We start from the raw sequence: 57,671 nt of genomic DNA on the forward strand, positions 1-57,671 counted from the left end.
TGATATGCAGGAAGCCGGAGTAAAAATACTTGCCGGTTCTGATGCAGGGGCCTATAACTCATTTGTATATCCTGGCATCTCACTCCATAAAGAACTGGAACAAATGGTGAGCTCAGGTCTGACCCCGCTTGAGGCCTTACAAACATCTATTTTGAATGGAGCTGATTTCTTCAACGATTATAATGAAGTCGGATCGATCACTGCAGGTAAACAGGCTGATCTATTATTCCTGAATGCTAATCCTCTTGAGGATATCACCAATACACAAGAAATTTATTCCGTTGTGTCTGACGGAAAGGTCTTCAACAGTGAAGCTCTGCAAAATCTATTCACAGATAGTGATATTTAGATCAGGATCAATACTTTTTGGGGCTCAGAAATCTATTGACTGAGTCCCTTCTTTTCTTTCGATGCTTTGTATTCCTACCCGTTACTCGTTTGCGCCACATTTTAAAGCTTGAGCGCTTCATTTCAGATCGCATCAGTTCTATGGTCTCATCTTCGTTCAGCCCAAACTGAAACTCAATGGCGTCGAACGGAGTACGATCTTCCCATGCCATTTCAACGATCCTGCTTTTATCTGCTTTTGATAAGTTATCTGCTTTACTCATATTGAATTTTTTCTATCACTACGTTTTTTACCAGGATTTCAATCCATAAAAAAACTCCTGCCGATATTGACAGGAGCTTTTTAAATTTATTATAAGATCTATATAGCGATCATTTTCGATTACCAAATATTCTCAACATAAATATGAACATGTTTATGAAGTCTAGGTACAAGGCAAGAGCACCCATGACAGCACCTTTACTACCCTCTTCTGATTCTACATCCATTTCAAGACTCATGCGTTTTATCTTTTGTGTGTCATATGCGGTGAGTCCTACAAATACCAATACACCGATGTACGTCACCGCCCAATACAGCATCTCACTATTCAAGAAAATGTTTACGACGCTGGCAATTATGATCCCAATTAATCCCATGAAAAGAATATTTCCCAGCTCGATAGGTCCGTTTTGGTAAAATATCCATAGGCACTCATTACACCAAAAGTCCCGGCTGTGATGAAAAAGGTAGACGCAATTGATGCAGCCGTATCAGATCAGAAACAGGATCGATAAAGTGAGTCCGTTCAGTGCTGAATACAGTAGAAATAAGGTAATGGCCCGAGTTGCATTCATGCTATCAATTGCACTCGAAAGCCAGACAACCAGCCCAAGTTCAGCTATTATAATTCCAAAGAACAGGATCTGATTACTCGCAATAGTGTTTACCAATGATTCTGAGCTTGCCACTCTGAGAGCTACAAATCCGGTTATAGCCAGGGCAAGAGCCATCCATCCATACACTTTGTTTATAAAGGTGGCTTGAATCGATTTTACCTGTTCTGCTGTTAATTGCTGTGTATTCATTATTTCTTAATGATAAAAAATTAGTTTAAAATTGAGGGTGTTTGAGTAAATTACTAAACCACGACAAATTGCAAATATTGCATGGATAAAGTACTAAAATTCATCGGCGTTTGTATACTTTGTATTCTCTTAGTTACAGGTTTGGTATATTTATTTGAATGGGTCTTTTAACCAAAATTAAGATGAGGATTATATGAAAAAGAACATGGGTTCTACAGATAGAATTATTCGGTTTATACTCGCTGCAATTTTCGTGATACTCTACTTTACAGGAACCGTAACCGGAACTGTTGGAATTGTATTGCTGGTATTGGCGGGTGTATTTGTACTCACCAGCCTAATCAACTTTTGTCCACTTTATGCTCCTTTCGGATTGAGCACTTGCCAAACAGATGCTTAATCAGGCATACCAATAACAAGATTAAAAAAGGGCATACGATTAATATGCCCTTTTTCTTTTTACCTAATTACACCTTTCAGCTTCCAAACCAATAACTGAGCTTGATCAGAAATACGTTGGTTGGTTTGGCATTCATAAGATCATTTAGCTGATCACCCAGATCAAAAGCTCCAATACTTGAGTAATCCTCCCGCTGTTGCTGCCACACAAAATACAGGGTTGAACCGGGTGCATATTCCCATCTAAACACGGCGTTGCCCTGAAGGGATCGAAAATTAAAATCCGGATCTGCAATAGTGAAAGAAGAAGAACTTCCATTGCCATCGGGATCGATCGTATAAGATCCGTTCTGATCTGCTATGGTACCGATATCTTCACCATATACATTATAATTATACGTATAAGGCTCTGCCACTTCTTTGAATCTTGAGAAATCTCCCGTTGACACAAATGGTCTGAAATAGGTTTGAAGGCTCATCGTTGGACTGAAGGTCCAGTTCAGTCGTAGATTCGCACTTAAAGTGTGCTGTACGATATCTGAGAAAACATACCGATTTTCATATGTGTGAGTAGCATTCACATCACTTACCGAGGTAATATACTGATCGACATCCACCTGATGTCTGTATTCCGGGCCAAAACTTAACTGTATGAAAGTTGTTGGGCGATAGTTCACTCCTAACCAGATCGCGTTATCGTATTCCCCGGCTACTTCGCGACGAAGATTTCCGCCAAGGTTAAAGCTGATAACTTTACTCCGATCAGTGTTCATATTTGCGATCAAATTCCAGTCTTTGGGACGCTCCAAAACCGGACCACCGCGACTGATGCGATCGTAATATTGCTTGAAATTATAACCAAAGTTATAATTAAATGACCATTGATTATTGAATGACACAGATCCACCATTCATAATGCTGTTTCTGATCTGATCACCATCATAATTCCATCCTGAATCGTAACCAATAAAGAAATCATAATATCTCACATATTTTGGATCTATCTCTCGATATATCACCACTCCACCAACCCATTTAAGGTCGGCACGGGTTTGAAACCCAAGATCATTGACCTCATATCCCGGTGAAGTTTGTGAATAGGTCAAAGCAGTCCGCCAGTTATCATCACCACCCTGCTTCTTGATACTCATTTCAGTGGAAAAACCCTGTAGTGCCGTTTTTGCAGGATCGACTGAAAGAACTTCTGAACCAATTCGATCATAATATCTCACGGGTGATTGCTGTGTTCTTGCAATTGCCTCACTGCTGCCATGCACACTGCTGGCTGAAATTGCACCACTTGCTACCCAATTCTGATCAGCAAACTGATGCTCATAGTCTACGCCACCCACATATGCCGAGCTATGCATGAAATCTTCAAAATAACGCCCATCCAAAGAACGGTTAACGGCCGTGGCAAATCCACCCAGATAGGTATTCCCTTTGTTGAAATCTTTCTTGGCTCGACCAACCAGATAATTTGTAGCCGGTTCAACAGCTACAGATCTATCCGTTCCATTACCTAAGGTATAGTCTGCATTTTCCTGAAGTGTATATGCATCCATTAGGCCAATAGACCAGCCATTTTTGGGTTTTGCCACTCAGTTTAGCGGCGGTAGCAATGGTAGTTTGGTCTGGGTTGGTACTGTCATTCAGAATTCACACCTGCACGGCCTGGTGATCCCTGCGGTGAGCGTCCGATCCTTCTTGAATAAAATGGTGTGGGTGAGTTATACCTTATAAACGTCTTTGACTGACCAAATTGAAAGATATCCCTGCCCTCCAAAAAGAAAGGTCTTCGCTCTGAATAAAAGTTCTCATTTGCTGTCAGATTAATAACCGCCGGATCTGCTTCAACCTGACCAAAATCTGGATTGATAGTAGTTGACAAGGTTAAGTCAGATGTGATTCCATATTTTATATCTGCTCCCATTGTTCCCGAAAAATCATTTCGCTGGAGGTAAGGATCAGATGTTTTTTGATTTGGAATGCGGGTAAAATCAGCCGAAACAAATGGCATTACTTCCAGTCTTCTCGGTTCAGATAATTGTCTGATCCCATTTAACTCTCCGAAGTTTGAAACTAATCCGGAAGCATTCTTGGATGTTGGCCTCCAAAACATATCTTCACCACTTCTTGCTATACTCCTTTGAAAGTTGACGCCCCATTGCTGTTCTTCTGCCTTGGAATTAAACCGAAGCTGAGACAATGGGATCTTCATTTCTGCCGACCATCCGTAATCGGTAACTTGTGCTTTGGCTTCCCACACGGCATCCCACGTATCATCTTCGTTAGTATCATTGATGATCATGAAATCTCTTTGGACACCACGAGGATTGACAGCAAAAATGAACGCAGTTCGTTTGTCATTATAGCTGTCAAAACCTACTGTTACCCAGTCGCTTGTTTCGGTGCCATCTCTTCGAAACAGTGGAGCAATAATGGAATCCGGTGCAGTATCGTACGCTTTTATCCCAACATACACGTGCGAATTAGTATACAATATATTGGCTTCGGTTCTTTGTGTTGCAGGTGCTCCATCATTGGGAGATCGCTGAGTGAAAAGAGTTGCAGTATGGATATTATTCCATACATTTTCATCAACAAGACCATCCAGCTGTAAATTTGAGTCGTCCTGTAACTTGAAAGCATTAAGTGAAGGTGAAGCCGCTCTTCCTGAACGGATATTTTGCTCCTTTAATGCATCAATAACTTTGTTTTCCTGATAAGAATTCTGAGCATTTACTCCGACAGCAAAGCACAGCAATCCCAGGGTTAGACATACGAATCTCATAGTAATTTTATTTTATTTGAAAGGAGTCCTATCCCCGCAACACGTTATGTAGCTTTGTGTTACGGCTCCTCATTTAGGTTTATGACTTACACGAAGGGCAAAAGAAAAAGTTACTATTTATTTCATTTTTTTCTGATGGAGATATCTCCATGAAGGGTTTTGAATAAAAATTCAGGTCCGCCACCGTTTACCTTTCCTATAATCCATTTGTTGATGGTGATCTTGAATCCATCATCACTGTCTGACTCTGCTCTGGCACCTTCACGATCGATATCCATATCAAAGTTGGTATATACATCCCCCCATTCTGTTTTCATTTTTGCAGTGAATTTTGCATTTGCCGGAAAGGCAACTTCCATATCACCATTCACTCCGGTAAACGACATCGGGTGAGCCTGGTGTAACCGCATTGAAATCTATACTTATATCTCCATTCACAGAGTTTACGAGTACGGTCCCGCTGATATCACCAAGTTCAATGTCTCCGTTCACAGCGCTGACCTCCAATTCTCCTTCTACTCCAAATACATTCACATCACCCTGTACTGTATTTAGCTTGATGGAAAAATTACGGGGTACTAAAACCGTCATTTCAAGGTCATTAGTCGGAAATGGGCCTGTCGAAATTTCGATCTCATTATTGTCTTCGATCACTTCCAGACCCATTCCACCTCCGGATATTCGCTTCATACCATTTTTCATGGCTTCACTGTCTTCTTCACGAATACCGTCTCCGCTGTAGTTGATGATCACGTTTTGTTCATTGTGACTTCTTACAGTGATCTCATCTGAAAACATAGCATTGATGCTTAGCTTCCCCGGCTGCCCAGGATCCGTCAATGGAACCTCAATAGTATTTTGGGCACATAAAGGAACAGAAAGAACGCTTAGAATTAAAGCTGATAGTAAATTAATTTTCATACTTTTCATGGTATTATAAAATTTGATTACAGTTGTTTGATGTATGCATTTCCGTTAAGTAAACGAAGTTGCACGTTTGGCCCGCCTTGTCCGAACTGAATGGTTTCAGAACTCCCAATGCTAAACCGGTTCATCCCATCCTTTTTACTCTTCCGATCCGAACGAAAGCTTCTGTCGTCAAAATCAGTATATAGTTCACCGTGTAAACTTTTGAAGGTTACATTAGCTGAAAAACTTTTTAAGGCCAATACTTCAATGTTGCCATTAACCGTGTGAAGCTCTACATCTGCTTCAGGATTCTGATTGAACTCCGCTTTTATATTACCATTCACGGTCTCAGCGATGATCAAACCACCGGTTACGTTTCTAAGGATTACGCTCCCATTGATGTTGCTGGCATCCACACCTCGGCTCAGACCTTCAACAACCACTTCACCGGCATTTATGGTAGATATCTCCGACATCAAATAATGAGGCACTTTGATTTCAAGATTAAACTCAAATCCCTGAATTCTCTCTTCCCAATAATTTTGTCTGTTTGAACGATAACTCAGCTCGTTGTCTTCGATCTCTACTTCAAGTCCCGGATGACGTACAAATACAAACAGGTGTCCATTATTGGAGAGCTTATCCAGATAGAACTCATCGGGATCAAAACTGTGCCTGATATTTGGCTTGCCTGTTATGATCTTAGTTCCGGTTATAAGGATCTCATCACCGTTATAACCTTCCACATTCAAATCTCCATTGATATTATTAAAGTGAAATACGGTCTCGCGGGTCAGTTCAGAGGCCTCTATCCGCATTTCCACATCCTCAGTTACCCTTTCAGTCACCACATTTGACTGAGCCGATATTTCTATACTCAAGAGACAAAGGGTTAAAAGTGTCAAATACAATAATTTCATAATCTTATTCCTCACATTAATACAGCAATACTGCTTTGTAATTTCTGTTGAACGTTATAATCGAGCTCCCGCTCTTGTAATACTTTTTCAAATTCCTTTGCCGACGACCTAAGCTCAAGTTCTGTCATGGCATCCGCCAGTTCGATCAAGACTATTGGTGATTCCTGTGTTGCAATAGAGCGTACCAAGCCCTGCCTCACCCGTTCATTATCACCCCAACGTTTGAGTGCCTCAATGGTCTGTACCCGTACATTCACACTTGGGTCATTATTCAGCGTGAAAAGCAAAGCGTTGACCGCTTCCATATCCGCATTCGGTAATTCCGTACTGATATTTACTGCTTTCAGGCGATCGGTTGCAGATGAACCTTCCAGCATGTTCACCATCATTATTTCCTTCAGCGACTGCATTTCCTGACTCAACTGATCGATCTGGCTTCTATCCTGATCTAACCAGAAACCAAAAAAACCACCAATAAAAATCAACACTAAGGCATATGCCAATCCGGGCAATGAAAACGATTCTACCAAACGACTAAGTTGATCCGCCATCCATTGCTTAAGACCAATGCTATTTGAACTTTTTTCCTCCTCAAGCATCGTGTAAAAGCGTTCACTCATCTTCTCATCCGGTTTTGGAATAGAGAGATCCATGAGACCTTCGTGAATTGCCTCCACTTCTCGAAACTCCGCAAAATCGATCTTGCCTTCCGCAATAAGGACTTCCAGTTTCTTCTTGCCCTCATTATCCAGCTCGCCGGCCAGATATTCTGCTATCAGTTGTTCATATTTTTCATTCATAACTGTATTCCTTTTCGAAAGACTTAGCCAGGTCTTTCAGTTCTTTCATTGCCCTAAACATTTTCACTTTAATAGCACCTTCGGTTGTTTCCAGGATCTCAGCTATCTCCTTGTACTTAAGTCCTTCGTATCGGCTCAATATGATCACTTCTCTTTTTTCCTGATCCAGCTTATTCAGTGCCATTTCCAGGATCTCTTTCTTCTTTATTTTCTGTTGAACCGGTTTATCAGCTCCGTTCGGCATTTCGATCCGTGATTCATCGAGCTGAACCGGAATCCCATTTCTCTTATTCTTCCTATGATGATCTATGAATTGATTCCGTGCAATACTGAAAAGCCATGTCGAAAACTTACCGTCACCCGTATAGCTTTGTCTGTATTTCAAAATTCTTTCGAAAACAGACTGAACCAGATCTTCACAGGTATCCTGATCTTTACACATTCGGTAAAAATATCCGTACAGCCCCCGATGATATCGCTCAAACAATAAGCCAAGCTTATCGAGGTCGCCATTTTTTACTTTCATCATTAATGCTTTATCTGAATTTGAATTCACTTCAGATCCCGGATTTTATTGTTTTCAACCTTATACACTGATTAGATAGCAAAAGGTTACACTTTTTTTTTGATTCGTTGTTCGTTAATCGAAAATTGTTATTCGTTAGGTTGTAATTAGAACACACGAATAACGAACCCGCATTCAAAATTTCCACATTTATAATTCAACATTTCCCCATTCCCTTCTTATTTTCATTTTCTAATTTTAAATCGAATATCATCAATGAGCGATACCAAGATCTTTAGTTTTTTAGCATCTCAACTCAATTTTAGTGGCAAGCAGATCAGCACCGTTGCCAAATTCCTGGATGAAGGTGCCACGGTCCCCTTCCTGGCCCGATATCGAAAAGAAGCCACTGATGGACTGGATGAAGAACAAATTCGTGCTATACGCGACGGACTGGAAACTCAGCGTACTTTAGAAGCCCGCAAAGAGACTATCCTCAAATCCATCAAAGAACAGGAAAAGCTGACACCGGAACTGGAAAAGCAGATCTTGAATTGTACCGATCTGAAGACGTTGGAGGATATCTATCTCCCCTACAAACAAAAGCGCAAAACCCGTGGCGACAAAGCCAAGGAAAAGGGACTGGAACCGCTGGCAAAGCTTATCTGGGAGCAGGAGATCACTTCCGGGGATCCTGTTGAATATGCCAAGGAGTACATCAACTCGGAAAAAGAAGTGGAAACCGTGGAAGATGCGTTTGCCGGAGCCACCGACATTGTAGCTGAATGGATCAATGAAAACCTGGAAGTTCGGGAGATGCTGCGAAAGGTATTCACCGAGCACTCGAATATCGTCACCAAGAAGAATCCAACCGTAAAGGAGCGAACCAATTTTGAGGATTATTATGAATTTTCAGCGAAAGTAAACAAGCTGAAACCGTATCAGGTTCTGGCTATTAATCGTGGTGAGCGGGAAAATGTTTTGTTTGTTAATGTAGACTTGTGGGAAGAACGCACGCTCGAAAATATTGATGATATTGTAATTAGTAACGACCGGAGTATCTTCACTGAATACCTTCAGGATTCCGTGGAAGATGCCTACAAACGACTCCTCTTCCCTTCCCTGGAACGCGAGTTACGGAGTGAACTTACTGAGCAAGCAGACCAGCACGCCATCGAGACTTTTGCCACCAATCTTGGTAACCTACTCATGCAGCCACCTCTGGATAATAAAGTGGTGATGGGGCTTGACCCTGCCTACCGAACCGGCTGTAAAGTGGCCGTGGTTGATGAGCATGGAAAGTATCTGGAAGGGACCACCACTTATCCCACTCCTCCGCAAAAGAAAGTGGCTGAAGCCGAAGTCGTATTCGAAACGCTCATCGACAAATATGGTGTGGAATTGATCGCCATCGGAAACGGAACAGCAAGTCGCGAGACCGAACAAATTGTAGCCGAGTTCCTGCAAAAACGAAAAAAGAAGCATCCTGATGAAGAACTTCATTATATGATCGTGAATGAGGCCGGTGCATCGGTGTATTCTGCTTCGACTGTTGCACGTGAGGAATTTCCGGAACTGGATGCTGCTCAGCGTGGTAACATTTCCATCGCGCGACGTGTGCAGGATCCACTGGCTGAACTGGTGAAGATCGACCCGAAATCCATAGGTGTAGGACTATATCAACATGATGTAAATCAAAACCAACTATCCGGTAAACTGGATGACGTGGTTGAAAGTTGTGTGAATGAGGTTGGCGTAAATTTAAATACGGCATCCGCCCCACTCCTGTCGCATATATCCGGATTGAGTAAACGGGTGGCTACCAATATCGTGAAGCACCGCGAGAAACAAGGCATTTTCGTCGACCGTGAGCAAATACGTGATATCGACGGCGTAGGCGATTTTCGTTTCCAACAGGCCGCCGGATTCATGCGTATACCCGAATCCAAGAATCCATTGGACAATACCGCCATTCACCCGGAAAGTTATGAGGCAGCTGAAAAGCTGTGTAATCTGTTTGGCATCAACCTTGAGAACATTGCTGAAGAAAAGGACAAGATCGCCGGCAAGTTTAAAGGTGTGAACCTGGAGGAAACCGCTGAGCAGATTGGCGTGGGTGTTCCAACACTTGAACTCATCATTGAGAACCTACAAAAGCCCGGGCGTGATCCCAGAGAGAACTTACCGAAACCATTACTCCGTACAGATGTCATGAAGATGGAAGACCTGAAGGAAGGTCAGCAGCTGGAAGGTACTGTCAGAAACGTAGTGGATTTCGGCGCTTTTGTGGATATCGGTGTGAAGCAGGATGGATTGCTGCACATATCCAATATGGCAGAAAATAAAAAGATCGAAGATCCCCACGATGTTGTTAGTGTGGGCGATATTATTAGCGTGGAGATCATTACCTTGGATCTGGAACGCGGGCGGATTGGGTTGAGGTTGATTTAATTTGACAGCCATTCCTGAAACCGCCAACCGGCGGTTCAGGATGACTTATGGTACTCAATTTATAGCACAGACAAATGGACAAAGCACAGCAGCTTGAAAAGCAATATCACTTCCAGGTGTATAATCGCCTGCCGGTAACCTTATCGCATGGGAAAGGCGCACTGGTTTGGGATACCGAGGGCAACGAGTACCTTGATGCCTTTGGCGGACTGGCCGTGAATAATCTAGGCCATTGTCATCCTAAAGTGGTGGCAGCCATAAAGGAGCAATCTGAAAAACTGCTGCATGCATCCAATTTCTTTTATAATGAACCGCAAAGTCTTCTGGCTGAGAAGCTAGCCAAAATATCTGGACTTGATCGCGTTTTTTTCTGCAATAGTGGTGTTGAAGCCATGGAAGCCTGCATCAAGCTGGCTCGTAAATGGGGAAAGAAGCACGGTAAGACCGGGAACCTTATTACCCTGAGTGAAGGTTTCCACGGTCGTTCACTGGCTACCATCGCCATGGGAATGCCAAGTTATACGGAGGGATTCGACCCCATGCCGGAAGGTTTTGAACAAGTTCCATTTAACGATTTTGAAACCTTAAAAGCTGTCGCTAATAAAGAAACAATCGCTATTGCTTTTGAGACTATTCAGGGGTCCGGTGGGGTGAATGTGATCGATGCAGAGTTCATGCAAAAAACCAGAATACTCTGTGATGAGCTTAATATCCTGATGATCATTGATGAAGTACAGTGTGGTGTGGGTCGTTCCGGGAAGTTCTATGCCTATCAGCACTTTGATGTGATGCCCGACATCGTGGCTACAGCAAAAGCCCTGGCCGGAGGCGTTCCCATCGGTGCCGTTATGGCAAAAGAAGAAGTGGCCTCGGCATTTGGATTTGGCGACCATGGTACCACGTTTGGCGGCAATCCATTTGCCTGCCACGTGGCTAACGCCGCTCTGGATGCAATTGAGGATGAAAAGATCGTTGAACAGGCCGCCGAGAAGGGACTCTTTATGATGAAACTGCTTAAGGAAAAATTAGGTGGAAATTCCTCGGTAAAAGATATCCGTGGATTAGGATTGATGATCGGGGTGGAACTGGATCGCCCTGCCCGGCCTGTAGTCGATAAAATGTTTGAGCACAAAGTGCTTGGAAATGCTGCTCACGGAACGGTTGTAAGGTTTTTGCCCCCGCTTGTAATTTCTAAAGAGCAGATTGAGCGGGTGGTTGAGGTGTTGGTTTTGGCTCTCGAGAACAGCCTGAATGAGAACACGGATGACACTGATTTGGCGGTATAGTCACTGATTTAAAATTAATCGTGCCATCCATTAATCCTATAAATCAGGTTCAAAATGCAATTGATATGATATGGGTGACAAATTCTACTCTGATTTCAAAAAAAGTTTAAGACTCAAAAACTTAATTTTTCATTTTGAATCTTGAATTTTGAATAGCCTACCCCGGCAAGCTTATCTTCCCAAAATGCACTTTCTCCTCTGTTACTCTAGGAATGGAAAATCCCTCCCCCGAAACCAGATCGTTGGCGAAAAAAGACATCATGGCGACTTCTTTGGCATCAGCAGGGATTCCTAATTCTTCAAAGTCTTTGAATTCACCCTGAGATATTCTTTCCTTTAATTCACTCATCAGGGGCTTATTATGCCCCCCGCCCATGTAATTTCCAAAAACTTTATCGTCTAATACGGAAAGCAGTTGCCGTAAAATGATTGCTTTAAAAACAAATAGCATATCCCAATTTTTGGGATCCAATAATAGATGAACTACTTGAGCTTCTCGTTTCGTATGTAATGATAAGCAAATAAAAAACCCGGGTTCTATCAATTTATTGAGCTTAAATTCAGCCATTTTTCAACTATTACAATATTATGAATAAACCGTTAATGACTTTCTTTGTAGCAATAATTATAACTTCATTTACCGGGTGTAGTGATTTCGGGTAGCTGGTACCGAAAATACCGGGGGCAACGAAGAAACAAATACCTTTATGGTTTCTGTAGATATCAACCCTTCCAACAGCGGATCTATATCACCCGCAGCAGATTCTACCTATAATGAGGGAGAAAATATTGATCTGCAAGCAATTCCAAAGGAAGGATATGTTTTTACCACTTGGGCAGGTGATGTAACAAGTACTGATAGTTCACTTTCTCTAACTGTGGATAAAGATTATAACCTCACCGCAAACTTTGAATTAAAAAGCTATGAACTCGTTATAACCACTGAAGGTGAAGGAACGGTCAATGAAAAAGTTGTGCAGCAAAAAAGCCAAGACTATGATCACGGTACTATTGTTGAGCTGACTGCCAACCCAGCGCAGGGATATAAATTTAAAGAATGGAAAGGTGATATAACAGGCTCCGAGAACCCTGTTGAGATCACTATTGATGATCCCAAAGACGTAACAGCTGTTTTTCAGAAAGTGACTTATGCGCTTAACCTAAACATCACAGGTCAAGGCTCAATTGTTAAAGACCCCGATCAGCAGGAATACGAATATGGTTCAACGGTTAATCTCACCGCATCACCTGCTACAGGATGGGAATTTGTGGAATGGCAGGGAGATGCAACAGGCACCGATAGTACAATTCAGCTTACTATAGATCAGGCTAAGAACATAACAGCTGTATTTGTGGAATATAGTCAAAACCAATTTTATTTAGCCGAAAACGGAGTCACGATCAAGTGTGAGGATGCTGATATTGGTGAAACGGGGACTGTAAACGGAGTTACCTATACCAAAAGAACTACAGGATACTTAAGTCCAATCACGATCAATAATGCTGCAACCAGTTGCACCAGCGATATAATAAACATGGACGAGTTGTTTTACTATGAAAGACATTTTAACGCCGATATCAGCCACTGGGATGTTAGCAGTGTGACTTCAATGGAGGCCATGTTCAGGGATGCCTGGGATTTCAATCAAGATATCAGTCATTGGGATGTTAGCAGTGTAACAAATATGAGCAGTATGTTTGATAATACCACCGCGTTTAATATCGATATCAGTAGCTGGAATGTCAGCAGCGTAAATGACATGACCTTTATGTTTGTAGATACTGATTCTTTTGATGTAGATCTTGGTATTTGGACGTCAGCAGTGTAACAAATATGAATGGGATGTTTCAAAATGCTAAAGCTTTTAATGGCGATCTCAATAATTGGAATGTCAGTGGCGTGACCGACATGAGCAGAATGTTCTATGAAGCTGAGGTCTTTAATGGAAATATTAGCAGTTGGGATGTCAGCAGTGTAACAAATATGCAAGAGATGTTCCGGCTGGCTACTAACTTCAATAGTGACCTCAGCAACTGGAATGTTGCTAATGTAGAGGATTTCACCAAAATGTTTAACAGGGCCGAAGCTTTTAACAGCGACCTGAACAATTGGGATATCAGTAGTGCAACGACCATTTACGCTATGTTTAGGAATGCTAAATCTTTTAACAGTAATCTCAACAATTGGGATGTTAGTGCCTTAGAATCTATGAAGGAAGTATTTTATTGGGCTTTAGCCTTTAATGGGGATATCAGCAATTGGGACGTCAGCAATGTTAAACGAATGGATGAATTGTTTTTGGGCGCCAAAGCCTTTAATAGGGATATCAGCAATTGGGACGTCAGCAACGTTACAAATATGAATAGTATGTTTCAATTTGCAGAATCATTTAACCATAATATTAGCGTCTGGGATGTCAGTAACGTATATGATATGACCTACATGTTTTATCAAGCTAAATCCTTTGATAAGGATCTGAGCAGCTGGTGTGTTTCAAATATATCTTCCTATCCATCTGATTTTTCAACCGGCACCCTCCTTCAAAGTAGCGACCTTCCTGTATGGGGTACCTGTCCGCAATAATATTTAGGCCTCGGTATAGGCAATAACCAAAGAACAAGTTAAGCGGTTCTAGGTTCAAATGGTCTGGACTCCGAAAGGAGTCCAGTAATATTTCGCTTAAATGTAAATATTGGGAATAACTTGCCCCAGCCCTTTCAACCCTTCATCAACTCAACAATACCAATATAAACATATGGAATAGACTCTTGTGGTTGAACATTGATGACACTTCCTGATATGGAGTTGTGTGCTTTGATAGTTTGTGAAAGGCATAACGAAAGTAATAATGCGATTTTAAGAATCTTCATAGCCGTTTGAACTTTTTACCTGATCATACATCAGGTGTATTTAGGTATTAGGCAAATTAATCAGGCAGGCTGATCTTCCCAAAATGCACTTTCTCCTCTGTTACTCCAGGAATGGAAAATCCGTCCCCTGATACCAGATCGTTAGCGAAAAAAGACATCATGGCGGCTTCTTTGGCATCAGCAGGGATTCCTAATTCTTCAAAGTCTTTGAATTCACCCTGAGGTATTCTTTCCTCTAATTCCTTCATCATACTTTCATTATGAACCCCACCACCACTTACATAGCATTCAAAAGCTTCATCATTTGTGATCTGATCCACAGCTCGTGAGATGCTTTGTGCGGTCAATGAGGTTAGCGAGGCGATCAAGTCTTTTTCCGAGCATTCAATTCCGTGTCCCTCCATTAACTCTTCTATGTAATTCAATCGGAAGTCTTCCTGTCCTGTTGTTTTCGGGAAAGGTTTTCTGAAATACGGCTCCAGTAAAATATATCGAACCAGTTCTGAGTGAACCTTTCCTGAAGCTGCCACTTTCCCCCTTTCATCAAACGTTCGATCAAAATATTTTATCATAGCTTCATTGATCAAGGTGTTGGCCGGACCGGTATCTCCGCTCATAACCTTATTTCCACTGTTTTTCGAAGGAAGCCAGGTCAGGTTTGCGATGCCTCCCAGGTTGATGAGTAATCTGTGTTTAGTTTCATCCCTGAATACTGCTTCATCAAAGATCCCGGCAAGAGGGGCTCCCTCACCCCCCACAGACGTATGTTTTTGCCTGAAATCTGAGATAGTGATGATACCTGTCTTCTGGGCGATATGATCTCCATCCACGATCTGTAAGGTAGCGTTGATCTCTTTCTCTGTTTGAGCTGGGGCATGGTAAATGGTCTGTCCATGACTCGCAATAAGGTCCACTTCCTCCATTGGTACACCCCATTCTATCAAAGCCTTAATTACTGCTTCGCCATAATAGTTAGCCAATTCAGTATGAAGCAAGGTTAACTCTTTTGTATTAGTCGCCACTCGGGACTGTATCTCTGATAAGCGCTTGATTAATTCTTTTGAATATTCAACCGACCTGAATTCTTTTACATCAACAAAACCAGACTTACATTTACACAAGGCAATATCAAGCCCATCTAGGGAAGTACCGGACATCAAACCAACGATCAAACGCTCTGGTTTGGATGAAATTTCACTCAGTTTTGTGATGTATTTATTCATAGTTTCAGGTATAACTTTTAAGTAAGAACCTAAGCAAAATGAGCGAACCTACCGAAGACGAAATTAAAGCATTTGTAGAGGACGTAGAATTCCTGATCAATACGCTGAAGGAAAGTTTTGAATCCACTGATTCTCAGTTTTTCATTGACGAGCAAAATGAGATCCTATACGTGAAGCTGGAAGGACTCAATGATTACTCTGAAGACGAAATTGAGGAAATTGCGGCACCTATACTGTCAGAGCTCGACCTTGATTTTGAAGAGATCATATTGCTTCCCTTGTGATCTGAAACGTTAAAAAAGCGCTTTTTTCCTATATTTTTAATACATTTGACCCATAAACATCTGAGCAATTCCACAACCAAGTAGTTAATGAAAGCGACCAATTCCGGATACACTATAAGCTGCATAATGTGCGGTAAAGTAAATGATGAGAAAGAAACGAGTACATACTGTACTGAGTGTGGAGGTGTTCTTGATATTGAATACAAAGAAGCCCGCAAGGAAATTCAGTACCCTCTGGAAGACATCAAACCGGATCCGCTCAAGAACCATTTTACAGCGCTGAAAAAGCTAGAAAGGCTTTCTAAAAAATACGACGCTGAATTATACGGAAAGCTGGAGTTTGAACATCCTACCGGTTGCTTCAAAGACCGTGGAAGTTATGTTGAAGTACAGAAAGCCCTTGAATTAGGCGCTGATGCTATTTGCCTTGCCTCAACCGGTAATATGGCAGCTTCTGTAGCAGCCTACGCATGCTACTTCAATATCCCGTGTTTTGTTTTTGTGCCGGAGAAAACTCCTGAAGTAAAACTGGCTCAGGCTACCATCTATGATGCCACCATCATTAAGATCAAAGGAGATTTTATGGTGTGTGAGAAATTGTGCCGTGAGTTTGCCAAATCCGGCAACTACTACCTGGCCGGTGATTATGTGTTTCGTCAGGAAGGACAAAAATCATTCTCTTATGAATTGCATGAACAGGGAATGACGGACTTTGATTACATCTTTGTCCCTATTGGCGCCGGAACGAATTTCGCTGCCATCTACAAAGGGTATAAGGAGCTGAAAGCAGCCGGCCTCATCGACAAGATCCCACATTTTGTAGCGGTTCAACCCGAACAAAGTTCACCGGTGGTAGAAGGAATTTTCAAGAAAGATAAGATCGTCAAAGATCATGTTAACACAATGGCGGATGCTGTAGCTGTTGCCGATCCTCTGGATTTCTATAAGGTATTTCGTGGCATTGAAGAAACGGATGGTTTGGCTTTCACAGCTACCGAAAATGAGCTGCTTGATTCCATGAAGGAAATGACGGTTGAAGAAGGCTACTTCACTGAGCCGGCTTGTGCAATCCCACTCGCTACATTCAAAAATAATCTGGATACCTTCAAAGGAAAAAAATGCTTGTTTGTGCTAACGGGAACCGGATTGAAGAGTGCCCATATCGTGGCAAAATACTCTCTTTCATCACCTGTGCTGCCTCCAAATTTGGATCGTATTCAGCAGTACATTGAATCCGGTTTCACAGACATGCAAAAGAATAGCTGGGGACAGACTCGTAATAACGGCTTTGAGAATGTTAATATGGATGAAGGTCATAGCAAGCTGTATGACGAATATGTTCACAACATCAACCGCAAAGGCAAGACACTAAAAGAAGAAGAGATCAAAGTCCTGCGTTCGCTGGTTTATAATGAGGATACCGACCTGACCCATCCTGTGGAAGTAGTGGATTATAAGCTGACCATGCGTAAACATGGATTGGTTAGTGCCGCTGTTAAACTGAAAATTCAAGGTGGGGATGAAGTAATATCTCTAGATCAGGGAGTTGGTCCTATTGACGCAATTCTGACTGCCATCAAATCAGAAACCGACGCTTTCCTCCCGCTTGAGGTGATCAATCACGAAGTAGAGATCCTTAGTCCGGATACCGATTCACTGGTCGTTGTAACACTGACCCTGGAAAAAGAAGGGCATCAATTCACTTCCAAAGGAGCTTCACCTGATACGTTGGAAGCCGTAATACAGGCATTCGTGAAAGGACTGGCTGTGGCTAATAAGGCATTGGCGGTTTAAATATAAGTGCTACAGTGTTTATGTGTTAAGGCGTTACCGTGGTATAAGGAATACCTTAACACGGTAACGCCTTCGCACTGTAACACTTTTATCTGAGAGCATTTTCTAGTTCGAGGGAGGCATTACTACCTTCGTCTCTGTATTTCACAATGATCGGGCAGGACATGCTTAAGCCTTTTTCTTTGGCCCATTCATTGTTGACAGGTCGGGTTCCCGGAATTACCACTGCATTTTCAGGAATATCAGAGCCCCTCTCCAACATTTTCTCATTTACGATATCGTAAACCGGAACGGCTTTTGGATAAGTGTCACGCCGGGTGCAATCACAGCTCCTTTTTTAAACGAGGATTCCTTCAACGATCACAGAACCGGCTCCGATAAAGCAATCGTCTTCAATGATCACAGGATTCATTCCAACCGGCTCTAATACACCTCCGATCTGAACACCGGCAGAAAGGTGCACATTCTTCCCGATTTGGGCACACGAGCCAACAAGGGCATGACTGTCTACCATAGAGCCTTCGTCCACATAAGCCCCAACATTAATATAAGCCGGCGGCATAATGATCACACTGGATGCTACAAAGGCGCCCCGACGCACTGAAGATCCACCCGGCACTAATCTGACACCATCTTCAGGTGTGAAAAAGCGAGGAGGAAGGTTGTGTTTATCCACAAAGCCTTCATAGATACCTTCATATGAAGTATTCTCACCATTCTTGAATGATTCGAAGAATCGCCTCTTTAACTTCAATATTTGGCTTCCCAGCCGTTTCTCGTTCTTATTGGCCGCTCTAAGCGTGCCTTCTTCCAGTTTATCTAAAACTTCTTCGTAATTCATGTATCTGTTTTTTAATAAAATTAATTCGTTGTATGATCATGTCATCCTGATCCCAATTTACCGTAACGAAGGGTCCTCACTGATTTAACTCTTGAAGGTTCTTCGCTTTGCTCAGAATGACTTTCTAGAAATCATTGCTGTCCGGCAAACCAATCTGCGATCTCTTTATCTGCTTTCATTAATTCCTGTTCCACTTCCTCGGAGATATCTCCAAGTGAAAGCGGTAATCTAACCGTATCATTTTGTGATCCAGTCTTTCCGGTTTAGCAAAACTTTAGCCGGAACCGGGTTTGGAGCCTTAAATAAAGTATCTGTGGCATTTTTCCACAGAGGAAACAGCGTTATCGATCTCGCCCTTAAGGCATAGCTCTGTATATTTATGCGGTGGCTTTAGGCCATACATTGGCAGCCACAGAAACAAGACCAACTCCTCCCTCCTTTGAGAAAGCAGGTGTCAATCCATCATCACCACTGTAAAAATTCACGTCTGGAGCTTGACGGCGGAATTCCTTGAACTCTTCCACACTGCCGCTTGCTTCCTTAACTCCCATTAGATGATCGAATTCCTGACTTAAACGTGCGGGAACGCTTGGATGCATTTTTACCCCTGTACGTGATGGTACATTATATAACATACATGGGATCTCAGTTTCCCCCATCAGTTCGCTAAACCACTCAAATTGACCCTCAGCACCAGGTTTAGCATATAAAGGTGTTACAAGTAGTAAGGCATCCGGTTCGATCTCATTACAAAAATGAATAAAGTCTGCCTGAGCCGGAAGATCAAAACCTCCAACTCCCACCATCATAGGAATATCCAGATCAAGACCTTTTGTGAAGGTAACGACTTCACGTTTTTCCTCTTCATTAAGGTTCAATCCTTCGCCCGTACTGCCCAAAACAAGCACGCCATTTCCGGCTTCCTCCTGTTTCTTAAGTATGTTTTCAAAGCTGTCGTAGTCAATACTCCCGTCAGTATTCATCGGGGTTACTATTGCGGTCCAAAAGTGGAAATTTCTCCATAATTACTGTTCCTCCATTACTTGGTCAAATAACTGACCAAAGGTACAAATTCCTGTTCCTATACTCGAATTGTTGATCAACTGCTTTGCCGCCCATATGGCACCTTCTCCAAATAAGGCTCTGTCGAGGGCTTTATGTTTTAGGGTGATCTCTTCTGTCTCGGTTTTCAGCGTTAATTCGTGAATACCCTTTACGTCGCCTTCGCGGGCTGAAGTAACTTCAGCTTCTTTGTTAAGCCATTCTTTCCACGATAAAGCCGTTCCACTTGGTGCATCTTTTTTATGCACATGATGTACTTCATGAATGTGAAATTCCGGATCTTTCAGGATCTCTGAACCGGCTGAAATGGCTTCAATACTTTTTCGGATGATATTCATACCAAGGCTGAAATTGGTTGCGATCACCCATTTTGATTTGTGGGCCTTCACTTTTTCATCCAGATCCTCGGGCCAGTCGTATCCGGTACTTCCCCAGGCCGCCGGCACACCCGATTCGATCACATCATCAATTATATCAGGCACCGCATCTCCGGAACGAATATGATAACAGCATCCGCTTGCTTTAATTTCTTCAACTGTCGGCGGGTTGCTTTCATCAAATGCATCCCCCAGGTCATCTCCTAAAAGTTTGACTACATGGCCACCTGTTTTCCCGGGTCCAATTACTGAAATCTTCATATATTTATGTTCTATTCTGTGATAAATTTATTGTGCAGCATTTGCACGATCTGCTCGGCTTCTCCATGGTCTACCAAAAAGCATAAGTTGTTTGAACTTGCCCCATGACATATCAATCGGATGTTATATTTTTCAAGAGCTGTAAACAATGGACCGCCTAAACCTGAAGTCTTCTGCATATCATTACCGATCAAAGCGATCAGGGCCAGATCACTTTCCACTGACACCTCTGCAAACTCTCTTAATTCATCTAGTACTCGAGTCTGTGAGTTCTACTTTGTTTGCGGCATTTACGGCAGTGTCTAACGTTAGCGCCACGCTCACCTCCGAAGTACTGACCAAATCAACAGAGATTTTGTGTTCAGCCAAAACCTTAAACAACTGTGCTAAAAATCCATGTTGATGAAGCATCTGCAAGCTATTCACGGTAAGCAGGGATTGATCCCTTCGAAGTGAAATTGCCCTGATAGCCGGTTTCCTTTTTAGCTTCCTTAACTATAAACGTGCCCGGTTCATCCGGATTACTGCTTGAGGCCACCCTTACATTCACTCCGCCTCTGATCGCCGGCTTCAATGTAGCGGGATGAAGAACTTTACCTCCAAACACTGAAAGCTCAGCAGCCTCATCAAAAGAAATTTCGTGAATTGGAAGAGCATCCGAAACGATTCTTGGATCCGTGGTATACACACCTGCAACATCCGTCCAGATCTCCAGTGTGTCTGCTCCAGCAGCTTCTGCAAGAGTGAGGCTGAAAAATCACTTCCACCCCGACCCAGTGTTGTGGTATTTCCAAAGATATCAGACCCTATAAATCCTTGAGTAAGATAGGACTGATTATTATCGATCAGTTTTTCAGCTTTCCTTTTTGATGCAATCCTCATAATCCGGTTCAGCAATCCCAAATGTCGAATCCGTCTTGATCACCTCTCGGCATCCAACCACTTGGCATCGATGCCTTTCTCTTTAAGACTTCCACAAAGATCTTTGTGGACATCTAATTCACCAAAGGCATACAGCCGGTCTTTCCAGCGCTTATCACGTCCTACAAAATCGAGATGTTCTCAAAGTTCAGAAAGCTGGAATAAAAATTATTTTCTAATTTTTTCGGCTTCACTGCACTGCTTGATTATATTGATGTGCCGTTTCTCAATTCTCTTCAGAATTTCCTTCCGCATGGTAGAATCTAAGTCTGAAGCCGAGAGCGCGACAAGATCATTTGTTGTACCTGAAGTTGCACTGATCACGATATTTTCCTGTCCGGATCTGAAGCCACGATCTCGGCACTGCGCTGCATAGCCTCGTATGTGCCAATACTTGTACCGCCAAATTTTGATACGATCATCTATTAACTTTTTAACTTTTGATTTTCGAGTTAAGTTAGACAACGAAAATAAGCACACTTCATACCAATCCCTTATAGAAAAGCTCTATTTAAATGTTTTTAACCACTTTATTTCAGATAAAAACGACTGTGACGGAAAGTCGAGTTTTTTGTATCCTCTTTCGTAAATGAAAATGAGATCAAATTAATAGCATGGAATCAACACCTCTAATTACCAGTGATGCCGTAACGTTTGGACTTCTAATGGCTATTCTGGCCGGGATCTTCATCACTTCACACAGTGACAGTCTTAGGTGGAAAAAGTTCTATACGTTCGTCCCTTCGCTGCTGCTATGCTACTTCATACCTTCTCTTTTAACAACCTTTGGAGTTGTGTCAGAGGCTGATTCCAATCTCTATTATGTGGCATCCCGATATCTGCTGCCGGCAAGCCTGGTCCTGCTCACATTAAGTATTGACCTGAAAGGAATTCTAAACCTCGGGCCAAAAGCTGTGATCATGTTCCTGGCCGGTACCTTTAGCATTATGCTTGGTGGGCCAATTGCTATTCTTATAGTTGGCACCATCAACCCTGAGTACTCATTGGTGGAACCGGACCTGAGGAAGTGTGGCGTGGTCTTGCGACCATTGCCGGTAGCTGGATCGGTGGAGGAGCCAACCAAACCGCCATGCTCGAAATCCATGAACCGAGTACCCGATCTCTTTGGCGCCATGGTAACGGTGGATATCATTGTAGCCAATATCTGGATGGCCTTCTTACTTTACGGAGCCGGAATATCCGACAGAGTGGATACATGGTTCAAGGCCGATTCTTCAGCTATTGATGAATTAAAACATAATATTGCCGACTATCAGGCAAATATTGCACGGGTCCCTACTTTGGTTGACTTCACCAAGATCATTGCGGTTGCTTTCTCATCTGGTTGCTATCGGTCACCTTGCGGGTGATACCATTGCACCCATGGATCACCCACCATGCACCCAATCTTATCGCGATTCTCAGTCTGAACTCTCCATTTCCCGCGATCATTGTGGTGGCCACCACCGGTGGACTCACACCCAATCCTTCACGAAAGTCCGAAACCTGGAAGGTGCCGGTGCCTCAAATGGGTAGGCTTATTCCTTTACATATCGGCAATCGTACCATCGGAATGAAATGAATAATATCGCCTCTATGCTCGATGCTCCCGGTTACTTTGTGATCGGCGCCGTCTGGATCCTCATTCACGTGATCATCTTGACTGCTAGTTGGGTAACTGCCATTTAAAGCACCCTTCTTCTTTGTGGCGGTCAGGCAGTCAGGCCACGTTGGCGGTGCTGGCCTCAGCCCCGATCGTTGCTTCTGCATTCCATCTGCGGCATTGGCTCCGGTCGGCGCTATCACTCGCCCGTACTCGGGTTAGGCATCGGGCACCACGGGAAGCCTGGTAAAGCGCCGAAGCTGAATGCGGATTGTTTCCGGGTTCTGAGCGTCACTTAGGAGTAGTCACTTCGTTGATTGTGTCTATAGCAATTAATAAATAACCCTTAACCAAATTTACGAACATACTAAGGATAAGCTCTTGTTGTTCCTGTATCTTTTGACCTGATCAATTTAATCCTCAGAAACAAATCTATACTTCTCGAAGAGAGCATCTTAAGTTTCTAATTCGTCTTTTTAGCTGCTGCGGCATTTGTATTTGCAATGGTCATTGGGCTCAGCTGATCTCGAGGTTTTAAGACCCTGTTCCAAAATGAGGAGGGCATGGCCGAGGGCAGTGAGTTCATCTGAAAACACCTACTCGCTTACAAGGCCTTGCCGAATTCATTGGAGAACACCCTGAATGGGTTTCTATCACATCTTATAATGTTAATGACCCAGACTCAGGCATATTTTATAAATCAGATGTGCCGAGAACTTTAGGAGCAACAGCCAACTTGTTTCTGCTTATAGAATACGAAAGACAGGTTGCTGAAGGACTGGATTCGGATCCGGCGAAGAGATCACCCTGCTGGGAGATCAACAAATTTGCCCTTCCTGAGATCAGTGAGAACAACCACAATCAGCTCGTTAAAGAATTTGAGAACAGAGACGGCTCCTCTCCGCACGACGTGATAAAGGCCATGCTTGAAAACAGTGACCTTGTTTCTGCCGATTACATATGGTTCAAATTAGGCGAAGACAACATTCGGACCTTAATGGATTCTTTGGATGTATCTGAATCTTTGATCCCTCTACCCTTCAGCGGCATGTATTCCAGGATCAATCCATCTCTTAATGATACGGCAGATCTCTGGATTCAACTATGTCGTTTGAAGCGTTTTGCTGAAGAAGTCGATCTATATATTGCTGAACAGCTTAAACAACGACCCGGAATTTAGAATACTGTTCAAGAACAGTTTGAGAAAGATCGCTCCTCCTTAGCTTTTACAGACGACCGCCTGATCCTTAGTTCTCCCATCGAAGAAAGGGATGCTCTGGCTTATTTTCCTCAGGCCACAACCCGTCAATTGACCGATCTTATGCTGCGGCTGTGGAATAATGAAATACTGAGTGAAGAGATCTCCGAACGTGTCAAAACCAAACTACGATGGCCCATGGGGTCCGAGCCAATTGCTCGCAGCTTCCTCGATGACTATGCACGTGCCATTTATGACAACCGGATGGGCCTGTTGGTTGGTATCTGATTTTGGCACTCTCTACCTATGATGGACACACATCGGTTCAGGCCGTCTTCTTTGACCGATTGCCTGTTGGATTTTGGGTTCATATGTCGGCCAATTATATGCAGGAAGATTATCAGCAGCGCCTGATATGGGATCCTGCACTTTATGAAACCACACTCAATGCAATCACCCCCGATAATGAGTAAATTTCGATTTTTATATGCATACTGGCTTGTACCTGCATATCTGATTATTCTCTGGTTTTTCAGCAGGGCATGGTTTATAAAGGGTTCGATGGATACCTTCGAAAACGGGGAATGATATCTTGGCAGAGGTCAGCCGACTTTTGACATCAAACAAATTGCGGCCCAGAGTAATGGTTATGTTGATATCCGTGTTTGAAGTGGATGGTGAGGTCATCGATAACGCAGGCTTATCTCTGTTCGTATACAAATGGCTCAGGAGTTGATGGAGTCAACGGCTATCCCTACCAGAATATCATTGGAGGGAGCTTTCCAAGAGATCGTACTCTTTCCAACTTATGAAATTCAAAAAAGCACCTCTCTATTTAATATGAGTGTGGCGGGAATTGGCCTTATCGTAACTTTCATAGCCGGAATATTCCTAAACCGCTTTATAAAACGCCGATCGGCTGAATGAGCATGCTGACGGATTATCGAAATTGAACGGGTAGACCAATGGCAGGCACCATTATATCTCGATTCCAACCACTCTGGGTAAAACACCGGAAAACAACACTCTTCCGGAGTATACACTCAATATTATTCGTAAGCTTGACGTGTCGATGGTGGAAAATATTCGGTCTGCCTCCTCCTTTTTGCAGTGGGTTGGTGATACCGTTCCTGCAGTACGAGATCGATTTCTATCCCTTGACATAACAGGACACCCGGATCAGGAAATTCACTCTCTTCTTAAAACCGCTCTCTGAACGGGCGGGATGCCGGCGTTTTATCGGAGGCCGGAGCACCCGGTTGCCGACCCCGGCGCCCGGCTTGGTAAAACTTGCTCACCAATATCAGATCTGAGTGGTCCCGCTAGTCAGGGACCTTCTTCTATTTTGCTTGCCCTTGATGGCAGCGGGTTTTAACGGACAGGAATTTGCCTTTCATGGTTACCTTCCCTTGGATCAAAATAAACGCCGATCAATGATCAAGCAGCTGGATGGAGAATCAAGGCGACATGACCGGACTCAGATCTTTATGGAAGCTCCCTACCGCAATAAAACTGAACTACTGAAGACATCATGACAAATAGCTTCCCCTACAACAAGCTTATGTACGGCAACAGATATCACCCTCCCTACTGAAGATATCAGGACAGCCTACATCAGTGAATGGAATTCAAAACCCCTACCCAATCTTCATAAACGCCCTACCATCTTTCTGCGCTTACGGAAAAGTAACGACAGCTTCTTTAGCTAGCCGAGAATTAACTTATTGTGAAGACAATATGATGGTTTACAAAAATTTACGCTCCTAACTTGCCGAACTGGTATATCTGTAGCAGTGCTTAGATTTATTTCACTGATCAGGTTTATATTCATCCCTTCAATAAATATGTTCAAAAAATTGAACTTTATGGCTTCTGATTGAGCTAGCCTACAGGCGTACTATTAAAAGGACATTAATGTTTGTGGCACCGTCACCTCACATTTAATGTACGCAAGTCACCAGCCTGACTCTCCTATTCAAGTAACATTAAATAAACAGGCTTCTGACATCAAATCACTAACCTATAAGGAAGGCATAATATGACCTACAGATACAATTTAGGTGCAGGGATACATGCACCCAAACCAAAAATTAAATTCCAAAAGATGTGGAGTACAGTGACGGCAACTTGCCTGCTTGTTACGTCCTCATGTTTGGCAGCAAAGACTCTTGGGTTACGTCACAGTATTATAGCAACAGCATGATCAGCACCATAATGGAATGATGGTAGGATGGTAAGATGAAATCAATGTCCAGAATGAAGAATGTTTGGGATTATGCTATATCAAGTTTTGTCAAAGTTGTTGGAGCAGAACCAATTGATATTCAACTTTCAGAAGATGTGCAGCTTTTAGATGAATTAGTCGTCTCTGGTTTAGCATCAACTGTAAAGCGTGAAAATCTAGCAAATTCAGTAACTACAATTGATGCTAGGAATTGACCGGAGGAACATCACCAGCTACAGTAGATGGTGCATTGCAAGGTAAAGTCGTCGGTACCAATATGACTTCATCAGGCGGAGCCCCAGGTGGTGGTATTGACATCAAACTGCGAGGAATTAGTACGCTTGGAGCTGGTAGTTCTCAACCCCTTATTATTGTTGATGGAGTTTATATTAACAATGACGAGCTTCAAACAGGTGTATCAGCAGTTAGCGCACAAGCAAGTGCTGCTCAGGATGATGGAGCTAATCGGTTTAGCTGATATAAATCCCGATGAAATAGAAACTATTGAAATTCTGAAAGGTCCTTCTGCCGCTGCTATTTACGGAGCTCGGTGCAAATGCTGGAGTTGTTATTATCGAGACCAAGCGTGGACGAGGTGGAGAAACGCAGGTTAGCTTTAGTCAGGATTTAGGTTACTCAAGTATTCTTAATGAAATTGGGGCTGCTTCATGGAGCGAGTCCAAGATTGACCAAGTTTATGGAGCAGGCTCTTCTGCGGCAATAGCCAGCCAAACAAGATGTATAATGATGCAGTAAGCAATGGAACACTTCGAGATTACGAAGACCTTATCTTTGGTAACCGTGGAGCACAGCTTAACACATCAAATCAGTGTCTCTGGTGGAGATCCGAAAACACAGTTCTACGTGTCCGGTGCGTTTAAAGATGATAACGGAATCATAGAAGAATACCGGTTTTAATCGATATTCGTTACGTGCAAACATCGATCACCGGCTTAACGCGCAGTAATATTGATATTTCGTCGAGTACGAACTATATCAACACAGAAACCAAACCGAGGTTGGACCGGTAATGGTGGAGTTGGCTTCAGTAGTGCAGGCTGTTGCATTTACGCCTCCTTTTGCACAATTATTACCAAACGAAAGTGGTGAATATCCTGCAATAATCCATACTTTCAGATGAATCCACTTGAGCTCATCAAATATGGGGAAAATGAACAAGAGGTAAACCGTTTTTTACAGTCGCTTTCAGCAAATTTTGAGATGTATAATGCAGGAGCACATACTCTCAATTTTAATCTTGATGGCGGGGTTGATTTTATGAATTCCAACTACGATGGCATATATGCCACCATTTATTGCAATTTCAGCAATCACAGGCCAATCCCAGGCGATGTCATTCATTCGTCTGAAAAAGTGCTGAATATCAATTTGCAGGCATTTCTGATGTACAATACAACAGTTGGTAGTGAAGATTCGCCATGGAACTTTAACGACACAGACCGGTTATACAACCTTTCCATAATGAACGCCAAGTTGCAGCATGATTCGTGGTCGTGGGCTAGTACCTGGGCAAACGAAATGTTGAAAATGCCAGCCTCCAGGAAATCTACAATCAGTATTTTATTAGATGTTACCGATGTGGGTTTTGTAGCACAGCAGGAGGTTAACTGGGATGACAAGGTCATTGGTACGCTAGGTGCTGCGTTTCGATAAGTCGACGCTCAATGCTGACCAGGAAGAGTATTACTTCTTTCCTAAAAGCCTCGTTGGCGGTTAACATCACCAACTTCGATTTTTTGGAGTGCCGACTTGCTGGAATCAGCTCAAGCTTGCGTGCAGCTTACCGGTGAAACGGGCGGATTGCCCAACTTTGGTAGTAACATTTCGAAGCACTTAACAGTGGGTTGATCTCCAGGTAATCTTGGAACTTTCCGTTCAACCCGTACAATTGACCCCAACCTTGAACCAGAAACGGCACAAGAATTAGAGCTTGGTGTAGATTTAGGACTTCGAGGTGGACGTGCTTCACTGGAAGCAACCTACTATCGTAAGAATGTTAGTAATTTAATACTTGACCAAGAGCTACCAAGCTCGTCTGGTTTACAGGTTGATCGGCTGACCAATGCGGCTGATCTGCTCAACAAGGGTAGTTGAGCTTTGGATTACGAGCTGGTGCCCTTACAGGACGAATAAGTTCAACTGGAATTCTACACTAAACTGGTGGACTAACACTGCTGAAATTACTGATCTCAAAGTACCATCTTTCACCACCGGTGGATTTGGGGCTGCGCTTGGTACCTTCTATATAGCCGAGGGATTTTCGCCCACTACCATTGTGGGTAACGCCTTTTAATACTGAAAGCGGACGTTTTACGGTCTATGGGAACTCCAACCTGATTATCAAATGTCATGGATGAATACCATTAATTTTTTTAATAATTGGGAATTCAATTTTCTATGGCATTATACGCCACGGGCAAAAGGTTATAAACCTGCGCCGATTTTTGGCCGATGATGCTGGCAGCAACGATCCCAGATTGGAACGAATGACAGCTAATGGTGATGGGGTCCCCGATGGGCTTGATCGTCCAGGCGAAGGGGCAGGACGCTTTATTGCGGATGCCGGCTATCTCAAGCTCAGAGAAGTTAGTTTATATTATATACTTCCATCCAGCTTCCTGGATAGTTACACCGGCGGTACCGTTAAAAACGTACGCCTAGGAGCATCAGGAAGTAATGTACTGCTGTTCTCAGATTATCCCAGCTACGACCCGGAGGTGTCGGAGTTTGGATCTTCAGCCATTGGAACAGGAGTTGAAGTTGCGGCGTATCCGAGTGCTCGTAAAATCTATGTTCCATCTCAAACCTCGACTTTTAATCCACAAATCATTAAGATCATGAAACGATTAATATACATAGCAGTAATCAGTGTCACCTTGGTATTCTTCTGTGGCGAGTTGTGATGGATCGTTAATTGGATCAGAAAACGTTACTGATCCTAATAATCCATCTGTACAACAGGTCTTGCAAAATGCAACCAAGCCAGAAGTTCAAAATCTTGTTACTGGGCTTGAGATTAGAAATCGACAATATGCAGGCGGACTTATTCCATTGCTGGGTTCCTTTGGCCGTGAAGTATGGCGGTTCGATAGCGTTGACGGTCGGTTTGTAACCGAATGGCTTGGGTATTGATGGAAATGCTGAAACGGATCCTGCTTTTTTTGGATCTGCGGTCGGCCTATGCCACGCCCTTATGCCGCCATTCAGCAGGCTAACTTATTGATGCAAACCCTTGATAATACAGACCTACGTGTAATGAAGAGGAAAGAACGGCGTACGTGGATTTGCGAAAACAATTCAGGCATATCAATTCTTGATTCCATTGCTGATCGCAGTATCAAAACGGCATTCGGGTGGATGTGGCCGATCCACAGAATTTAGGACCTTTCGAAAGCTACGAGGATGCGCTGTACTAGCATACGAAGCCTTACTTGATGAAGGGTACCAGGATTTGCAGGTGGCGGGCAACTAGCTTCTTTTTTGATCTGTCGGATGGATTTTCTGATTTCGAAAGTCCCTCAACGATGGCACAGCTAAATCGGGCTATTGCAGCACGTGCAGCGGTATATGCCGAAGATTGGCCGGGGGCGTTAGATGCCCTTTCTAAGGCCGAGCCGTTTTTTGAGCTGGCCGAAGGCGAAGAAGTGATGAACAAGGGTGCTTATTTGTCGTATGGTGATCCGCCGGATATCTTTCAATCCGCTGTATGTTCCACGAAATGCATCAGCAGCATGAAATTATGGTCGTACATCCCTCTATTATTGAGGATACTCTGGCTGGGGATCTACGTATCGATCAAAAGTTTTTTCTTGCGCGATTCGCCCATTAACAATGCGAATGTGCCCGAGGAAGCGAAGTACCAGGACAATCGTTTCGATAGGAGTGGGCGCACCAATTCCGATGATCCGAAACGAGGAGCTTATTCTGATCTACGCCGAGGCGCAGACGAATTTGGAAGGAGCTACGGCCACAAATTACGCCAATGCTGTTGAAGCAATTAACTATGTCCGTAACACATGGAACCTTGCAGATTATGAAGGACTGCTTAACGAACAGGCGATTGATTGATGAGATATTTGCTGCAGCGTCGATATTCACTTGTGGGCCGAATTCGGTCACCGCTGGATTGATATGCGCCAGATACGATCGCCTCGATGAAATTGATCAAGACTGATAAGCTTGACGGGGACCATATTTTCAGTCAGATGGCGCGGCCTCAGTCTAGAAATCAACTTCGAAAATTTCTGACCGCTTGACCTTTGACATCGAAAGCCCGGCTTCGCAAATGAGCTGGGTTTCGCTTTTTCAAACGAAAATTCTGATATCAACTCAATTAGCTATGAATGGTTATAAAACGTCTTCTACCAAGTATTCGTCGCTTATATTCTTAGTACTACTTCGTCGAGTACAAGCTACAATCAGATCCTGTGTACATAAAAGGGGGATCTGATATTTTGATGCGCACACCGGACAGATGGTAGAGAATGATGGGCATTTTGGTACGTGGCGGACGATTCTACCAAGTGGGGCAAGCCCCATCACAAGAAAAAATTAGGCGAATACGAAGTTATTGAACTCTCCGAAGATGAGTATGTGCTGCCGGGTATTGTGGATATCCATGCCCATTATCGCATCGATGCTTTTGGATCAGAAGCAGTTAGGAGAGATTGATGAATTTAAATACAACGCGATGGTGTATCTGGCCAATGGAGTAACCTCTACCTTTGCCAATGGGGTCTACTATCCCTATATGGAGTTGGCTGCCAAGCGATTGGTAAACTCCGGGAAATGGATAGGGCCGCGTATTTGGGCTTCGGGTCCATATTTTGGTACGCGCTGTCCGGATTGGCAGGATTATTCCAAGGAAGAAATTTATGAGCAGGTTGATTACTGGGCAGCACTGGGTGTTGATGGATTCAAGACCAAAGGCGGTAATCCCGAAACGATAAAGCACCTTGTAAATCGCGTCATTGCACAGTGGCCTTAAAAGTGGCCGGGCATCTTGGATCGGGCTATCGCAACACAACCGAATTCTATTACCGCTATTGATCATGGAATTGATCGGGTAGAGCACATTTTGGGCGGATTTGTACTTGATTTGACGAACTATGCCTATCCTGTTTGGAATGAAGTGGATACCACCTCAACGGAATTCAAAAAGACCGTACAGTACTTTATCAACCACAATGTATATTTCGATGGCACGATTATAGCCCCGGTGTTTCTTTACGACGCTCAAAGATGGGTTCGATTATTGGCAGGATGAGCGGTCGTTGTTTACCGAATATGTACAGCAGCAGCTTCCAAATCGCGAAGAACAAGGATCTAACTAGATAATGGATGGACTGTATGAGGCTATGAAACGTTCTACGAAAGCTTTTTACGATGCCGGAGGGGGGGATTTGATTACTTTAGGTACCGATGCTCCTAGCCACGGTTATTTTCTTTCCGGATTTAGTGCACACCGTGAGATGCACACCATGGTTATGGCTGGATTACCTGAGCATGCTGCACTTAAGGCAGGTACTATAAATAGTGCAAAGGCTCTTGGAAAAAGTAGCTTAATTGGTTCAATAGAGACTGGAAAGTTAGCTGATCTATATATTGTAAAAGGAAATCCTTTAGATGACATTACTAATACTCGTAATGCGTAAAAAATGGTGATGAAATCTGGTATGGTATATAATCCTCAAAATCTTTTAGACGATGTGAAAGGAAAATAATGCCAAAAGTGAAACCGATACTGAAAATTGGTTCAGATACCCTGAATTAGTTAGAAGTAAATAGAAGAATTAGACAGCCTTCAGTCAAAAACTGATTGGATTTGATGTTCTATCGCCAGTCTGAGTTGCTAGATCAGTTATATAAATTCTAAAAATTAAATCAAAAGCCCCGATTTGAAAATCGGGGGCTTTTTTTTGAATCTGATAATTATTTTGAAATCATCTATCAGGTTCACATATTCAACGCTGCTCCCACTTAATTTTTTATACATTGGGTTAACATGCGCTTAGCATAAATCTTCAATAAAATTAGTTATCGATGAAACCGAACAATTTACAATTTAAGTTGAGTGCCTACATATTTGCTTGTGTAGCCGCTCTGCTTGTTTGGGGCATTACGCCAGTTCAGGCTCAGACCTTCGGCCATGGTCGAGGAAGTATTGACATAATCGAGACGACGAACACTCTCTTACGCAGGACTCAGACAGATACATCGGAGGCCGTCCCGCGGTGGACGTTCCGTAGCCGTTGCTGGTCATGCAGATCAACCTCATACCTACTATACCGTGGTTTTACCGGTGGTGGTGTTTACAAAACCACCGATGGTGGTAATTAATTGGTACAACGTGTCTGATGGATATTTTAAGACCGGATCAGTTGGCGCCGTTTCATGTAGCTCCATCTAATCACAAATGTAATTTATGCCGGTATGGGTGAAACCTGTATCAGAGGTAATATGTCGGCAGGTGACGGTATGTACCGATCTGAAGACGGTGGTAAAACATGGGAACACATCGGATTCGGTGATTCTCATTTTATTGGTGAGATTGTAGTTCATCCTGATAATGAAGATGTAGCTTGGGTGGCTGTATTGGGCCATACATTTGGGATGAAGGGAAATTCTGAACGCGGTGTTTTCAAAACGACTGATGGTGGCGAAACTTGGGAACGAGTTCTTTATCATAATGAAAAAACCGGTGCTGTTGATGTGGAAATAGATCCTAATAATCCACGCATTTTATATGCCTCTCTTTGGGAAGCTTACAGAAACCCTTGGGAAATGTCGAGTGGCGGTGAAGGCAGCGGTCTTTACAAAAGTACCGATGGCGGAGAAAACTGGGAAAACATCTCTCACAAAGCCCGGGCCTTCCTAAAGGGATGTCAGGGTAAGATCGGTGTTGCTATCTCACCTCTTAATTCATGACATCGTTTGGACCATTATCGAAAATGATAATGGCGGATTATTCCGATCTGAATGATGGCGGCGAAACCTGGCAACTCGGACCACAGCCGATCGTAATCTGCGTCAGCGTGCCTGGTATTACACTCATGTTGTATGCCGGCACCAACCAGTGAAGATGAAGTTTATGTACTGAATGTTGGATTCCATAAATCAATTGACGGATGGCGGAAGTTCTTTTGAACGATTAAGCACACCTCACGGTGATCATCATGATCTCTGGGATCTCTCCTAACGATGGAAACCGCATGATTATTGCTGATGATGGAGGTGGACAGGTATCATATAATGGCGGCGAAAGCTGGTCATCATATTACAAATATGCCACCGCGCAATTCTATCAGGTTATTACCGATAATCAGTTCCCTTACAGAATATATGGTGCACAACAGGATAACAGTACCGTTGGTATTTTAAGCCGAACATCCGGTGGCGGAATTACTGAAAGAGACTGGGCTCCTGTAGCCGGTGGTGAGAGTGGTTATATTGCCCCTGACCCTGAAGATCCCAATGTAACCTACGGTGGTAGTTATGGTGGGTATTTCAATAAATTCAACGATTTCACTGATCAGAGTGACCGTGTTGATGTTTGGCCTGACAACCCAATGGGCGCAGGAGCTGAGGAACTCAAATATAGATTCCAATGGACGTTCCCTATCTATATCTCTCCTCATGACCCAAATGTGCTATACGCTGCCTCACAGTACGTACACCGTTCTAACTGACGAAGGTATGAGCTGGGAAAATATCAGTGATGACCTAACCCGTAAATGACAAATCAAAACAAGGTCAGTCAGGCGGTCCGCTTACAAAAGATGACACCAGTGTTGAGTATTACAATACTGTTTTCACTTTTGCAGAATCAACGGTGGAACCGGGTGTTTTATGGGCCGGTGCAGATGATGGCTTAATTCATATTAGCCGAAACAACGGTGAAACATGGACTGAAGTAACACCGGATGGAATGCCGGAAGCCATGGCAAGTATTATCGACCCTTCACCGCACGATGCTGCTACGGCATATCTTGCAGCGAACCGTTACAAGTTCGATGACTTCTCACCAATGCTATACAAAACTACAAATTATGGTAGAAGCTGGACCAAGATCACGAACGGAATACCTGAGGGTGACTTTACCCGTGTAATTCGTGAAGATCCAAACAAACAGGGTCTTCTTTATGCAGGTACTGAAACCGGTGTTTATGTTTCATTCAATGATGGTGAAAAGTGGCAACCGCTTCAGCTGAATCTACCTGCTGTACCAATCACAGATCTCACAGTCCATAAAAGAGACAAAGATCTGATCATTGCAACGCAGGGACGGTCCTTCTGGGTACTTGATGACCTATCAGTACTCCACCAGTTAAGTGATGAGGTGAAGAATTCTGATCATTACTTATACAAGCCTGAAACCACTTACCTATTCGGTCGCCATTCTGAGCCGAATCCCGGTGAAACCTTTGGTGAAAATCCTAAAACAGGTGTAGTTGTCTACTATAACCTTAACGAGGTTCCTGAATCTGAAGTGCAGCTTCAATTCCTGGAAAGTGACGGAACTGTGATCAGAACACTCTCAAACAAGGAAAGACTTGACGGAACTCCTGTTAAGGAATCTGAGAACTTCTATGAGGAAGAACACAATGTACCCGGTGATGTACTAACCACCAAAATGGGTAACAATTCCTTCGAATGGGATCTCAGATATCCTGGTGCTACTGACCTCGACGGGACTCAGATCCTTTGGTCAGGTAACACATCAGGCCCAAGAGCTATTCCTGGAACTTATGAAGTTCGTCTGATCGTAGATGGTGATGTAGTTGGTTCTAAAAACTTTGAACTGACTAAGGACCCACGCATTGAAACAACTCAGGAAGACTTCCAGGCACAGTTTGATCTACATCAAACCATTATTGCCAAACTTGATACCACACATAAGACGATCAACCGGATCAGAAAAGTTCGGACACAGATCAATGATGTGAAGTCAGACTATTCAGGCAATACTGAAATTCAGGAAAGAGCAGACGAAATGCTGAAGGTTCTTGAGGAAGTAGAAAGTTCACTTATGCAAACAAAAGCTGAGTCGTATCAGGATGTATTGAACTTCCCTATCAAGCTTAACAACAAACTTGCTGCTCTTGCCAGCACTGTTGCAACCGGTGACGGACGACCTACACAACAACAGTATGAGGTGTATGTTGATCTTGCCGCCAAAGTGGATGCTCAATTAGAAAAAGTTTCTCCAATATTTGACGGGGAACTTCCTAACCTGATTCAGGAAATAGAACAGCGCGCTATTCCAATTGACAACTAGCTAGATTAGGTAGTACAGCTAAAAAATATAAAAGCAGTGATAATTACTTATCACTGCTTTTTTTATATCTAAAAATTAATATTTATTGAGTTCAATGAGCTCCTGCTGAGTTTAATAACTCCACTACATTCTCATGGTGATGCGTGATAGCCTGATCTTTGGCTGACCAGCCTCGATCATCGTGAACATCCACATCACTGCTCTGCTCTATCAAATACTGAACAATTTTATAATGACCGTTCGTCGATGCCCAATACAAGGGTGACGTTCCTCTATTATCCCTGTGATCTACCTCTGCCCCGTTATTTACTAATAATTCAACAATATCCTTGTGACCATATTTGGCAGCCTTTAGAAGAGCCGTTCTTTCATGGCTATCCTGTGTATCAACATTTACTCCCTCTTTAAGTAGTCGGGATATTGTTTCGATATTGCCGGTTTCTGCGGCTTCTAGAAATGCTTCATTATTCATGACGTATCCTCCTCAACTGAGTATTAAGATTGGCACCTGAATTGTAATTTTCAAGTAGTCAAATGTCAAATTAGAAATACGACCCAAAAGTGAAGATTGAATGAATCAGAAATAAACCGAATATAAAAATAACCCGGTATCAACTTGTCTGAGGACCAAGAATAAAAAAAGCTACTTTTAAAATTCTTGTTTAGTGATACCGGGCTCATCTAACACCTAAAGGACGTAATTTTTTCCGAAACAGTTTCACTTCCAAGTTAGATTTAACAATTATTTAAAACAGCCTGAGTTGTTCGCCGGTATCCTTAATAAAATGATCAGTAGACAGTTGAAGATTTCGTTTATTCAATTCCAACCTGTTGGTATGGACTTGAAACAGATCACGAATCTGTGCAGCATATGAACCTTGTCCTTTCATTCGCTCACCCCATTTGCTGTTGTTTAATTTTCCTCCCCTAATGTCGAGGACTTTATTTAAAACTTTGTTCTTTCTATCGGGATAATGCTGTTCCAGCCACTCAACGAAAATATCTTTTACCTTATGTGGCAGCCGAATGATGGTGTATCCAGCAAAATCTGCCCCGGCCTCTTTCGCATGTTCGAGTATGGATACCATTTCATGATCTGTGATACCGGGAATGATGGGAGCAATATTTACACCCACCCGTATCCCTGCATCTGAAAGTTTACGAATAGCCTCCAGTCTCCTATTTGGGCGTGACGTCCGAGGTTCCATAACACCGGTAAGATCTTTATCTAAACTTGTGACTGATATCGTAACACTTATGCAGTTATACTCACTGAGTTCGGCTAACAGATCGACGTCTCTTGTTACCAGATGATTTTTTGTGATCAGCCCAACCGGGTTTCTGAATTCAGCTAACACACTCAGGCACTCTCTTGTGATACCAAGCTTCTTCTCTATAGGTTGGTAGATATCGGTTACGCCACTCATAGCTATAACCTGTGGTTCCCATTTTTCAGCCCGTAGTTCTTTCCTTAGGATCGATGCCGCGTTATATTTCACCATGATCTTGCTTTCAAAATCCAGGCCTGAGGAAAAACCTAGATACTCATGGTACGGCCGGGCATAACAGTATATACACCCGTGTTCACACCCTCTGTATGGATTGATACTTGCATTGAATCCGATATCCGGACTTTTATTGTAGGTGATCAAAGATTTGGATGCATCCCGTATCAGTTGGGTTTTGGGGGATGGCTTCTCTCCCGTTTCCTCATCCAAGTCGTAGTCCACATAATTTCCTTCAAACCTGTTGACCGGATTATCAGAGGCTCCGCGGCCACGTATTGGCTTTTTGTCTGTATTCATAAATAGTTTACATATTTTGTACATATAATATATGCAAACGATACAGTAAAATCAGACATAGAATTTTTATAAATAAAAAAGGCACAGATCAGAGACCCGTGCCTTTAAAAAAATTATCCGGATCAGATCTTAATTACTGTAGACCTTTTCGCCTGCAACCCATGTTTCTAGTACTTCAGTTTGCCAGATCTCTATAGCCGGAACTTCAAAGAAGTCGCGGTCAATAACAACGAAATCTGCCCATTTACCCGGTTCAAGACTACCAAGTACATTTTCCTGATGAGCCGCATAAGCTGCGTTTAAAGTAAATGATCGCAAGGTTTCTTCTCTGTTTAACTTTTCTTCAGGATACCAGCCATTTGGTGGATTCCCTTCGTGATCCTGACGAGTCACTGATGAGTACAATCCATAAAATATATTCACATGCTCTACTGGGAAATCAGAACCATTAGCTATAACGGTTCCCTGATCTAAAAACTTCTGCCAGGCATATGCTCCTTTAATACGTTCAGAACCGACTCGGTCCTCAGCCATATTCATATCGCTGGTTGCATGCGTGGCCTGCATGGAGGCAATGATATCGAGCTCCTTAAATCGCGGGATGTCTTCAAGCGAAACGATCTGTGCATGCTCTATCCTGTGGCGCAAACCTTGATCTCCATACTCCTCAATGGCTTGTTCAAAAGCATCTAGTACAACCTCATTAGCTCTGTCACCAATTGCATGAATGTTCGTTTGGTAACCATTCGAGACTGATTTATCCACCATCTCGTTCAATTCTTCCTGCTCGTAGAATAATAGTCCTTTGTTTCCTGGATCATCAGAATAGGGCTCTTTCATAGCAGCACCGCGACTTCCCAGGGCACCGTCAGCAGATATCTTCACACTTCTTAGCGCAAGCCTGTCATTTGCATATGAATTTATCGGACCGTTTTTCGAAAGTTCATCGAAATCATTACCGGTACCGCCGATCATGGCATATATTCTCGTGATCATTTTGCCTTCATCAGCAAAGGTCTTATAAAGTTCCCAGGTTTGGGACGGAATACCAGCGTCATGCACTGAGGTAATTCCTTCACTCGACATTTTTTCAAGGGCTTTTTCAAGAGCAAGCGTTCGCTCCTCTGCAGTTGGTGCAGGAATATTCTGGGTTACATAACTTTCAGCCGCATCAATAAAAACACCGGTAGCCTTACCGTTTCTATCACGGATCACCTTACCACCCTGTGGGTCAGGTGTATCCTGACTGATGTTAGCGATCTCCATTGCCTTGGTATTACCCCATCCTGCGTGACCATCAACACGGGTCAACCAAACCGGACGATCAGGAACAACCTTGTCAAGGTCAGCCGCAGTAGGAAATTCATTTTCAGGCCATAGAGTTTGATTCCATCCTCTACCCTGAATCCATTCTAATTCCGGATTTGCCTCAGCATAGACCTTGATCGAGTCTAATGTAGCCTCAAGTGTTTCAATGCCAGCCACATTAATGTTCAATTCCTGATATCCGAGTCCCATAACATGGGCGTGGGCATCAATTAAACCGGGTAAAATTGTTTTTCCTTCAATATCAATTATCTTACCGGCATTGGATAGTTCCTCACCCCCAACTTCTCTGACTTTTCCATCTTCAATAATCATTTTTTGAAAGGTGATCAGTGAGTCGTTGTAAAAGGTATAGCCGTTAGCATTTACAAATGTCTTCACTTCCGCATTATCTGAACAAGCCGTTAGCAATGCGGATAACATGAAAACAGTAATTAATAAATTTTTCATACTCATAGTTTGATTAGAATTTTATTGAATATAAGCATTGAGTCATGATATGATAAGTGAGGAATCAAATTATCCTCAATCGAGATCCAATTTTACAAAAGTTGACCTCAACATTACCTCACGCATTCTATGGATAACTAACTCAGGTCTTGATAATTTCCACAAGTCATCCGTTATAAAGGCAGGTACGATATTTAGATCTTTCAGATCATCCTTTGTGAAGAATTTGAGATCCTGAATGATCTGATCCTGATCGAATACCTCAGGATCTTTCCCCAAACTAAGATTCCCACCGGTTCTTTCTACCTGATAATAGAATTCGATAGCATGAATGCCATTGTCGATCAATTCTTTTACATGCAAAAGATCTTTAACAGTGACTTTCAATCCGGTTTCTTCAGTGAACTCTCTTTGAACGGCCTCACGGAGACTTTCACCGAAATCTACTTTTCCACCCGGCGGTATCCAGATCAGTTCGTCAGTTACAGGAGAATGAAGGTTAATGAGCAGGATCTTACCTTCCTCGATCAGAATACCGCAAGAACGAACCCTGATCTCACCTGAATATCTGCTTTTGTCCACGCGGTTTATTTGGCTACTTCTTTTGATTTAAGGGAACTGTACAATCCTGAGTCTTTTGCATTTTGAAGACAGGCCTTAACAAAGTCCACAAACAGATGATGCGGATTATTGACCGTACTCTTTAATTCAGGATGGAACTGTACTCCTACAAACCATGGATGCTCAGGAATCTCTATGATCTCAACCAGATCTCGTTCAGGATTCATACCCGCCAGCTTCATTCCATTTTCTGTGAGCTTGTATCTAAGGTTGTTATTAACCTCATACCGGTGACGGTGCCGCTCTTCTATGATCTCTTGACCGTAAGCTTTGAATGCATTAGAGTCTTTATCAAGTTTGCATGTGTATTTACCAAGACGCATTGTGCCACCCATGTTCTCGATATCCTTTTGATCATGCATGATATCAATAACAGGATATTCAGTTTCCTCGTCAAACTCTGAACTGTTGGCTTCCTCCCAACCGCATACATTTCGCGCATATTCGATTACAGCACACTGCATTCCTAAGCAAATCCCAAAAAATGGAATATTGTTGACCCGGGCATAATGTACGGCTGCCATTTTTCCTTCGATGCCACGTCCGCCAAAACCCGGTGCCACTAAAATGCCGGCAACATCCTTGAGATGTTCAACTACATTATCTTTTTTAAGCTCTTCAGACTGAACCCATCGAACTTTAACATGACAATCGTTTACAGCACCGGCATGAATGAAAGCTTCAACAATCGATTTGTATGAATCGTGGTGCTCAACATATTTACCGACCAATGCGATCTCAATTTCACCTGATGGATTACAAACTGCTTCAACAAAACCGAGCCAATTATCCAGATTTGGTTCCTTGGTCTCCAGTTTAAGTTTTTCAATGACACGTTTATCGAGTCCCTCTTTTTGCATCAGCAGTGGGACTTCATAAATGCTGCTGGCGTCAATAGATTCGATCACATCTTCGAGGTCAACATTACAGAACTGTGCAACTTTTCTGCGAATCGTTTCATCCAAAGGGTGCTCGGTTCTGCAAACCAGAATATCCGGTTGAAGTCCGCTTTCAGACAGCGTCTTTACAGAATGCTGAGTTGGTTTTGTTTTCAACTCACCTGCAGCAGCAAGATAAGGGACCAGGGTAAGGTGAATTGATAGGGTGTTATGTCGCCCCACATTGTATCTCAACTGACGTACAGCCTCGATATAAGGCAGACTTTCAATATCGCCAACGGTTCCACCGATCTCCACGATCACTACATCGTAATCTCCTGACTGGCCGAGTTTGAGAACATGAGATTGGATCTCATCAGTGATGTGAGGAATAACCTGAACGGTTTTACCGAGATAAGCACCCTGACGTTCTTTGGTGATCACATCATAGTAAATACGACCGGTAGTAACATTATTTTCCTGAGAAGTTTTAATGTCCAGAAACCGCTCATAGTGTCCTAGATCGAGATCGGTTTCAGCTCCATCATCCGTTACGTACACTTCTCCGTGTTCGTAAGGATTCATCGTACCCGGATCAACGTTGATGTAAGGATCCAGTTTTTGGATGGTTACCTTGAGTCCCTGAGCGACAAGTAAACGCCCCAGAGATGCACAGATTATTCCTTTACCTAACGAAGACGTAACCCCTCCGGTTACAAAAATATATTTAGTGGACATGCAAGATGTGGGTATGGTTGATGGATGTAAAATATAGGGGGTTCCCTACCCTCATTCAATGCAAAACAGGAATTAATCCCCCTTACTTTTCCACATGTTATCCACAACCTGTTTTAGCAGGTCTGGTTTATCGGTGAAAATTCCGTTAACACCCTTTTTTATCATTTTTTTCATTCTGCGTTCGCTGTTAACGGTATAAACAAAAACCGGAATATCAGCTTCTGAAGTCTCATCCGCCCACTTTTTTGTAAATAGGCGATAGTTACAGTTAAAGGCGTCTACCTTATATGCATTTACCAACTGTTTAGGCCCCATTCCATCAGATTGTTCCTTCTCATATAGTAAAGCTGCTGCGATATTCACATCCAATTCCTTTAAATGGGCTACTGCCCTGTAATCAAAACTTGAGAATAAAACGTGATCCAACATATCGAATTTTTTTACAAGCTCGTAGGCTTTTTCTTCGATACCATTTTTAAGCTCATCTGCAACGGCTTCTGTCTTTATCTCGATATTTAAAGCTATCTTCCCTTTGGCAAACTGCAGTACTTCTTCCAGTGAGAGAATTCTCTCACTAGAGTGCTTTTTTCCGAACCATGATCCTGCATCCAGTTTTGCTAGTTCTTCAAACGTATAGTCAACCACTTTACCCGTACCATTGGTTGTTCGATCCAGTGTTTCGTCATGTATCGCAACCGGGATCCCATCTTTGCTCAGCAAAATATCCAACTCTATCATTTCAGCCCCCATATCATAGGCAGCTTTAAATGCCCCTAAGGTATTTTCAGGATAGTAGGCACTCGCACCCCTGTGACCAATTACTATAAAATTATCTCCATTATCTGAATACAATGATACCGGAAGAGACATATCATTCACCTGTGCATTTACTGGAATGATTCAATAAAATCAATGGAAAAGTGAATCAATAAAATCTCAATAGTCCTGTCATGGCATCTGCAGTTGAATTTACAGCGCATAAAAGTTAGCAGCACTTTCAATTTTGATTATTGATCACCTGTTTGATCGCTTTTTGGAGTAACGAATCAAATGTGCCGGCAAATACTATAGTTCTGTGAAGCATAAATAAACCGCTCATCATAGTAATTGAGCCAAAAACGGTCATCAGAGTGGCTACCCAAACTGGTTGAATACTTCCAACCAAAGAAAGCGCTACCACAGCACTACCTAAGAATAACTGTAACAGAGAGGATATAAAATATAGCCCATCAACCGAATGGACCTTATCCATGAATACGGATATTCGTGACGTTTTAGTTGAATTTATTTGATCTTGAAGATCGTTGCTAACGGTAGGATTTTTAAATTCTTCTTCTTCAAACATAACCTTTATCTTTCTTGATAACTTATTAACCCATAACTAATCATTTCTTACAATCATTATAATGAAAGTAGAATGGATTTAAAATAATTTATGCCAAATACTGACAATTTTTTTATTTACGGTCGAAATCCTGTTGAGGAAACCTTAATGGAACGGCCGCACGAGGTCGATAAGATATTTGTGAAAAATAATATCAAACCTTCCACATATCAGAATATCATAGAACTTGCAGATCAAAATGAAGTTCCCTTGGTAAAAGTTCCCGGAGCAAAAATCTACGGACTTGTCGGCAAGGTAAATGATCAGGGTTTTGTGGCACAGATAAGTGCAGCCAGATACACCAATTTCTTTGATTGGGCCGAAACTCTGATCCTCACTGAAAATCCTGCTGTTTTGTTACTGCATGGAATTGAGGACCCTCATAACTTTGGTGCCATACTCCGTTCAGCAGCAGCTGCCGGTATTAATGCGGTTATAATCCCCATGCAAAATCAGGCTCCCGTCAATGCTACAGTCTTTAAAACTTCTGCAGGAACAGCCGGACGAATTCCCATCATCCGTGTACATAATTTGAATCAGGGGCTGAAAGACCTCAAAGCTACAGGTTTTGAGATCGTTGGGCTTGATGGCAGTGCAAAAAAGGAAGTATGGAAAGCTGATCTGGATCGGCCGATCGCTTTTATGATCGGAAATGAAGGTGAAGGTATTTTACCGGAAAACCTTAAACGATGTGATTCTCTTATCAAGATCCCAATGGAAAATGATGTGGAATCGTTAAATGCATCAGTTAGTGCAGCTTTGGTTTCTTACGAGTGGAAAAGGCGCAGGACAAAATAGAGCCAACTTAGTTTAGTAAAGTAAGTAAGATTCTCTTTTACTTTTGAAAATGCTAACGTCCTCCTTCCAGCTTGGTAAGGGGTCACCATTTTCAATAATGGATTCCAGATCGATCCCAAACAGCTTATTTGCAAAGTCTGTGATTTCAAAATTATCTGCATGATCTTTTGCATACAACAAGAGGTCCATCCCTAAATTTAGTGGGTCAGTGCTTTCATAACCTTTTGGAAAAGAGATCCTAATGCCTTCTGATAATTCATTTTCTAATTTGGGGCTTACAGCTTTCCCGGGAATTGAGCGGGGAGTGAAACTGATCGAATCGAGTTGAACCTGATGTTCTTCTTCCAGCTTTCTTATAGCGGAAGGCACATAGTTAAATCCGGGTGACCCAATAGTTAAAAAAGGAGAATCTGTTCCCCTGCCCTCTGACAAATTTGTACCCTCAAAGATCACAGTACCTGTATAGGCAAACGCATGATCAAAGGTGGGAAGATTGGGGGAAGGTGCTATCCAAGTCAACCCGGTCTCCGGCCATATCATGTTGCGATTCCACCCTTTCATTTCAATAACCTCATAATTTAGGTCATCTCCGGTATCGATCCATCCTTCACCGACAGCCATCCCTGCTATCTCACCCATTGTAAGACCATAAACTATGGGCATAGGGTAATAACCTACAAACGACTTGTATTCATCTTGCAAAGTCCACCCTGCAACATAATCTCCGCCCAAAGGGTTGGGACGGTCAAGGACCCATACTTCCTTCTTATTTTCCCAGGCAGCTTCAAGTACTAAACCCATCGTCGCACTGTAGGTATAGAACCTGACTCCCATATCCGGAAGATCAAATAAAAGCAGATCTACATCCTCCAGCATTTCAGGAGTCGGTTTCTTGGAAGTTCCGTACAACGAAAAAACAGGCAATCCGGTGGTTTGATCAACCCCATCTTCTATGACCTCTCCAGCCCCGGCTTCACCCCTAAAACCATGTTCTGCCGCATATAAAGCTCTAACGTTCACCCCAAGACTTAGCAAGGTATCTAGCATGTGAACCCCATCCACTCTGGAAGTTGGATTCATAATCAGCCCTACCTTACGGCCTTTTAGTTCTTCAAGATGTTCATCCAGCAAAACCTCAGCACCACTTTTAATAACCGGCATAGTCTGACTTTGGATATTATCGCAGCCTGTTATGAGTGTAACAAATAGTACTATCAGGAATGACGTTCGCATGCATTTATTTTTTTTATTGAAATAAAAAAGCCTCGCTTAAAATAATTAAACGAGGCTTAAACATTTATAGAACCAGCCAGATCAAGCCTGATTTGCCACGACTTCAGACTCAGCAAAGAAGTAGGCCGCTTCGATCTTACCATTTTCAACGGAATCAGATCCGTGAATAATGTTTTCTCCAAGACTGTCAGCAAAATCAGCACGGATAGTTCCTTTATCTGCTTCCGCAGGATTTGTAGCTCCGATCAGTGCTCTGAAATCAGCGATTGCATTGTCTTTTTCAAGTATCATTGGTACACAAGCACCACTGCTCATGAATTCACAAAGTTCATCATAAAACGGTCTTTCTTTGTGAACCGCATAGAATCCACCGGCGGTATCTTTGGTGAGTCGGGTCATTTTCATTGCCAGAATTTTAAAGCCGGCTTCTTGAATTCTTTTGGTAACCTCTCCGATCAAATTCTTTTTTACGCAGTCAGGTTTTAGAATAGTCAGTGTTCTTTCTTTAGCCATTATTATTGTGTCTTATATTTTTGTAACATTTGGTTATAGAGATACTCTATTTCTTTACCTTGAAGATACGGGTTCATTCATCAAGTTTCGAACTTTTAGTACTTTTTCGGTTTAAGATATCCTGTTATTTAGCATTCATGAAGGAAGGACGACAAATACATCACTGGGTTTTCAATCTGGCAGCGCCACCTGCCAAGTTATGGCCATATGTATCTGACACTAACCGCATATTTCGAATTCTTGGAGCTCCTCCGGTTCAGGAAATGCCTCTTTCAAGAAATACTCCAAAAGGATACCTGGAACTTTCCCATAGTATTCTCAACTCTCAGGTCACCTGGCAGGAAGAACCCTACGCGTGGGAAACTCCCTTTAGGTTCAAAGTCACCCGTAATTATAAAATCGGGTTTCTGGAACATATGAGCATTTTAACAGAATGCATTGAAACGGATGAAGGAACGAACCTGATCGTTAAAGTTACGGTAGATCCTTCGAACTCATTACTCTACTATCCCATCAAATTGTACGTTAACTACGTACTGAAAAAGAAACTGACCGGTTATCTTGAGATCGTTGATAATGCTGTCAGTCAGGGATTACACCCTTACGAACTAAACGAAGAAAAATCACTTATCAGGGGGGCTGATCGCAAAATCGAAAGGATCTCTAAAGAGCTGGTCGAAAAGACCAAGCGTAAACGGATCGTGCGTCACCTCATTGAACTTATTCGAAAAGCGGAAGATGAAGACCTTGAGAGCATTCATCCTTACAGTTTAGCCGAATACTGGGGTGAAAAGAAATACTCTGTACTAAATGTATTTCTCCATGCCACAAATCTGGATCTTCTAGATTTCAGCTGGGACATTTGTTGCCCAAGATGTAAGAGTCCAAAGAATAACTTCAGGAAGTTACAGGATACTCGTGGCCATTTATATTGTGAGGATTGTAATGATGATTACACAATGGATTTCAACAAGAACACCCACCTCGTGTTCAAGCCACATCCACTCATTCGAAGTATATCTGACAAAAAATACTGCTTGGGCGGTCCCGGAAATAAACCGCATCGGGTGATTCAGCAAAGCCTGGCAATCGGTGATGAGCGATATCCTGAACTACAACTTGAAGAAGGTACGTATCTTTTCAGGACTCACAATCACGAGGGAAATCTGGTTTTCCATGTCCGGGAGGATGGCACCGATAATGTGAACATCTATGTGACTGATGAGGAATTCCACAGCCAGAGTATCACCATTTCAAAAACCCCGAATCTTGGAATCTTCAATCATTCCTCTCAGCCAATGGTTTGTTTCTTCGATAAACTTAACTGGAAAGAAGAAGCCATATATGCCACTGAAGTCTGTTCCAATGTTGACTTCAATACTTTGTTTCCAAATGAAACCCTAAAAGAAACAAGCAAGGTAAAAGCATCAGAAGTAACCATGCTGTTCACGGATCTTATGAACTCAACTGAACTTTACGTCAAAGAAGGCGATGAAACAGCTATCGGACGGGTAATGGGGCATTTTAGAGTGATACAGCAGATCATTGCGGAAGAGCGTGGTGGTATCGTAAAAACGATCGGCGATTCAGTAATGGCTGTATTCTGGGAACCGGTCTCTGCCCTCAAAGCAGTACAGCGAATTCAGCAAATATTCAGCAATTCATCTGCCGTTGGAAATGCTTTTAAGATCAAAGCCGGAGTCCATTTTGGAGACTGCACGGCTGTGAATCTCAATGGTCGTATTGACTACTTTGGCACAACTGTGAATCTTGCATCCCGTTTAGTTGATGCAGCCTCTGAAAAAGAGATCATGCTTTCTGAAGCCCTTTACGAGCATCCTGACATCAAACTTTATCTCGACAAAAACTCCAAATCTTTCTTCGTAAAAGACAGCTCCAAAGAACTCAAAGGATTCAGTGAAGAGGAAATTAAGGTTAAGCAGATCCGACTTGAGCGCCCACCAATGCGACTGGTTATTTAAGAAGATAACATTAGGTATTCCGCTTTTAACCTTTTTCTACACCGCCTCACTTTTGTTTTTATAATTGCCCTTACCTTCGCATCTTTAAGAGTAATACTCACTCAAATTTTCTCATAATGTCTGCAAAAAAAATACACCCTTCCATTGCTGATAGTGTTCAGCCAATGAAGCCTAAAAAGAACGTCGCACTGATCGCTCATGACCATCGTAAAATGGATCTACTGGATTGGGCTGAATACAACAGCGAAATATTGTCTGATCACAACCTTTTTGGTACAGGAACAACCGGTAAACTCGTCTCAGAGAAAACAGATCTGCCGGTATTTAGATTTAAAAGCGGACCTCTTGGAGGTGACCTTCAGATCGGTACAGCTATCGTCCAAAACGAGATCGATGTGATGATCTTCTTTTGGGATCCCCTTCAGGCTCAGCCACACGATGTGGATGTAAAAGCCCTGCAGCGCATCAGTATTGTGTATAACATACCGATGGCCTGCAACCGATCATCAGCAGATTTTCTGATCACTTCACCCCTCATGAAAACAAAATATGACCGGTTCATTGTAGACTACAGTAAACGTTTCAAAAAAGATTTTGATGCCGAATAAATTAGCCAAAGAAAAAAGTCCCTATTTACAACAACACGCTGATAATCCAGTTGATTGGTATCCGTGGGTTGACGAAGCCTTTGATAAAGCTAAAAAAGAAAATAAACCGATCTTTCTCTCCATTGGCTACGCTACCTGCCATTGGTGCCATGTTATGGCCCACGAAAGCTTTGAGGATCCTGAGATCGCTGAGATGATGAACGAGGCTTTTATAAACATCAAAGTTGATCGGGAAGAAAGGCCGGATATAGACAACATGTACATGACCGTTTGCCAGATGCTAACCGGTCAGGGAGGTTGGCCATTGACGATCATTATGTCACCTGACAAAGAACCTTTTTTTGCAGGCACCTATATTCCAAAGGATGCCAGATTCAACCGTATAGGATTGCGGCAACTTATTCCCGGTGTAGTTGGTATGTGGAAGAATGAACCAAAACGGGTCAAAAAAGCTACTGAAAAGATCAAAGAAGGGTTTCAACAGTCTCAGGAATTTGAAGGCGGAAAATTCCCCGGAACCGAGGCTACAGATTTTGCAGCAGAACAGCTTGCCAGGAGTTTCGATACAGAGCATGGAGGATTTGGAACAGCTCCAAAATTTCCAAGTCCCCATAACCTGATGTTTCTGCTGCGACAGTGGAAAATGAACGGTGATCAACGCTTTTTAGATATCGTAACAGAAACATTGACCAAAATGCGTTTGGGTGGAATATGGGATCATATTGGATATGGGTTTCATCGTTACTCCACTGACCGGGAATGGCTTCTCCCTCATTTTGAAAAAATGCTTTATGATCAGGCTTTATTACTGATGGCTTATGCAGAAACCTGGCAGGCCACAAAAGAGCCGTTATTTAGAAAAACAGCTTATGAAATCATTCATTACGTGAACCGTAAACTCAGACATCCTGCCGGTGGTTTTTACTCAGCCGAAGACGCCGACAGTGAAGGCGAAGAAGGTAAGTTCTATGTTTGGAAACTTTCAGAACTGAATGACGTCCTTAAAAAAGACGAACTTCAATTCTTCGCTAACCAATTCAATATCAAAGAAGAAGGTAATTTTGAAGATGAAGCTACGAAAAAGCTAACCAAAGCTAACATACCCCACCTTGCTTCCCCTCTTGAGGATAAGGATTCCAAGACCTTTCAAAAGATCAGGGAACAATTATTCGAAAAAAGAGAGCAACGGATTCATCCTCTTTTGGATGATAAAGTACTAACTGACTGGAACAGCTTAATGATTGCCGCTTTTGCTAAAGCCGGTTTCATCTTTAATGATGATGAGCTGATCAAAACGGCAGAGGACGGTATCAATTTTATTAATAAGAATCTGGTCGATTCAGGTGAATTGCTACACAGATACAAAGATGGAGAAGCCGGTATTGAAGCGATGGCAGATGATTATGCCTTTTTGATCTGGGCTCTGATCGAATGTTACGAAACCACCTTCAAACCTGAATATCTGGAACAAGCTCTAAACTGGAACAAGAAGTTTTCAGACGTATTCTGGGATAGTGAGAACGGCGGATATTTTTTCAGCATGCAGCAAGAGGATCAGATCTATGGACCTCAAAAACAACTTTATGACGGGGCAGTCCCTTCATCAAATTCGGTTTCACTTAATAACCTGATCAGGCTTAGCCGTTTGACCGGTAAAACAGAATTGGAAGAAAAAGCTCAAAAGATCGGTGAGACATTCTCAGCTGACCTGATCCGATCCGGTTCAAGTATCACACAAAGCATGCAGGCCATTCAGTTCTTAAACGCTAGTTCAAAGGAAATAACATTAGTCTCGACAGATAAAGACACTGAGTTTTTTAACGACCTATTCCGGGAACCATTTGAGCCGTTCAATGTGATCCACTTCAAGCATCAGAATAATGCTTTAAAACTGGCAGAGATTGCCCCCTACACAGAATCACAGCACTCAAGGGACAATGATTCAGCTCTCTACGTTTGCACTGATTTTGTATGTGAACAACCGATATTTAATGCTCAAGAAATGAAGAACGCTTTGCGCAAATAAAAAAAGCTCTCCTCATTTGAAGAGAGCTTTAAAACAAAATTGAGTGAAATCTTTTCTATCGCTCCATCATCATTTTAAAAACATAGTCTTTAAAACTCATCAAAGTAATTCCTGATGGGATTTCAACCATGGCTTTAGCGACAGATGACCGGTTCACATTATTTACTTTCATAACGGCCTTACGTTCATCTCCTTCCACAGCTTCGATCAACAACGGAAAGTTCTTACCCTTAAATACAACCTCTTGAGCCACACCATTGATCTCTGAATCAATGCTTTCGGGCATGTTGTTCCATTTTTCGGCCAACATTCCCCAGTTTATATCAATTTCAGGTGCCAGCCAAATAGACAAGTGTTTGTTCGGATTTTCAGAATCTGTGACTATCATCTCTGCGGTCTCATATCCCAAAATAGTTTGAGTTCTATCAGAAAAGCTATACTCAGGTTTTGGAGTATCTTTTTGATTTTTAGACTCACCACCCCAGCTGCTTAACATCTCAACCAGACCTTCGATCTCTATTTTTGTAACCTGTAGAGCCTGATTCTCTCCGGTCATGATCACAAAATCTTTCATGTCATTTCGGATCAATAACCCATCCGTAGACATCTGATCCATCACTGAAAAATTATCTTCTCCTTGAAGCATTATCCTGTCAGGTGTAGCATAAAGGTTAATCTGACTGACCTCTATCTTCCCTTTATCTTCTGAATAAACATCCATAGTGATCTGCCCTTCGAACTGAGCATAAACTGAACCGGAAAAAAAGGCAAAGAAAAATACAAGCCCAAGTAATGAAAATCGTTTAGTTAGCATATAATTTAGTTTTGATTTGAAGGTCGAATATCTAACGCAGTCGTTATCGAATTGTTACGTATCAGGCCGGTATAAGATCTTCCATACCTACATTTACTTTTTTGATCCAGCCACCTGCGAGTACATCATCACCCTCGTAACAAACAATGGCTTGTCCAGGAGTGATCGCTTCACGTCCTGCAGGAAAGTGGACTTTCATTTCGGTATCACTAAGCTGAGTCAAATGACCGATCGCTCCGTCATCATTGTACCGTATAGCCCCTGTGATCTCCATCTCGTCCTCTGGGATCTTGTCGTATTTGATGAGATTCATTTCACCTGCAATCAGCGTTGAACTCACAAGATCTTCTTTCTCACCAATCGTAATGGTGTTTGTAATCGGATTGATATGGGTGACGTAAACAGGCTTACCCATAGCAAGATCAAGTCCCCTCCGCTGACCTATGGTGTAAAAAGGATATCCTTCATGTTCACCAACAACATTTCCATTCTGGTCTACGAACTTGCCGCCGGATACTTTCTCTTCCAGGCCGTCAACACGATCTTTCAGAAATCGCCGGTAGTCATCGTCCGGCACGAAGCATATCTCATAGGAATCAGGCTTATTAGCCACATTCAACAGACCATGATCCTCAGCGATCTGACGAATTTCTGTCTTTGGATATTCTCCTAATGGAAAGATCGTTCTTGCCAAATGCTTTTGATCCACTCCCCAAAGTGCATAAGACTGATCTTTTTTCGGATCATGTCCACGTGAGATCACGTGTCGGCCATTTTCTTCACGCACTTTTGCGTAATGGCCCGTAGCTATATAATCACAACCCAGGTTATCAGCGCGCTTCAGCAAGGCTGCCCATTTAATGTGGGTGTTACAAAGCACGCATGGATTTGGGGTTCTTCCATCCATATAGTCATCCACAAAACGGTCGATCACCCAGTCACCAAATTCTTCACGGATATCAACTATAAAATGCTTAAAGCCATGATTCACAGCGATGTGCCGTGCATCATTCATAGACTCAACTGTGCAACAGCCGGTTTCCTTGCCTGAATCACCACCACTTCTGTGATAATCCCAGGTTTTCATCGTAATTCCAATCACTTCATAGCCCTGCTCTTGCAACATTACGGCAGCAACCGATGAATCTACACCGCCGCTCATGGCTACTAATACTCTTCCTTTTTTACTCATAGTACTGTTTTATAAACTTTTTAATGGCCTGAGCCAAACTGAAAGATAAGGTTTTTTTTAGTGAAGGACGATGACCGATAATTGTTAATGGCTATTTGATCAATAGTCTTTTATATATTCGGTTTCAACAACTAACTCCGAATAAATAACCAACTCATGTTTAAGAAATTGTTTCTCACATTCAGTGTTCTTTTCCTTCCCTTTCTTAGTAATGTAATAGCTCAGGAAGCAAACTTTCCCATTATAAAAAACTACGGTGGTATTTATGAAATACCGAATTCAGTGGATCCGGAACCTGATCGTGAATATAAGATCGTAATTGATCTCAAAACGCTGCAGCGGGATAAATCGAGCATAAATCCCGGGCTTAACAATGTAGCAAGAATGATCAACCTACATGCTTTAGGCGGAGTTAAACATGAAAACCTGAAAGTGAGTGTGGCTATTCACGGAGGAGCTACTGATGTTACACTGACCAACAAGGCCTATCAAAAAAGATATGAGATGGACAACCCAAATATTCTCCTCATTAAAGAACTAAAAGAAGCCGGTGTCGAACTCTACGTTTGTGGTCAGTCACTGATTGCCAGGGAGTATGAGTATGCTGAGATCCATGAACAGATCACTTTCGGGCTGTCTATGCTAACGGTTTTCACAACTCATGTTCAGAACGGATATGTACCTCTGATATTCGACTGATCACAAATGATCAGGTCATGTAGAGATAAGGTTTCCATGGTTCCTGAACTCCCCCATTGGAATCCCTGAAGAACGTAATTGGTACCGGGCGATAGGGTTTACTCATCAGGTCCATCTTAGCCTCATTAGGTGTACGGTTACCCTTTTTGACGTTGCAACGGTCACAAGCTGTAGTCAGGTTTTCCCAGGTATCTCTACCACCTCTGCTCTTTGGCATAATGTGATCGATAGTGAGATCCGATTTCTTACCACAATACTGACAGGTATAATCATCCCGCCTCATCACATTTCTTCTGGAAAGTACGATCTTGCTGTATGGCACCCTGATATAGTTTCTCAACCTGATAACGGATGGAAACTGGAACGACTTTCGTGTTGTCCTTAGCTCCTTTTCAGGATCATCATGCAAAAGTTCAGCTTTTTCTAAAAAGATCAGCTTCATGGAGCGCTGTACTGAGCATACGCTCAAGGGCTGGTAGTCCTGATTTAAGACCAAAACATTCGCATTCATAGTGCGTCCTGTTTAGGTTCTGTTGATGATATGTCAGGTTTTAACTTAATCATGAAAATTGCAGTATATGAAAATAAAAAAGGCGACTCGCTTATAAAAACTTACATGCGAGTCGCCTTAGTATGTGATTTTTGGCTTTAAATATCAATAGCCGATCATTTGGAGCAACTCATCTCTCACTTCTGCATTGATAGAAATTGCCAGTATAATTGAAACGATCAATCCAATTAATGCATATGACACATCTTTAAACACCATGAATAATACTTTCCGCATAGGTCTACCCTCTTCTTTTCCATCCATTATACTCATCCCTATCTCACGGCCGGCAAGTAATCCCAGAAAAACCCAAGTGGTACTCATTGGTATTGTACTTACAGAGAGTTTGTAGACAAGCAGTATTGAATAGATAAAATCTACCATAGTGGCAGACCGCACGTCGGTAACTCGAGATTTTTCAGTGACAATCTGCTGTATTTTATCACCTCTAAGGTAGAAGAGTAAACCAAGTCCAAAAAATATAAAGAGTGCGAATCCAAGAAACTGACCGAGACTGAGAGAACGTGGAAGGTACACAGCAATATTTGCAGCATCCTGCATAACCCATACCGCCCACAAAGTACCGGAAATGACCCACTGTAGTGGCAGCCAGAATTTCTTTGGCTCATCATTGAATTTCTTCTCAACGGTTCTTGTAACTACCACCCAAACAACAAGTCCGGTTATAAGTGCAAGACCATACCCTGACAAACTTTTTCCAAGAACAGAAGTAATGCCTTCAGCCGAGGATGAAAAAGCACTCAAAAGAAGAAAGGTAGTAGATACCGGCATCCTCATTCGGGTCAGAATCAAAAGAAAGATAGGTGCCGCTACCTGAAGAAATGAAAAGCTGGTCGGAGCTTCAGAAAATCCTTTGGAGGTCAATCTCTGATAGGTTACATCCCCATCATAAATGAACCAACTAGCTGTTACCGTTAATAAAAAGATGCCTCCGATCCAAAGCCACAACATCCACCATTTTTTATCCATGTTGGATGCCAAAAATGTACCAATCGTTTGGATACTATCATTTGCAATAGCAGAATAACCTGCAAAAAAGAATCCTACCCACATAGCCAGTTCTGCATAGGGAAAAGCCACTCCGGCAATAAAAAAGAATACACCGATGAGTCCAATAAAAACTCTTTCCTGCCTTATGACGTCGTAAAAACCGGTTGGAATAAACTGTTCGATCGGGCTTAAACCGTTGTTATCTGATGAATCTGACATTTACTTTTTTATGTGTGCTGATTTGGGTCCAAGTGTAAAAAATAAATGTTAAGACAGTATTATGATTATGAGTTTTTCACCATACTTAACAATTAGATAACATCCGGCCTATCATATAATTTCCGAGTGAGTAAGGGATCTTAAGATCAAACGATGAAAAAGTTTATAATTGCCTGATATTTATTTAAAAAAAGCGATAGTTTTAGGTTTTCCTTATATATTTGGAACCGCTTTTTTGAGCTAAAATCCCAACATTTTCATATTTACATTTCAATGTCTAAAAAAGACTCTATTTCCAGCGGCTATTATAAAGAACCGACCCCTCATATAACGCACGACTCCCCCTTTGCTTCAATGATGGAAAGATTCCGTTTTGCAGCAGAGATCCTGGATCTGGACGAAGGTATCTTCAAATATCTCTCGAGTCCTGAGAAAGTGATCATGGTTTCCATCCCTGTTACCATGGATGATGGCAGGATAGAGGTTTTTGACGGCTATCGTGTGATCCACAACAGTATTCTGGGCCCATCAAAAGGCGGGATCCGTTACTCTGACGATGTAACGATTGATGAGGTAAAAGCCCTTGCTGCCTGGATGACCTGGAAATGTGCAGTTGTCAATGTTCCATTTGGGGGAGCCAAAGGCGGTGTACGTGTCAACCCAAAGGAACTTTCACAAGGCGAGCTTGAAAGACTGACCCGTCGCTACACAGCCAATATGCTTGAAGTATTTGGTCCCGATCGTGATATCCCGGCTCCTGATATGAATACCAATGAGCAAGTAATGGCTTGGATCATGGATACCTACAGCATGAAACAGAATAAAACTGAAACTGCTGTGGTGACCGGCAAACCCATTATTTTGGGAGGATCTAAAGGACGTAAAGAAGCTACCGGCCGCGGTGTAGTCACCTGTACCCTTGCTGCATTAGGTAAACTGAAAATCTCACCAAGCAATACTACTGTTGCGGTTCAGGGATTTGGAAATGTTGGGTCCGTTTCCGCTCAGCTCATGTATGAACAAGGCGCCAAGATCCTTGCGATCAGCGATATCAGTGGCGGATACTACAATAAAGATGGTATCGATATTCCGGAAGCCTTGAATTACTCCCAGACTCATAATAATTCACTGGAAGGATTTGACGGAGCTGAAAAGATTACAAATAAGGAACTTCTTGAACTGGAATGTGATGTTCTCATACCTGCAGCCAAAGAAGATCAAATCAACAAGGATAATGCTCCGAATATAAAAGCCCGTATCATTGCAGAAGGAGCCAACGGACCGGTAACGGCCAATGCTGATAAGATCCTTGAAGAAAACGGAATCATGGTAGTGCCAGATATCCTTGCCAATGCCGGTGGTGTTACTGTTTCATATTTTGAATGGGTACAGGACAGACATGGTTATTTCTGGACTGAAGAACGGGTAAACCGTCGACTCAACCGAATGATGCGTGAAGCTTTCGACAACTTGTTTATGGTAAGTGAAAAGTATAGTATTACGCTCAGACAGGCGGCGTATGTTTATGCGATAGATCGCGTAGCAACAACGCTGAAATTGCGTGGTATTTATGCATAATCAATGAAATTACTACACGAACTTACTCTTAAGTCTGCTTACGAAGAAGTAGAAAAGCTGGAAGGATTACTGAACAAACTACAGGAACAGTTGGGATTCAATGATGAATTCTATGCCCGCCTTATGCTAGCTGTCAGTGAAGCAGCCACAAACGCCATTGTACACGGTAATAAACTGGATGAATCAAAAAATACCGTGGTGGCTGCCTACCGAGATGGTAATAAGCTTATCTTTGTAACCACTGACGAAGGTGAAGGTTTTAAACCGGATGAACTCCCCGATCCCATTGCTGAAGAAAACCTGTTAAGCACCAGTGGCCGGGGTGTATTTTTGATGAAAGAATACGCCGATGAGGTCTTTTTTGAAGAAGATGGACGCAAACTTACCCTTTCCTTTATACTCGACAGTTAGACCCTTACCGACTTTTTTGCAATAACCTGCCACTGAGTCTAAGCAACTCGGTTTCAGCCGACTTTGCGGCGATCTCTGCCTCAATAAGTCTGTTCTCGGCATTAAGCAGGCTTTGTTGTGCTTCTCTTAATTCTAATGAATTGATCGTTCCAAGCTCGAATCGCTCTAGGGCAATGCTCACGGTTTCATTGTTGATCTCAAGGTTTTCCTGCTCAAGGTCGATCAGATCTAAGGCATCTGTATACTGAGCATAAATACGACTAATTTCAGCTGTGATCCTTAACTGAAGATCCTGCTTTGAAAGCGACTGATTTTTTAGCCTGATCTGTGCATTTTGCATTCTGCGATTCTTGTTAAAGCCGTCAAATAAATTGATCGAAGCACTGACACCATAGCGCCAGCCCTTGGTTTCAGAAAACTCGGAAAACCCTGAACTTGCTTCCGTTCTGGAGTATCCATACCCACCGGAGACATCAACATTTGGCATCCAGTCTCCACGAATTTCACGGATCTCAGCCTTTGCAACCTGTTCATTCAAGCGAGCGATCTTCAGTTCTTGATTTTGTTCTAAAGCCTCATTCAACAAATCCTGATAAACTAACCTTTCGGCAAGCTCGATCTCAGGCTGTACGGAAAATTCAACAGTCACAGAATCTGCCAACACTGAGGTTAAAATAACCTTAAGCTGATTTAGATTAGTGTTGGCACGGATCAAAGCTGTGCGGTCGGTATTGTAATCGGCACGAGCTAACAACAATTCATACTCTGAACCGGAACCAAGGTCACGTTTAGTTTCTGCAATACGGATACGTTCCTCAGATATCTCAACCGTATTCTCTAATACCTCAGCTGCTTTTTGCTGACCGGCTATCTGATAATATCCGGTGATGATATCAGCCAGCACATTTTCTACCTGAAGTTGAGATTCTGCCTCACTAATATCCATCTCACTTGAAAGTCGGTCAAGCGTAGCAAACATGGTCAATCCATCAAAGATCCTCCAGGTCGCATTTACGCCATAATCATACACTGTAGTTACCGCACCTTCATCATTACGGTCTGTAATGTTTGGATTTCCGTATACGGTTACATTATCCTGTACCCTTTCATTTACAGATCCATCTGCAGAAATGACCGGTAAAAAGCCTGCGTTTCCGAGCGAATTGTTATTCTCAGAGATCCGAGCCTGATTTTCTACAATACGGATAGAGAAATTATTTTCAAGGCCGATCCTGACTGCATCCTCAAGCTCCAGAATAACCTGTGCCTTCGTTTGATTAGATAAACCTGTGAATAATAACAGACTACAAACAAAAACTAATTTCACCAATATGGAATTTTTCAATGTTTCTGATCTCATACTTGTGCGGGTTCCATGTTGTCTATTTTCTTCAATTT

The 57,671-nt window shown here is 42.5% G+C and carries 61 protein-coding genes and 3 pseudogenes (2 of these 64 only partly in view); 34 read left to right on the forward strand and 30 right to left on the reverse strand.

The window, feature by feature from the left end:
* On the forward strand, positions 1 to 349 hold the 3' portion of the coding sequence (locus tag U5K35_RS07950) for an amidohydrolase family protein (RefSeq protein ID WP_322570924.1). The gene continues 185 nt to the left of window position 1, outside the view; only the last 349 of its 534 coding nucleotides appear in the window; its start codon lies beyond the left edge, outside the window; its stop codon occupies positions 347 to 349.
* Between the two features lie 7 nt (positions 350 to 356).
* On the opposite strand, the gene U5K35_RS07955 is transcribed toward U5K35_RS07950, so the two are convergent.
* Positions 357 to 611: a TIGR03643 family protein gene (locus U5K35_RS07955; protein ID WP_322570925.1), complete on the reverse strand. Its 255-nt coding sequence runs from the start codon at positions 609 to 611 to the stop codon at positions 357 to 359.
* A gap of 109 nt (positions 612 to 720) precedes the next feature.
* Positions 721 to 1,416: pseudogene (locus tag U5K35_RS07960) on the reverse strand (Bax inhibitor-1/YccA family protein).
* 193 nt (positions 1,417 to 1,609) lie between these two features.
* Here U5K35_RS07960 and U5K35_RS07965 point away from each other — a divergent pair.
* Positions 1,610 to 1,816, forward strand: coding sequence for a DUF2892 domain-containing protein (locus U5K35_RS07965; protein ID WP_322570926.1), 207 nt, complete (start codon positions 1,610 to 1,612; stop codon positions 1,814 to 1,816).
* A gap of 76 nt (positions 1,817 to 1,892) precedes the next feature.
* Here U5K35_RS07965 and U5K35_RS07970 read toward each other — a convergent pair whose 3' ends face one another.
* The 7 genes from U5K35_RS07970 to U5K35_RS08000 all read right to left on the reverse strand — a co-directional run bounded on the left by U5K35_RS07970 (position 1,893) and on the right by U5K35_RS08000 (position 7,767).
* Positions 1,893 to 3,416 carry a DUF5916 domain-containing protein gene (locus tag U5K35_RS07970; RefSeq protein WP_322570927.1) on the reverse strand — a complete coding sequence of 508 codons (1,524 nt, stop codon included), beginning with the start codon at positions 3,414 to 3,416 and terminating at the stop codon, positions 1,893 to 1,895.
* A 47-nt stretch (positions 3,417 to 3,463) separates the two neighbouring features.
* Positions 3,464 to 4,609 (reverse strand): carbohydrate binding family 9 domain-containing protein, encoded by a 1,146-nt coding sequence (locus U5K35_RS07975; protein ID WP_322570928.1) that lies wholly within the window; start codon positions 4,607 to 4,609, stop codon positions 3,464 to 3,466.
* Positions 4,610 to 4,731: 122 nt separating this feature from the next.
* Positions 4,732 to 4,995, reverse strand: a complete 264-nt coding sequence (locus tag U5K35_RS07980; RefSeq protein WP_322570929.1) for a hypothetical protein — start codon at positions 4,993 to 4,995, stop codon at positions 4,732 to 4,734.
* Positions 4,970 to 5,407: a hypothetical protein gene (locus tag U5K35_RS07985; protein WP_322570930.1), complete on the reverse strand. Its 438-nt coding sequence runs from the start codon at positions 5,405 to 5,407 to the stop codon at positions 4,970 to 4,972. Before U5K35_RS07985 ends, U5K35_RS07980 begins: the two co-directional genes overlap by 26 nt.
* 149 nt (positions 5,408 to 5,556) lie before the next feature.
* On the reverse strand, positions 5,557 to 6,399 hold the full coding sequence (locus tag U5K35_RS07990) for a DUF4097 family beta strand repeat-containing protein (protein WP_322570931.1): 843 nt from the start codon (positions 6,397 to 6,399) through the stop codon (positions 5,557 to 5,559).
* 50 nt (positions 6,400 to 6,449) lie between these two features.
* Positions 6,450 to 7,238 carry a hypothetical protein gene (locus tag U5K35_RS07995; RefSeq protein ID WP_322570932.1) on the reverse strand — a complete coding sequence of 263 codons (789 nt, stop codon included), beginning with the start codon at positions 7,236 to 7,238 and terminating at the stop codon, positions 6,450 to 6,452.
* Positions 7,231 to 7,767, reverse strand: a complete 537-nt coding sequence (locus U5K35_RS08000; protein ID WP_322570933.1) for an RNA polymerase sigma factor — start codon at positions 7,765 to 7,767, stop codon at positions 7,231 to 7,233. Before U5K35_RS08000 ends, U5K35_RS07995 begins: the two co-directional genes overlap by 8 nt.
* Positions 7,768 to 8,019: 252 nt before the next feature.
* Here U5K35_RS08000 and U5K35_RS08005 point away from each other — a divergent pair, with 252 nt between their 5' ends.
* Together U5K35_RS08005 and U5K35_RS08010 are read left to right on the forward strand one after the other, a co-directional pair.
* On the forward strand, positions 8,020 to 10,194 hold the full coding sequence (locus U5K35_RS08005; RefSeq protein ID WP_322570934.1) for a Tex family protein: 2,175 nt from the start codon (positions 8,020 to 8,022) through the stop codon (positions 10,192 to 10,194).
* Between the two features lie 74 nt (positions 10,195 to 10,268).
* Positions 10,269 to 11,480, forward strand: coding sequence for an aspartate aminotransferase family protein (locus U5K35_RS08010; RefSeq protein ID WP_322570935.1), 1,212 nt, complete (start codon positions 10,269 to 10,271; stop codon positions 11,478 to 11,480).
* Between the two features lie 157 nt (positions 11,481 to 11,637).
* Here the strand turns inward: U5K35_RS08010 and U5K35_RS08015 are convergent, their stop codons facing one another.
* Entirely contained in the window at positions 11,638 to 12,048 is a 411-nt protein-coding gene (locus tag U5K35_RS08015; RefSeq protein ID WP_322570936.1) for a hypothetical protein, read from the reverse strand.
* Between the two features lie 139 nt (positions 12,049 to 12,187).
* Here U5K35_RS08015 and U5K35_RS08020 point away from each other — a divergent pair, with 139 nt between their 5' ends.
* Both U5K35_RS08020 and U5K35_RS08025 read left to right on the forward strand, forming a co-directional pair.
* Complete coding sequence (locus tag U5K35_RS08020) at positions 12,188 to 13,309, forward strand: InlB B-repeat-containing protein (protein WP_322570937.1); 1,122 nt, start codon at positions 12,188 to 12,190, stop codon at positions 13,307 to 13,309.
* Between the two features lie 14 nt (positions 13,310 to 13,323).
* Complete coding sequence (locus U5K35_RS08025; RefSeq protein WP_322570938.1) at positions 13,324 to 14,064, forward strand: BspA family leucine-rich repeat surface protein; 741 nt, start codon at positions 13,324 to 13,326, stop codon at positions 14,062 to 14,064.
* A gap of 343 nt (positions 14,065 to 14,407) precedes the next feature.
* Here the strand turns inward: U5K35_RS08025 and U5K35_RS08030 are convergent, their stop codons facing one another.
* Positions 14,408 to 15,574 carry an anhydro-N-acetylmuramic acid kinase gene (locus tag U5K35_RS08030; protein ID WP_322570939.1) on the reverse strand — a complete coding sequence of 389 codons (1,167 nt, stop codon included), beginning with the start codon at positions 15,572 to 15,574 and terminating at the stop codon, positions 14,408 to 14,410.
* A gap of 38 nt (positions 15,575 to 15,612) precedes the next feature.
* Between U5K35_RS08030 and U5K35_RS08035 the strand changes: the two genes are divergently transcribed.
* Positions 15,613 to 15,858, forward strand: coding sequence for a hypothetical protein (locus tag U5K35_RS08035; RefSeq protein ID WP_322570940.1), 246 nt, complete (start codon positions 15,613 to 15,615; stop codon positions 15,856 to 15,858).
* 87 nt (positions 15,859 to 15,945) lie between these two features.
* A complete protein-coding gene (thrC, locus tag U5K35_RS08040) occupies positions 15,946 to 17,652 on the forward strand; it encodes a threonine synthase (protein WP_322570941.1) in 1,707 nt (568 codons plus the stop codon).
* Positions 17,653 to 17,740: 88 nt separating this feature from the next.
* On the opposite strand, the pseudogene U5K35_RS08045 reads toward thrC, so the two are convergent.
* From U5K35_RS08045 to lysC, 4 genes and pseudogenes are all read right to left on the reverse strand, one after another.
* Positions 17,741 to 18,493 (reverse strand): annotated as a pseudogene (locus U5K35_RS08045) (2,3,4,5-tetrahydropyridine-2,6-dicarboxylate N-succinyltransferase).
* Positions 18,494 to 18,870: 377 nt separating this feature from the next.
* On the reverse strand, positions 18,871 to 19,476 hold the full coding sequence (locus tag U5K35_RS08050) for a dihydrodipicolinate synthase family protein (protein WP_416221605.1): 606 nt from the start codon (positions 19,474 to 19,476) through the stop codon (positions 18,871 to 18,873).
* A gap of 42 nt (positions 19,477 to 19,518) precedes the next feature.
* On the reverse strand, positions 19,519 to 20,193 hold the full coding sequence (locus U5K35_RS08055; protein ID WP_322570943.1) for a dihydrodipicolinate reductase C-terminal domain-containing protein: 675 nt from the start codon (positions 20,191 to 20,193) through the stop codon (positions 19,519 to 19,521).
* A gap of 11 nt (positions 20,194 to 20,204) precedes the next feature.
* A pseudogene (gene lysC, locus U5K35_RS19670) lies at positions 20,205 to 21,536 on the reverse strand (lysine-sensitive aspartokinase 3).
* Positions 21,537 to 21,728: 192 nt separating this feature from the next.
* Here lysC and U5K35_RS08065 point away from each other — a divergent pair.
* The 19 genes from U5K35_RS08065 (at position 21,729) to U5K35_RS08150 (ending at position 35,437) form a co-directional block, all read left to right on the forward strand.
* Positions 21,729 to 22,484: a DUF819 domain-containing protein gene (locus tag U5K35_RS08065; RefSeq protein ID WP_322570945.1), complete on the forward strand. Its 756-nt coding sequence runs from the start codon at positions 21,729 to 21,731 to the stop codon at positions 22,482 to 22,484.
* A 939-nt stretch (positions 22,485 to 23,423) separates the two neighbouring features.
* Positions 23,424 to 23,897, forward strand: coding sequence for a hypothetical protein (locus U5K35_RS08070; RefSeq protein ID WP_322570946.1), 474 nt, complete (start codon positions 23,424 to 23,426; stop codon positions 23,895 to 23,897).
* 141 nt (positions 23,898 to 24,038) lie between these two features.
* The gene (locus U5K35_RS08075; protein WP_322570947.1) at positions 24,039 to 24,203 is read left to right on the forward strand and encodes a hypothetical protein; all 165 of its coding nucleotides are present in this window, start codon (positions 24,039 to 24,041) and stop codon (positions 24,201 to 24,203) included.
* 2 nt (positions 24,204 to 24,205) lie between these two features.
* Positions 24,206 to 24,388: a hypothetical protein gene (locus tag U5K35_RS08080; protein ID WP_322570948.1), complete on the forward strand. Its 183-nt coding sequence runs from the start codon at positions 24,206 to 24,208 to the stop codon at positions 24,386 to 24,388.
* 262 nt (positions 24,389 to 24,650) lie between these two features.
* The gene (locus U5K35_RS08085; RefSeq protein WP_322570949.1) at positions 24,651 to 24,842 is read left to right on the forward strand and encodes a hypothetical protein; all 192 of its coding nucleotides are present in this window, start codon (positions 24,651 to 24,653) and stop codon (positions 24,840 to 24,842) included.
* A 1,329-nt stretch (positions 24,843 to 26,171) separates the two neighbouring features.
* Positions 26,172 to 26,354, forward strand: a complete 183-nt coding sequence (locus tag U5K35_RS08090; protein WP_322570950.1) for a hypothetical protein — start codon at positions 26,172 to 26,174, stop codon at positions 26,352 to 26,354.
* Positions 26,351 to 26,617 carry a TonB-dependent receptor plug domain-containing protein gene (locus U5K35_RS08095; RefSeq protein ID WP_322570951.1) on the forward strand — a complete coding sequence of 89 codons (267 nt, stop codon included), beginning with the start codon at positions 26,351 to 26,353 and terminating at the stop codon, positions 26,615 to 26,617. Before U5K35_RS08090 ends, U5K35_RS08095 begins: the two co-directional genes overlap by 4 nt.
* A gap of 659 nt (positions 26,618 to 27,276) precedes the next feature.
* Positions 27,277 to 27,813, forward strand: a complete 537-nt coding sequence (locus tag U5K35_RS08100; protein WP_322570952.1) for a hypothetical protein — start codon at positions 27,277 to 27,279, stop codon at positions 27,811 to 27,813.
* Positions 27,814 to 28,047: 234 nt separating this feature from the next.
* Positions 28,048 to 28,254: a TonB-dependent receptor domain-containing protein gene (locus U5K35_RS19675; protein ID WP_416221620.1), complete on the forward strand. Its 207-nt coding sequence runs from the start codon at positions 28,048 to 28,050 to the stop codon at positions 28,252 to 28,254.
* Entirely contained in the window at positions 28,223 to 28,453 is a 231-nt protein-coding gene (locus U5K35_RS08105) for a hypothetical protein (protein WP_322570953.1), read from the forward strand. The genes U5K35_RS19675 and U5K35_RS08105 overlap by 32 nt, the downstream gene beginning before the upstream one ends.
* A gap of 151 nt (positions 28,454 to 28,604) precedes the next feature.
* Positions 28,605 to 29,063, forward strand: a complete 459-nt coding sequence (locus U5K35_RS08110; protein ID WP_322570954.1) for a hypothetical protein — start codon at positions 28,605 to 28,607, stop codon at positions 29,061 to 29,063.
* The gene (locus tag U5K35_RS08115; protein ID WP_322570955.1) at positions 29,050 to 29,292 is read left to right on the forward strand and encodes a hypothetical protein; all 243 of its coding nucleotides are present in this window, start codon (positions 29,050 to 29,052) and stop codon (positions 29,290 to 29,292) included. The genes U5K35_RS08110 and U5K35_RS08115 overlap by 14 nt, the downstream gene beginning before the upstream one ends.
* A 750-nt stretch (positions 29,293 to 30,042) precedes the next feature.
* Positions 30,043 to 30,228 (forward strand): hypothetical protein, encoded by a 186-nt coding sequence (locus U5K35_RS08120; protein ID WP_416221606.1) that lies wholly within the window; start codon positions 30,043 to 30,045, stop codon positions 30,226 to 30,228.
* 517 nt (positions 30,229 to 30,745) lie between these two features.
* The gene (locus U5K35_RS08125; protein WP_322570957.1) at positions 30,746 to 31,147 is read left to right on the forward strand and encodes a hypothetical protein; all 402 of its coding nucleotides are present in this window, start codon (positions 30,746 to 30,748) and stop codon (positions 31,145 to 31,147) included.
* 15 nt (positions 31,148 to 31,162) lie between these two features.
* Positions 31,163 to 31,426 (forward strand): hypothetical protein, encoded by a 264-nt coding sequence (locus tag U5K35_RS08130; protein WP_322570958.1) that lies wholly within the window; start codon positions 31,163 to 31,165, stop codon positions 31,424 to 31,426.
* Between the two features lie 70 nt (positions 31,427 to 31,496).
* Positions 31,497 to 31,814 carry an amidohydrolase family protein gene (locus U5K35_RS08135; RefSeq protein WP_322570959.1) on the forward strand — a complete coding sequence of 106 codons (318 nt, stop codon included), beginning with the start codon at positions 31,497 to 31,499 and terminating at the stop codon, positions 31,812 to 31,814.
* 778 nt (positions 31,815 to 32,592) lie between these two features.
* Entirely contained in the window at positions 32,593 to 33,087 is a 495-nt protein-coding gene (locus U5K35_RS08140) for a WD40/YVTN/BNR-like repeat-containing protein (RefSeq protein ID WP_322570960.1), read from the forward strand.
* A 284-nt stretch (positions 33,088 to 33,371) separates the two neighbouring features.
* The gene (locus tag U5K35_RS08145; RefSeq protein WP_322570961.1) at positions 33,372 to 33,848 is read left to right on the forward strand and encodes a hypothetical protein; all 477 of its coding nucleotides are present in this window, start codon (positions 33,372 to 33,374) and stop codon (positions 33,846 to 33,848) included.
* 143 nt (positions 33,849 to 33,991) lie between these two features.
* A complete protein-coding gene (locus U5K35_RS08150; RefSeq protein ID WP_322570962.1) occupies positions 33,992 to 35,437 on the forward strand; it encodes a hypothetical protein in 1,446 nt (481 codons plus the stop codon).
* 91 nt (positions 35,438 to 35,528) lie between these two features.
* On the opposite strand, the gene U5K35_RS08155 is transcribed toward U5K35_RS08150, so the two are convergent.
* From U5K35_RS08155 to U5K35_RS08185, 7 genes are all read right to left on the reverse strand, one after another.
* Complete coding sequence (locus U5K35_RS08155; RefSeq protein WP_322570963.1) at positions 35,529 to 35,909, reverse strand: ankyrin repeat domain-containing protein; 381 nt, start codon at positions 35,907 to 35,909, stop codon at positions 35,529 to 35,531.
* A 274-nt stretch (positions 35,910 to 36,183) separates the two neighbouring features.
* Positions 36,184 to 37,242: a PA0069 family radical SAM protein gene (locus tag U5K35_RS08160; protein WP_322570964.1), complete on the reverse strand. Its 1,059-nt coding sequence runs from the start codon at positions 37,240 to 37,242 to the stop codon at positions 36,184 to 36,186.
* A 129-nt stretch (positions 37,243 to 37,371) separates the two neighbouring features.
* Positions 37,372 to 39,018, reverse strand: coding sequence for an amidohydrolase (locus U5K35_RS08165; protein WP_322570965.1), 1,647 nt, complete (start codon positions 39,016 to 39,018; stop codon positions 37,372 to 37,374).
* A gap of 75 nt (positions 39,019 to 39,093) precedes the next feature.
* A complete protein-coding gene (locus U5K35_RS08170; RefSeq protein WP_322570966.1) occupies positions 39,094 to 39,600 on the reverse strand; it encodes an NUDIX domain-containing protein in 507 nt (168 codons plus the stop codon).
* A gap of 5 nt (positions 39,601 to 39,605) precedes the next feature.
* On the reverse strand, positions 39,606 to 41,255 hold the full coding sequence (locus U5K35_RS08175; protein WP_322570967.1) for a CTP synthase: 1,650 nt from the start codon (positions 41,253 to 41,255) through the stop codon (positions 39,606 to 39,608).
* Between the two features lie 72 nt (positions 41,256 to 41,327).
* Positions 41,328 to 42,125 (reverse strand): glycerophosphodiester phosphodiesterase, encoded by a 798-nt coding sequence (locus U5K35_RS08180; RefSeq protein ID WP_322570968.1) that lies wholly within the window; start codon positions 42,123 to 42,125, stop codon positions 41,328 to 41,330.
* Positions 42,126 to 42,252: 127 nt separating this feature from the next.
* Positions 42,253 to 42,600 (reverse strand): hypothetical protein, encoded by a 348-nt coding sequence (locus U5K35_RS08185; RefSeq protein WP_322570969.1) that lies wholly within the window; start codon positions 42,598 to 42,600, stop codon positions 42,253 to 42,255.
* Positions 42,601 to 42,690: 90 nt separating this feature from the next.
* Here U5K35_RS08185 and rlmB point away from each other — a divergent pair, with 90 nt between their 5' ends.
* Positions 42,691 to 43,437, forward strand: coding sequence for a 23S rRNA (guanosine(2251)-2'-O)-methyltransferase RlmB (gene rlmB, locus U5K35_RS08190; RefSeq protein WP_322570970.1), 747 nt, complete (start codon positions 42,691 to 42,693; stop codon positions 43,435 to 43,437).
* Positions 43,438 to 43,449: 12 nt separating this feature from the next.
* Here the strand turns inward: rlmB and U5K35_RS08195 are convergent, their stop codons facing one another.
* Both U5K35_RS08195 and ndk read right to left on the reverse strand, forming a co-directional pair.
* The gene (locus U5K35_RS08195) at positions 43,450 to 44,670 is read right to left on the reverse strand and encodes a DUF1343 domain-containing protein (RefSeq protein WP_322570971.1); all 1,221 of its coding nucleotides are present in this window, start codon (positions 44,668 to 44,670) and stop codon (positions 43,450 to 43,452) included.
* Positions 44,671 to 44,751: 81 nt separating this feature from the next.
* Complete coding sequence (gene ndk / locus U5K35_RS08200) at positions 44,752 to 45,183, reverse strand: nucleoside-diphosphate kinase (RefSeq protein WP_322570972.1); 432 nt, start codon at positions 45,181 to 45,183, stop codon at positions 44,752 to 44,754.
* Positions 45,184 to 45,320: 137 nt separating this feature from the next.
* Here ndk and U5K35_RS08205 point away from each other — a divergent pair, with 137 nt between their 5' ends.
* From U5K35_RS08205 to U5K35_RS08215, 3 genes are all read left to right on the forward strand, one after another.
* Entirely contained in the window at positions 45,321 to 47,165 is a 1,845-nt protein-coding gene (locus U5K35_RS08205; RefSeq protein ID WP_322570973.1) for an adenylate/guanylate cyclase domain-containing protein, read from the forward strand.
* 164 nt (positions 47,166 to 47,329) lie between these two features.
* Complete coding sequence (locus U5K35_RS08210) at positions 47,330 to 47,773, forward strand: methylglyoxal synthase (protein ID WP_416221621.1); 444 nt, start codon at positions 47,330 to 47,332, stop codon at positions 47,771 to 47,773.
* Positions 47,763 to 49,799 (forward strand): thioredoxin domain-containing protein, encoded by a 2,037-nt coding sequence (locus tag U5K35_RS08215; RefSeq protein WP_322570975.1) that lies wholly within the window; start codon positions 47,763 to 47,765, stop codon positions 49,797 to 49,799. Before U5K35_RS08210 ends, U5K35_RS08215 begins: the two co-directional genes overlap by 11 nt.
* A gap of 55 nt (positions 49,800 to 49,854) precedes the next feature.
* Here the strand turns inward: U5K35_RS08215 and U5K35_RS08220 are convergent, their stop codons facing one another.
* Both U5K35_RS08220 and mnmA read right to left on the reverse strand, forming a co-directional pair.
* Positions 49,855 to 50,613, reverse strand: a complete 759-nt coding sequence (locus U5K35_RS08220; RefSeq protein ID WP_322570976.1) for a hypothetical protein — start codon at positions 50,611 to 50,613, stop codon at positions 49,855 to 49,857.
* Between the two features lie 61 nt (positions 50,614 to 50,674).
* Positions 50,675 to 51,805, reverse strand: a complete 1,131-nt coding sequence (gene mnmA, locus U5K35_RS08225) for a tRNA 2-thiouridine(34) synthase MnmA (protein ID WP_322570977.1) — start codon at positions 51,803 to 51,805, stop codon at positions 50,675 to 50,677.
* A gap of 156 nt (positions 51,806 to 51,961) precedes the next feature.
* Here mnmA and U5K35_RS08230 point away from each other — a divergent pair, with 156 nt between their 5' ends.
* Positions 51,962 to 52,504, forward strand: coding sequence for a DsrE family protein (locus U5K35_RS08230; RefSeq protein WP_322570978.1), 543 nt, complete (start codon positions 51,962 to 51,964; stop codon positions 52,502 to 52,504).
* A 10-nt stretch (positions 52,505 to 52,514) separates the two neighbouring features.
* On the opposite strand, the gene U5K35_RS08235 is transcribed toward U5K35_RS08230, so the two are convergent.
* Positions 52,515 to 53,015, reverse strand: a complete 501-nt coding sequence (locus U5K35_RS08235) for an HNH endonuclease (RefSeq protein WP_322570979.1) — start codon at positions 53,013 to 53,015, stop codon at positions 52,515 to 52,517.
* Between the two features lie 144 nt (positions 53,016 to 53,159).
* On the reverse strand, positions 53,160 to 54,284 hold the full coding sequence (locus U5K35_RS08240) for a hypothetical protein (RefSeq protein WP_322570980.1): 1,125 nt from the start codon (positions 54,282 to 54,284) through the stop codon (positions 53,160 to 53,162).
* A gap of 273 nt (positions 54,285 to 54,557) precedes the next feature.
* Between U5K35_RS08240 and U5K35_RS08245 the strand changes: the two genes are divergently transcribed.
* Both U5K35_RS08245 and U5K35_RS08250 read left to right on the forward strand, forming a co-directional pair.
* Positions 54,558 to 55,862: a Glu/Leu/Phe/Val dehydrogenase gene (locus U5K35_RS08245; RefSeq protein ID WP_322570981.1), complete on the forward strand. Its 1,305-nt coding sequence runs from the start codon at positions 54,558 to 54,560 to the stop codon at positions 55,860 to 55,862.
* A gap of 3 nt (positions 55,863 to 55,865) precedes the next feature.
* Complete coding sequence (locus U5K35_RS08250) at positions 55,866 to 56,273, forward strand: ATP-binding protein (protein WP_322570982.1); 408 nt, start codon at positions 55,866 to 55,868, stop codon at positions 56,271 to 56,273.
* A gap of 4 nt (positions 56,274 to 56,277) precedes the next feature.
* Here U5K35_RS08250 and U5K35_RS08255 read toward each other — a convergent pair whose 3' ends face one another.
* Both U5K35_RS08255 and U5K35_RS08260 read right to left on the reverse strand, forming a co-directional pair.
* The gene (locus U5K35_RS08255; RefSeq protein WP_322570983.1) at positions 56,278 to 57,633 is read right to left on the reverse strand and encodes a TolC family protein; all 1,356 of its coding nucleotides are present in this window, start codon (positions 57,631 to 57,633) and stop codon (positions 56,278 to 56,280) included.
* Positions 57,630 to 57,671 carry the 3' end of an efflux RND transporter permease subunit gene (locus tag U5K35_RS08260; protein WP_322570984.1) on the reverse strand. 3,063 nt of this gene lie beyond the right edge of the window, so 42 of the gene's 3,105 nt are visible here — the last part of the coding sequence; its start codon lies beyond the right edge, outside the window; it ends in the stop codon at positions 57,630 to 57,632. Before U5K35_RS08260 ends, U5K35_RS08255 begins: the two co-directional genes overlap by 4 nt.

The sequence above is a fragment of the Rhodohalobacter sp. genome (assembly GCF_034521535.1).
In the GTDB taxonomy this organism is placed as follows: Bacteria; Bacteroidota; Rhodothermia; order Balneolales; family Balneolaceae; genus Rhodohalobacter.

Excerpts from the sequence above, each read along its gene's own strand:
- U5K35_RS08245 (WP_322570981.1), top strand. The coding sequence starts at position 54,558 with ATGTCTAAAAAAGACTCTATTTCCAGCGGCTATTATAAAGAACCGACC.
- U5K35_RS08025 (WP_322570938.1), top strand. The coding sequence starts at position 13,324 with ATGTTTCAAAATGCTAAAGCTTTTAATGGCGATCTCAATAATTGGAAT.
- U5K35_RS08035 (WP_322570940.1), top strand. The coding sequence starts at position 15,613 with ATGAGCGAACCTACCGAAGACGAAATTAAAGCATTTGTAGAGGACGTA.
- ndk (WP_322570972.1), bottom strand. The coding sequence starts at position 45,183 with ATGGCTAAAGAAAGAACACTGACTATTCTAAAACCTGACTGCGTAAAA.
- U5K35_RS08030 (WP_322570939.1), bottom strand. The coding sequence starts at position 15,574 with ATGAATAAATACATCACAAAACTGAGTGAAATTTCATCCAAACCAGAG.
- U5K35_RS08145 (WP_322570961.1), top strand. The coding sequence starts at position 33,372 with ATGATTATTGCTGATGATGGAGGTGGACAGGTATCATATAATGGCGGC.
- U5K35_RS08185 (WP_322570969.1), bottom strand. The coding sequence starts at position 42,600 with ATGTTTGAAGAAGAAGAATTTAAAAATCCTACCGTTAGCAACGATCTT.
- U5K35_RS08210 (WP_416221621.1), top strand. The coding sequence starts at position 47,330 with ATGAAGCCTAAAAAGAACGTCGCACTGATCGCTCATGACCATCGTAAA.
- U5K35_RS08165 (WP_322570965.1), bottom strand. The coding sequence starts at position 39,018 with ATGAAAAATTTATTAATTACTGTTTTCATGTTATCCGCATTGCTAACG.
- U5K35_RS08100 (WP_322570952.1), top strand. The coding sequence starts at position 27,277 with ATGAATCCACTTGAGCTCATCAAATATGGGGAAAATGAACAAGAGGTA.
- U5K35_RS07995 (WP_322570932.1), bottom strand. The coding sequence starts at position 7,238 with ATGAATGAAAAATATGAACAACTGATAGCAGAATATCTGGCCGGCGAG.
- U5K35_RS08205 (WP_322570973.1), top strand. The coding sequence starts at position 45,321 with ATGAAGGAAGGACGACAAATACATCACTGGGTTTTCAATCTGGCAGCG.
- U5K35_RS08175 (WP_322570967.1), bottom strand. The coding sequence starts at position 41,255 with ATGTCCACTAAATATATTTTTGTAACCGGAGGGGTTACGTCTTCGTTA.
- mnmA (WP_322570977.1), bottom strand. The coding sequence starts at position 51,805 with ATGAGTAAAAAAGGAAGAGTATTAGTAGCCATGAGCGGCGGTGTAGAT.
- U5K35_RS08005 (WP_322570934.1), top strand. The coding sequence starts at position 8,020 with ATGAGCGATACCAAGATCTTTAGTTTTTTAGCATCTCAACTCAATTTT.
- U5K35_RS08250 (WP_322570982.1), top strand. The coding sequence starts at position 55,866 with ATGAAATTACTACACGAACTTACTCTTAAGTCTGCTTACGAAGAAGTA.
- U5K35_RS08155 (WP_322570963.1), bottom strand. The coding sequence starts at position 35,909 with ATGAATAATGAAGCATTTCTAGAAGCCGCAGAAACCGGCAATATCGAA.
- U5K35_RS08055 (WP_322570943.1), bottom strand. The coding sequence starts at position 20,193 with ATGAAGATTTCAGTAATTGGACCCGGGAAAACAGGTGGCCATGTAGTC.
- U5K35_RS08235 (WP_322570979.1), bottom strand. The coding sequence starts at position 53,015 with ATGAATGCGAATGTTTTGGTCTTAAATCAGGACTACCAGCCCTTGAGC.
- U5K35_RS08105 (WP_322570953.1), top strand. The coding sequence starts at position 28,223 with ATGCGGCTGATCTGCTCAACAAGGGTAGTTGAGCTTTGGATTACGAGC.
- U5K35_RS08000 (WP_322570933.1), bottom strand. The coding sequence starts at position 7,767 with ATGATGAAAGTAAAAAATGGCGACCTCGATAAGCTTGGCTTATTGTTT.
- U5K35_RS08020 (WP_322570937.1), top strand. The coding sequence starts at position 12,188 with ATGGTTTCTGTAGATATCAACCCTTCCAACAGCGGATCTATATCACCC.
- thrC (WP_322570941.1), top strand. The coding sequence starts at position 15,946 with ATGAAAGCGACCAATTCCGGATACACTATAAGCTGCATAATGTGCGGT.
- U5K35_RS08215 (WP_322570975.1), top strand. The coding sequence starts at position 47,763 with ATGCCGAATAAATTAGCCAAAGAAAAAAGTCCCTATTTACAACAACAC.
- U5K35_RS08135 (WP_322570959.1), top strand. The coding sequence starts at position 31,497 with ATGGATGGACTGTATGAGGCTATGAAACGTTCTACGAAAGCTTTTTAC.
- rlmB (WP_322570970.1), top strand. The coding sequence starts at position 42,691 with ATGCCAAATACTGACAATTTTTTTATTTACGGTCGAAATCCTGTTGAG.
- U5K35_RS07965 (WP_322570926.1), top strand. The coding sequence starts at position 1,610 with ATGAAAAAGAACATGGGTTCTACAGATAGAATTATTCGGTTTATACTC.
- U5K35_RS08230 (WP_322570978.1), top strand. The coding sequence starts at position 51,962 with ATGTTTAAGAAATTGTTTCTCACATTCAGTGTTCTTTTCCTTCCCTTT.
- U5K35_RS08180 (WP_322570968.1), bottom strand. The coding sequence starts at position 42,125 with ATGTCTCTTCCGGTATCATTGTATTCAGATAATGGAGATAATTTTATA.
- U5K35_RS08075 (WP_322570947.1), top strand. The coding sequence starts at position 24,039 with ATGCTGCGGCTGTGGAATAATGAAATACTGAGTGAAGAGATCTCCGAA.
- U5K35_RS08195 (WP_322570971.1), bottom strand. The coding sequence starts at position 44,670 with ATGCGAACGTCATTCCTGATAGTACTATTTGTTACACTCATAACAGGC.
- U5K35_RS08065 (WP_322570945.1), top strand. The coding sequence starts at position 21,729 with ATGGAATCAACACCTCTAATTACCAGTGATGCCGTAACGTTTGGACTT.
- U5K35_RS08140 (WP_322570960.1), top strand. The coding sequence starts at position 32,593 with ATGGGTGAAACCTGTATCAGAGGTAATATGTCGGCAGGTGACGGTATG.
- U5K35_RS08085 (WP_322570949.1), top strand. The coding sequence starts at position 24,651 with ATGGAGTCAACGGCTATCCCTACCAGAATATCATTGGAGGGAGCTTTC.
- U5K35_RS08010 (WP_322570935.1), top strand. The coding sequence starts at position 10,269 with ATGGACAAAGCACAGCAGCTTGAAAAGCAATATCACTTCCAGGTGTAT.
- U5K35_RS08050 (WP_416221605.1), bottom strand. The coding sequence starts at position 19,476 with ATGAATACTGACGGGAGTATTGACTACGACAGCTTTGAAAACATACTT.
- U5K35_RS07975 (WP_322570928.1), bottom strand. The coding sequence starts at position 4,609 with ATGAGATTCGTATGTCTAACCCTGGGATTGCTGTGCTTTGCTGTCGGA.
- U5K35_RS08240 (WP_322570980.1), bottom strand. The coding sequence starts at position 54,284 with ATGTCAGATTCATCAGATAACAACGGTTTAAGCCCGATCGAACAGTTT.
- U5K35_RS08125 (WP_322570957.1), top strand. The coding sequence starts at position 30,746 with ATGAGTATGTGCTGCCGGGTATTGTGGATATCCATGCCCATTATCGCA.
- U5K35_RS07985 (WP_322570930.1), bottom strand. The coding sequence starts at position 5,407 with ATGTTTTCAGATGAGATCACTGTAAGAAGTCACAATGAACAAAACGTG.
- U5K35_RS08220 (WP_322570976.1), bottom strand. The coding sequence starts at position 50,613 with ATGCTAACTAAACGATTTTCATTACTTGGGCTTGTATTTTTCTTTGCC.
- U5K35_RS08015 (WP_322570936.1), bottom strand. The coding sequence starts at position 12,048 with ATGGCTGAATTTAAGCTCAATAAATTGATAGAACCCGGGTTTTTTATT.
- U5K35_RS07955 (WP_322570925.1), bottom strand. The coding sequence starts at position 611 with ATGAGTAAAGCAGATAACTTATCAAAAGCAGATAAAAGCAGGATCGTT.
- U5K35_RS08090 (WP_322570950.1), top strand. The coding sequence starts at position 26,172 with ATGAAGAATGTTTGGGATTATGCTATATCAAGTTTTGTCAAAGTTGTT.
- U5K35_RS07980 (WP_322570929.1), bottom strand. The coding sequence starts at position 4,995 with ATGTCGTTTACCGGAGTGAATGGTGATATGGAAGTTGCCTTTCCGGCA.
- U5K35_RS08255 (WP_322570983.1), bottom strand. The coding sequence starts at position 57,633 with ATGAGATCAGAAACATTGAAAAATTCCATATTGGTGAAATTAGTTTTT.
- U5K35_RS08160 (WP_322570964.1), bottom strand. The coding sequence starts at position 37,242 with ATGAATACAGACAAAAAGCCAATACGTGGCCGCGGAGCCTCTGATAAT.